This window comes from Streptomyces sp. NPDC051921 (genome assembly GCF_040680975.1).
In the GTDB taxonomy this organism is placed as follows: domain Bacteria; phylum Actinomycetota; class Actinomycetes; order Streptomycetales; family Streptomycetaceae; genus Streptomyces.
Map to the genome: position 1 here is coordinate 180,801 of NZ_JBFAXU010000011.1, position 48,272 is coordinate 229,072.

Consider the following 48,272-nt stretch of genomic DNA (forward strand, 5'->3'; position numbering starts at 1 on the left):
CGGAGGCCTTCGAGCTGTCGGGCGGCAACATCCGCTCGATCGCGGTGACGGCGGCATACCTGGCGGCGGAGGCGGGGGGGCCGTTGACGATGCGGATGCTCATTCATGCGGTGCAGCGGGAGTACCAGAAGCTGGGGCGGTTGACGCTGGCGTCGGAGTTCGGGCGGTACCTAGAGCTGCTGAGTTGAATCCCGCCCAACGCGTCGCCCCAGCCGATTACCGCAAGGGCCGACGCGGCAGGCGTCAGGGGTGACGTTCCAGAGCTTCCAGCATGAGGCGAGCATTTTCTCGCACGCGCGCCGAGGAATCCCCTGAAGCCGACTCTTGCAGCAACTCACGAGTTGCCGCCAATCCAACATATCCGGATGCGACTACGGCCGACTTCCTCACTTCTTCGGCCGGATCCCGAAAGACCAAGGAGAGCGCCTCCGTGACTTCTCCACCCTGCCCTTCGTGCGCAGCGAGAGCCATCAAGTAGACGTTCTTGATCTTTTCATCCACCGTGCGGGACAGCCGAAGCGCCTGCAGCACGTCCCGCAGGTCCCAGGAGGGAATTCCCTGCTTGATTGCAGCGGCAACGCGCTCTGAGTCCTCAGCGCGTACCACCATATACGACATCCGCACTACGGGGTCTTCCACATAGTGGACAGACCCAGCACTTCGAGGGAGTTCCCAAATATCTTCGAGCACTCCGACAGGCTGGCCGACCTCCGCCAAGAACCAATTGAGACGGTAAGCAAGCGACGTGAGAGTGTCTCTCACGTCGAACTGCTCCTTCGGAATCACCCTGACCATCTCACTCACGCAACATCCTCCTCTGTATAGAATGACCGCAGGAGCTCTCGAATTCGCTTCTCCACCGCCGCCTCATCAGCGCCCAGCAGGAGTTCCCCCGCCTCAATCTTAGCCCTAACCCAACGCTCAGCGAGAGCTATCTCGCGGTCCGCGAGCTCACGCTGGATCAGAATCGATTTGTATTGCTCCTTGGTATGCGTCATGGCCTTGCCCTTGTCCTGCCCCACAGTACTCGGGTGAGGGGCATCCGGTATCTCCAGGTTCGCCTCCTCCTGACTCGCCGCAGCAGCCTGAGCCCCTACCATCGACATCGGGAATTCCCCCCTCTCACCGAGTCGCTCCTCAGGGCCTTTCGCGCGGTAGCGATTGAGCGCCTCGCCCCAGCTCATCTCACCTGCAGCCACCAGATCGATCGTCATGGGGGCGAACGCAAGATTTCCCGTATTGCGGTGCGACTCTCGAACGGACATCAGCCAACTGAGCCGTCCGATGAGATGCCCATTATCTTTCGGCGCCCTCCCCTCCCTGATGAAGCTCCGCACAGCCGAAGCGATCTGACGATCGGTCATGTTGTTCTTGTTCAACTCCGCTATCGCTTCGGCGATCTTCGGATACGACTCCCCTCGCTCCCAGTCATTCCACTCAGGATGAGACGGCGGAGCACCTTCCTTCTCCTTCCTCGGACCATTGGTGATCCAATTTCGAGCCTGCGCCTCACTCACAGGACCAGACGCTCCGCTCGCCCTAAAATTCTTCACTCCGGCCATATTGCCTTCAGCGATCAGAACTCCCTCACGAGAATCCCCGAACTTATACTCCTGCCAGTAGTGGGGAATATCTCCACCCATGTCATGGAAGTACGCGACAGCGCCTGGAATCCCCTCCCTGGGGGGCACATGAAGCGTCCCCTTGGGATCCTCCCCCTTTCGCTCCGCCATGGCGTCTGCGATCGCTCGAACTTGCGGGTCGGAAAGCAGACTCTTGGCGACCCTGTGAATCAGCTTCCTCAGGTCATTCCCGGACGGGCTGAACCCACTGGCCGCCACACCCTGGGGGTTGATCTTGGCAATGACCGAGAAGGAATCTCCGGCCCGCTCGACCGACAACGAGGTAAGTCGGTGACGCACCCTCCAAGCGGCAAGCTTGGCGCGAAATGAAATCCCTGACGGTCCACTTTTGAGCGCGGATTCAATACGCGGCCTGAGCGCTGTGAGCGCCTTCTCAAGTCTGGCTTCCTTGGCCCTCCCTTCGCTCCCTCGCGAGGACGCCGGGGATCGATCCGACGCCTTGGGTCCGCTCCCCACAGTCGAGTTCTTTGCGGGGGCGTCACCCTTGGGGGTTTTGTCCCCCTTCAGCTTCTGCCAGAGCGCCTTGCCCTTCTTCGCGATGAAGTCGACGACCTTGTCGATCGCCCGGTTCACCGGCCGTGACACCGCCTGGAAGACCGACTTCACCTTGTTCGCCAGATTGCCGATGCCCAGCAGGGACGCCAGGAAGCCGATGAGGAGGGGGATGCTCGCGGCCAGGGCGCCCTCGACCATCTTCGGGACGCCGGCTGCGCCGCCGTTGGCGATTTCGATCACCGCGTCCAGGACCGCGTTCACGAAGTCCGCTATCTGCGCGCCCTGGTTCACCACGAAGGTGACGATGTCGATGATGCCCTTGACCGCGCGGACGAAGGCCGAGGCGGGGTTGAGGAGGGAGACGATCCAGGTGATGCCCGCGATGATGACCGTGGGGACCAGGTACTCCGTGAGTTTGGAGAGGATCGTCGACTTCAGGTCGCCCGCTTCTGCCTCGATCTCCTTCACCGCGCCCGCCGGCCCCTCGCGGGCGAGGGACTGGGCTACGGGGACGGAGGATTCGACCGCCGACATCGCCTCGTCGGGGACGCCCTTGCGCGTGATGCGGGCGCGGATGTTGTCCCAGGTCAGGCCCAGGAGGGAGGCGATCAGGGTGATGATGCCGCGCAGGTCGAAGCGTTGCGGGAGGTCCAGGCCCGCCTTGACCGCGGTGCCCAGGAGCCAGGAGACCAGGCCCTTCTTCAGGTGCTCGCCGATGTTCGACACGAAGAGGTTCAGGCCCGCGCCCACCGCCCGGACGAGGTTGCCCAGGAAGCCGATCGGGTCCTTGATGATCTTCATGACGGCCGACGCGGCCTTCGCCAGGATGCCCAGGAGGAGGTTCGTCAGCTCCTTGATCGTCTTGATCGCGCCGACGATCGCGTCCTTCGCCTTGTCGATCAGGCCCTTGTTGGCCTCCTGGAGCTTCTTGATCTCCTCGTCGACCGCGTTGAGCGCCGCCGTGTACTTGTTCGCCAGGTCCTGGACCAGCTGCTCCGACTTCTCGTTGACGCTCGCTTCCAGGTCCTCGAACTTGCCCGCGAAGTCCTTCGCGGCCTCCTCGCCGAACGCCTTCAGGTCGGCCGGGAGCCTGTCCACCTCCGCCTTCAGGTCCGCCCTGCCCTGGGCTATCCGGGACTTCGCCCGGCCCAACTCCACGCCGATCATGTCCGCCACGGAGGAGATCACCGTGCGCATCCGCGCCACGTACAGCTTCCGCGACTCCTGGTAGAGGTCGTTCGCCTCCTTCGGCATGCCGGCGAACTTGTCCTTCAGCCAACGGCCCTTGCCCAGGAAGCCGCCGTACCGCTTGTCCTTGTACTTCTTCATGCGGGCCTTGTGGTCCGCCGTGAAGGCGTCCCGCGCCTGCTTCTCGCCCGATGTGAAGGCGGTGTCGACCTTGGTGTCGAGGCCCGTCAGCGTCGCCTCGACGTCCTTCTTCGTCGCGTCGAAGACCTTCTGCAGCTTCGCCGTGACCTCGGCCCGCTTCGTCTCGTCCTTCGACTTCGTCTCGCCCTTGCCGCCGTCGACCGCCCTGCCCGCCGCCGCCCGCGTGGCGGTCAGCGCGTTCATCGCCTGCGCGCCCGCCGCCGCCGCGCCCGCCTTCGCCGTCGCCAGCTGCTGGTCCTCGGCCGCGTGCGCCTTGCCCGGGGCCTTCGCCGAGTCGGCCTCCGCCGACTTCTTCGCCTTCAGTGCGTCGTTGAACTCCGGCTCGTTGCCCTTGGCGAGCTGCTCCTCCGTCACCTCCGCGTCCGCCAGCGCCTTGTCGTTCTGCGCCGGACCCTCGGAGAAGTCCGTCACCGCCGCCGGCTGCTTCTCCGGGATCGCGTCGGCCGCGGAGGGAGCGCCGGGGTTGGCCGGCGGGCGGTCGGGGGTGAGAGGGGTGACCTGCTTGTCCTTGGCCGCCGACGTGTCCGGCGGCGCCTTCGTCGTCGTCTCGATGTCCTTGGCCGAGGTGTTCTTGCCGTCGGTGACCTTCCCGTCGACCTCGTCCTTGACCTTGTCGGCCTTGCCCGACTTCGAGAACTTGTCCGCCTCGTCGAGGTTCTTCGGCGCCTGCGCCTCGATCGCCTTGTCGACCGCCGCGATGAACGCCGCCTTGTCGAACTCCCCCGGCTTCGCCGCGTTCATCTTCTCCGCGTTCGCGGCCTTGCCCTGCGCCTCCTTGTCGTCAGGGGGAGCCACCGCCGCGTCCTGCGCCGACTTCGACTCCGTCGCGGCGGGGGCGTGCGCGGCCATCGTGCGCTTCTTGGCCGCCACGTCCGCGCCGACCCGGCGGAAGCCCGGGGCCGCGGACGCCGGCGTCTTCACCGGGGCCGTGTAGCGCTGGGCGACCAGGCGGGCCACGGCCGCGTTGCCGGCCGCGCCCTGCAGGCGCTGCACGCTGTGCGGGGACAGGCCGTCCGCGGGAGAGGGGGACGGCGCGGGAGTCGGGGCGGCTGCGGGCGTCCGCCCGGCGGGCTTCTTCTCCGGGACCTCCTTCATCCGTCCCCTCCCGGTCGCCGTGGCCGCGCGGCTGCTCCCGTCGCCGTGGCCACTCGGCTGCTCCCGTGGCCGCTCGGCTGCTCCCGTGGCCGCTCGGCCCCTCCCGGTGGCCGTGGCCGGCCGGCGCTTCTCCGTGGCCGTGGCCGTACGGCCAGGCTGCCCGCCGCCCCGGCCCCGCACGGAGGGCGGTGAGGGTCCCGTCCTGCCCCGACTCCGGTGCCCCATCGGGCAGTTCGGGGTGCCCAGGAGGGCGGCCGATCATCCGTTCCCGGTGGTCGGCGGCCTCGCGAGAATGGCCCGGTTCAAGGGGAGCGGTTCCCCGGTCGAGGAGTGACGTCGAGGAGAGAGAGCACCGAATGCCGTCGTATCTGTCCCCCGGCGTGTACGTCGAAGAGGTCGAGTCCGGCTCCCGGCCGATCGAAGGAGTGGGCACGTCGGTCGCCGCCTTCGTCGGCTTCGCCGAGAAGGGCCCCTTCGACGAGCCGACCCTGATCACGAACTGGAGCCAGTTCGTGAGCCGCTTCGGCGACTTCGTCGAGGGGACGTACCTCGCCGCCTCCGTCTACGGCTTCTTCGCCAACGGGGGCGGGGTCTGCTACGTCGTGCGGATCGACGACGGGGGCTCCCCCGCCTCCCCGGCGGCGGTGGGCGACGCCTCCACCGGGCCCACCGCCGTCGGCGCGTACTCCGTCGTCGCCCGCCCCGGTGTCACCGGCACGATCACCGTGGAGATCGCGGACGTCGAGGGCGACGACCCGCCCTCCGACGCCTTCCGGCTGATCGTCAAGCGGGACGGCAAGGTCGCCGAGGACTACCCCTCGGTCACCACCAAGCGCAGCAAGGAGAACGTCGCCACCCGCGTCAACACCGCCTCCGCGCTCATCGAGATCACCGAGACCGGAACGGGGGCGGCGCCTGCCCGCCCCGAGCCGCAGACCGCGACCCTCGCGCCCGCGGCGCCGGCCGCCGTGCCGGCCGGCGGGTCCGGGGCCGCCCTCACCCCCGAGGTGTACGTCGGCGACGCCGACCGCCGCTCGGGTCTCGGCGGCCTGGAGGCCGTCGAGGACATCACGACCGTGGCCGTGCCCGACCTGATGAGCGCGTACGAGCGGGGGCTCCTCGACCTCGACGGCGTGATCGCCGTCCAGCAGGCGGTCATCACCCACTGCGAGCTGATGGGCGACCGGGTCGCCGTGCTCGACCCGCCGCCCGGGCTCAGCCCGCAGGAGGTCCGCGACTGGCGCGCGGAGCGGGCGGGCTACGACTCGAAGTACGCGACGCTCTACTACCCCTGGATCGGTGTCGCCGACCCGTCCTCGGGCCGGATCTCGCTGGTCCCGCCGAGCGGCCACGTCGCCGGCATCTGGGCCCGCAACGACGACCAGCGCGGCGTGCACAAGGCCCCGGCCAACGAGGTCGTCCGCGGCGCCGTCGCGCTGCAGACCCAGCTGACCAAGGGCGAGCACGACCGGCTCAACCCGATCGGGGTCAACTGCATCCGCGCCTTCCCCGGCCGCGGCATCCGGGTGTGGGGTGCCCGCACCCTCGCCTCCGACCCGGCCTGGCGCTACCTCAACGTCCGGCGGCTCTTCAACTACCTGGAGGAGTCGATCCTCGCCGGCACCCAGTGGGTGGTCTTCGAGCCGAACGACGACGCGCTGTGGGCGCGGATCCGGCGTACGGTCGCCGCCTTCCTGGTCAACGAGTGGCGCCGGGGCGCCCTGTTCGGGCTCACCCCCGACGAGGCCTTCTACGTGAAGTGCGACCGCGAGACGAATCCTCCCGAGAGCGTCGACGCGGGCCACGTGGTCTGCGAGATCGGCGTCGCGCCGGTCCGCCCGGCCGAGTTCGTGGTCTTCCGTCTGTCCCAGCTGACCAGCGGCACCGGTGCCGTCGACGAGTGAGGAGTAGCTCGTGCCCCTGCCCGATCTCGACAGTTCCGTCGGACACTCCTTCGGCCTGGAGTTCGACAGCGTCATCATCAAGCAGATCACCGAGGTCAGTGGTCTGAAGATGGAACAGGACGTCATCGAGCTCAAGCAGAACACCGCGGACGGCAAGTACGCCATCAAGAAGCTGCCCGGCCGCCCGAAGGCCGGCGAGGTCACGGTCAGCCGCGGCCTCACCGAGGACAACAGCTTCGAGCGGTGGATCAAGGACTCGCGGTTCGGCCGGATGAGCAACGCCCGCCGCAACGGCGCCATCATCGTCTACGACTACGAGGGCCTCCCCATCAAGCGCTACACGCTGGTCAACGCCTGGCCCAAGTCCCTGGAGATCGGCACCCTCAAGGCCGGCGACACCTCCGTCCTCACGGAGAAGCTCGTCATCACCTACGAGAGCATGGAAGTCGGCTGATGCGGCGCACGGCGTCGGCCGCGCCGTCGCACTCCGACCACGCCGCCGAGGGGGCGGGGGGCGGTCTGCGGACCGAGTTCCCGTTCCGGCTGCCGCGCGGGTACGTCGACGAGCAGGGCACCGTCCACCGCGACGGGGTCATGCGTCTGGCGACCGCCCGCGACGAGCTGGTGCCGCTGCGGGACGACCGGGTCAGGGAGAACTCCGCCTACCTGTCGGTGGTCCTGATCGCCCGCGTCGTCACCCGCATCGGCACGGTGGAGGACGTCCACCCGGGGGTCGTCGAGGACCTGTTCGCCTCGGACCTCGCCTTCCTCCAGGACTTCTACCGGCGCATCAACGCCGAGGGCCACACGCGGGCCGCCGTCACCTGTCCGTCCTGCCAGGAGGAGTTCGCGGTGGACCTCGCCGGTGGCCGCCTGGGGGAATCGTGACGTACGCGGCCGACCAGCTCTACGAGGAGGTCGCGTACCTCGCCTACCACTTCCACTGGCCACTGGATCAGCTCCTCGACCTGGAGCACGCGGAACGTCAGAGGTTCGTCGCCCACGTGGCCCGCCTCGACGGAGGATGACGGGGAGGGACGGGAACGATGGGACTGCTGTCCTGGCTGCGCGGCGGACGGGGGAACGATGCCGCGGCGGAGGCCGCGAGGCCGGCGGGCCTCGGGGAGCGCGGCGGCCCGGACCGGGCCGACCGGGTCGATCTCGCCGAACTCCCGCCGATCCAACGGACCTTGGGCGCGCCGGCGCTCGTCACCGATCCGTCCGCCTTCGAGCGGGGGCTGCCCACCCGTCGTCCCACCGCCCTCACCTCGCCCCTGGGGCACCTGGTCAGCGCGGAGGCGCCGAGCGGGCTGGTCGAGGGGGTCGCCGCCCCGGTGTCGGCTCCGGTGCAGCGGTCGGTGACCGGTTTCCCGGCGCGGACGCCGGTCGCGCCCTCCCCGGCGACGCCCCCGTCGAGCGTGCCGTCGTCCCGGGACGCGCCCCCGGGCGCCGTGTCGGCGCCGCGCCCGGCGGAGCTGCCAGGCGCGGCGGTACCCGAGGCCGTCCCGGCCTCCGCCGCCTCGTCCGAGCGGAACGCCGTCGGGCTTCCCGTGGGCGAGCGTGCCGTGCAGCGGGCCGCCGGGCCCCCGTCCGTACGCGCCCAGGGGCCCGCGGCGCAGTCCGCCTCGGCACCCGGGGCCGCGCCGTACGACCCGGCCGCCCCCTCCGCTGCGAACGCCGAAGGACGCGACGCTCCGGTACGCCCGCTGGTCGGCGATCAGCCGCCCCTGCTCGACGCCCCGGAGCCGGCCGAGCCCACCGCCGCGCCTCAGAGCCCGCCGCCGGCCGTCCAGCGGGCCCTCCCGCCCACGCCGCCGCGCCGTCGGCCCGGCCTCGGCGCGCCGCTCCCGGGGCTCCCGCCGACGGCGCAGCGCGAGGCCGCGGGGGCCGTCACTCCTCCCGTACGTGAGGAGCGCGCGGCACCCCGCCACGACGAGGAGGTCCCGCCGGTCGCGCCGGCACCTCCCCCGGCGCCCGAGCCCGAGCCCGCGCCCGAGCCGGTCGTCCCGCTGATCGGCGACCGCCCGCTGGAACTGCGTACCGTGACGGCCGATGCCGCAACCGGGGCTGCGGGCGCGGCCGGGGACGGGGGCGGGACCGGCCCGTCCGCCGCGCCCGCGCCCGCCGCCGTTCAGCGCGGCCTGCCGGGGGCCGCGCCGGTGGGTCCGCCTGCCGCGCCCTCCGTGCCCACCGTTCCGGTCCGCTGGGAGACGCCCGTCGCGCAGCGCCGTGCGGAGGGCGTGCCCACCGTCCCTCTTCGGCGGACGCCCACGGGGACCGCCGTCGCACCTCCCGTCCAGCGCGCGGTCCGTCGCACGCCGCCCGCCTCCGCGGCACCGCGGCCCGCCGCTCCGCGCGACGCGGGCGACGTGGCCGTCGCCGCCGGGATCGCGCAGCGCATGGCCGACGGCAGCGTGGTGTTCGCGCCCCCGCCGGTCCAGCGCTCCGTGGCGGCGTCGGTCCCGTTCGTCCAGCGCGAGGTCGCCGACGAGGAGCCCCCACCGCCGGAGCCGGTGCCTTCGCCGGAGCCGGACGGCGGCAGCGGCGCGGACGGGCACGGCGGCGACGGCCACCCCGCCGGGGCGGACGTCGGGGGCCCGGCGGCCGTGGCCGCCTCCGGCTCCCCGCACCCCGCCGGGACTCCCGGCACCCCCGCGGTCACCGACGAGTTCGTCCGTGCGCTCTACCCGCCGCTCGCCCGGCTCCTCAAGGCCGATCTGCGGCTGGAGCGCGAGCGCGCCGGCCGGCTCATCAACACCAGGTTCTGAGGAGGGACCGCCATGTCCGACGCCGCCCAGAACGACGAGCCCGCCGTCAGCGTCTGCTTCGTCGTCACCATCGACGACATCGAGCTCGGGTCCTTCAACACCTGCGAGGGCCTGGGCTGCGAGGTCGTCCTGGAGACGCGCGAGGAGGGCGGCAACAACGGGCACGTCTGGCAGCTGCCGACCCGCCTCAAGTACTCGAACGTGAAGCTGTCGCGTCCGCTGACCCGGGAGACCGAGAAGGTGGCGCGCTGGTTCGCGAGCATGACGACCGGGTTCACGCGGAAGACGGCGCACATCGAGGCGCGTACCGGCGACGGGCGCAAGGTGGCCCAGTGGGGGCTGCTCGAGGTGGTGCCGGTGCGGTGGACCGGGCCGTCCTTCACGCCCGAGTCGCCGAAGGTCGCGGTCGAGACGATCGAGATCGCCCATCACGGCTATGTGATGGAGGGCTGAGCCGCATGAGCGCCCCCATCGCCTTCAGCGCGGCCGGCACCTCCGGTGTCGCGTCCGCCGGGAAGGGCCGGTCGGCCCGGCCGAAGCTGGAGCACGCCTATCTGGAGCTGCGGACGCCGCCCTCGGGCGGCGGGCTGACGCCCGGTGCGCCGTGCGGGCGGATCGACTTCCAGTTCAATCCCAAGGAGTTGAGCCTCACGAAGGCCGCGGCGTGGAAGCGCACGCCGGCCAAGGGGGCGAAGAGCGCGGGACCGCCGGAGTACCAGGGGCCGCAGCCCAGCAAGCTGACCGTGGAGATGTTCTTCGACGCGGGCGACACGCAGGACACCCGGGTGGTGACGTCGGTGGAGCAGCTGTTCGCGTGCTGCGTGCCGACGAACGAGACCCGGCAGCAGCAGCGGTCGTCGCCGCCGTGGGTGGTCTTCCACTGGGGCGGGCTGACCGGGTTCCCCGGTTACGTCAGTCAAGTGCAGGCGAAGTACACGCTGTTCACGACGTCCGGGGTGCCGATCCGGGCGGTCTGCCTCGTCACCATGGAGGAGATCAGCGGGGAGACGCCCGGGCAGAACCCGACGTCGGGTGCGCTGACCGCGCGCCGTACCCACCGGGTGGCGGCCGGGGACTCGCTGCCGTCGCTCGCGCAGCGCGAGTACGGCGATCCGGGGGCCTGGCGGGTGATCGCCGAGGCCAACGGCATCGACGACCCCCTGCGACTCGCGCCCGGCACGCAGCTGTTGCTGCCCGCTCCGGACGAACTGGGGCGGTTGCGCCAGGAGTCCGCCCCGGCACGACGGGGGCTGTGATGGCGCCGCCGGGAGTCGCGTCAGCGCTGGTCGTGGAGGTCGGGGGGAGTCCGCTGCCGGCCCGGCTGATGAACACCCTCGTGGAGGGGTTCGTCGACGACAGCCGTACGCTGCCCGATCTCTTCCTGCTGCGGTTCCGCGACGCGGACGCCACCCTGCTCGCGCAGGGCGGGATAGCGGTCGGCACGCGGATCCGGCTGCTCGCGCGGGGCGGTGGCGCCGCCGAGCCGCGGCCGCTGCTCGACGGGGTCGTGACGGCGCTGGAGCTGGAGCTGGACGAGTCCGGCACGTTCACGGTGGTGCGCGGGCTCGACGAGACGTACAAACTGCTGCGCGGGGCGCGCGTGGCCGCGTACCAGAACATGACGCTCGCGGACATCGTGGCCCAGGTCGCCCGGCGCGCCGGGCTGAAGCCGGGCGCGGTGGACGTGGCGGGGCCGGTGCTCGACCACGTGGCGCAGGCCAACGTCAGCGACTGGGACTTCGTGCGCGCGCTCGCGGAGGAGGCGGGCGCCCAGGCGTACGTACGGGACGGGCAGCTGCACGTGGTGAGGCCGGCCGGGGCGGGCGGGGCGCCGGACGCCTCGGCGCGCGCCGACCGGGATCCGCTGGTCCTGGAGCGGGGCGCGAACCTGCTGCGCTGCCGGGCTTCGGTGTCGGCCGCCGAACAGGTCTCGGAGGTGGAGGTGCGCGGCTGGGACGTGCGGGGCAAGCGGGCCCTGGTGGGCCGCGCTCCGGCGGGCACGTCGGCGACGCTGGCGCTCGGGGTGACCGCGGCGCAGGTGACGGCGCCGTTCGGGGAGGCCCGGCACGTGGTGACGGACGCCGGTTACGGCACGCAGGAGCGGGTGGACCGGGCGGCGAAGGCGCTGGCCGAGCGGATCGCGGGCTCGTTCGCGGAGCTGGAGGCGGTGATCCGGGGGAACCCGGAGGTGCGGGCCGGTGCGGCGGTGGCGCTGAACGCGGTCGGCGCGCCCTTCGAGGGCCGGTACACGGTGACGTCCTCGCGGCACGTCTTCGACGCCCTGCGCGGGTACGAGACCTGGCTCACGGTCTCCGGACAGCAGGAGCGCTCGCTGTTCGGCCTGACGGGGGGAGCCGGGGGCCCGTCGGCGCAGGGGAGCCGGACCGGCGGTCTGGTGAACGCGACGGTGACCGACACGCAGGACCCGGAGGGTTCGGGGCGGGTGAAGGTGACCTTCCCGTGGCTGTCGGACGAGTACGCGAGCGACTGGGCGCGGACCGCGCAGGCCTCCGGCACGGGGGGCGGCGAGCCGTACATCCCCGAGGTCGGGGACGAGGTGGTGGTCGGCTTCGAGCAGGGGCGCCTGGACCGGCCGTACGTCCTCGGCGGGCTCCACAACGGCCAGGACCGGCCGGCCCAGGGCAGCGCGGTGGACGCGACCTCCGGTTCGGTGGACCGGCGTGCCTTCGCTTCCAAGGGCGGGCACCGGCTCGAACTGCTCGATGCGGCGGGTGGGGCGCAGGGCGTGAAGCTGCGGACCGGTGACGGGAAGCTGACGGTCGACCTGGACCAGTCGGGGACGGTGGTGACCATCGGCAGCGACGGGGCGGTGAAGATCACCGCGAAGGAGAAGGTGTCGATCACGGCCTCGGGCGGGGTGAGCGTGGACGCGGAGCGCGGGGCCCTCGAACTGCGCGGCGACAGCGTTTCCGTGACGGCACGTCAGGGTCTGACGATGGACGGTGGTCAGGGCGCGGTGAAGCTCGCGTCGGGGGGTTCCGTCGACGTCAAGGGTGCCACGGTCACCGTGGACGGCACGCAGCGCACGGACCTGAAGGGCGGCACGACGCTGTCGGTCACCGCACCTCTCGTGAAGATCAACTGACTGGTACGGAGGGGGACATGGCACAGGCAGCGGCAGCCGCCCGGGTGGGCGACCCGACCGTGCACCCGGGGATGCTCGGTCCTCCGGGTGTGCCGTCCGTCCTCATCGGCGGGCAGCCGGCCGCCACCGTGGGGACCGCGCACGTGTGTTCGTCGCCCGCCGCCCACCCGCCGTCGGCACTCGCGCCGCCCGGCTCCACGACGGTCCTGATCGGGGGCCGGCCGGCGGCCCGGGTCGGGGACCTGTCCGGCTGCGGGTCGGCGGTCGTGTCGGGCTGCGCGTCGGTGCTGATCGGAGGCTGAGGGGAAGCATGGGACAGGAGTTCATCGGCGCGGGCTGGGCCTTCCCGCCGCGCACGGACGCGACCGGATCGATCGCCCTGGTCCGGGGCGAGCGCGAACTGGAGGAGTCGATCCGGCTGATCCTCGCGACCTCGCCCGGGGAGCGCCCGATGCGGCCCGAGTTCGGCTGCGGGATCAACGACTACGTGTTCGCGCCGGCCGACGCGGGCACGGCCGGGCAGCTCGCCTACGAGGTCCGGCTCGCCCTGGAGCGGTGGGAGCCGCGGATCGAGGTGACCGAGGTCGCGGTGCGTTTCGACGAGGCCGACAACGGGGTCCTGTACATCGACATCGGCTACACGGTGCGCGGCGCCAACGACCCCCGGAACCTGGTGTTCCCGTTCTATGTCATCCCGCGCCACGAGGCCGTCGGGCCCGGGGCCGGCGACCCCGCCGGGCCCGGCGGGGCGGAGGAGGACCGCACATGACCCTGCCCAGCCCGAATCTGGACGACCGGCGTTTCCAGGGCCTGGTGGACGAGGCGAAGCGGCTGGTGCAGCGGCGCTGTCCGGAGTGGACCGACCACAACGTCTCGGACCCCGGCGTCACGCTCATCGAGGCCTTCGCGACCATGGTGGACCAGCTCGTCTACCGGGTGAACCGGGTGCCGGAGAAGAGCTATCTGACCTTCCTCGACCTCATCGGCGTCCGGCTCCACCCGCCGACGGCCGCCGGCACGGACGTCACGTTCCGGCTGTCGGCGCCGCAGCCGGAGCCGGTGTTCGTCCGGGCCGGTACGGAGGTGGCGACGGTCCGCACCGAGACCGAGCCGGCCGTCGTCTTCGGCACCACCCGGGACCTGACGGTCGTGCCCTGCGCGTACGCGGCCCTCGCGACCTGGCCGGCGGCGCCGCCGGGTGACCGGAACGGGCCCGGCGAAGGGGTCGAGCGGATCGCCGTGGACCGCACCGAGGAGCTGGCGCTCGGCCGTGACGTGCCCTGCTTCTCCCCCGTGCCGACGCCGGGCGACGCCCTCTACGTCGGCCTGTCGGCGGCCGTGCCGGCCGGGGTCGTGGTGCTGCGGCTCGACTGCGACGTGCAGGGTGTGGGCGTCGACCCGCTCCGGCCGCCCCTGGTGTGGGAGGCCTGGGACGGGCGCCGCTGGTCGGCCTGCGAGGTGGAGAAGGACGACACGGGCGGCTTCAACCGGTCGGGCGAGCTCATCCTGCACCTGCCGGCGACGCACACCCCGCTGAGCATCGTCCGGCGGGCCGGCGGCTGGCTGCGCTGCCGGCTCCTGGCGGCCGAGCCGCGGCAGCCGACGTACGTGGCGCCGCCGGTGGTCCGGGGGATCACGGCGTTCACCATCGGGGCCACGGTGGGCGCGGAGCACGCGGAGCGGATCACGGACGAGGTCCTGGGGACGGCCGAGGGGGTGGCGGGGCAGGCGTTCACGGTCGCCCGGCCGCCGGTCGTGCCGGGCGACTTCGTCCTGGAGGTGACCGCGCCGGACGACGGCGTCGAGCCCTCCGCGCCCTGGAGCCGCGTCGACGACTTCGCCCACTCGGGCCCCGCCGACCGGCACTTCACGCTCGACGAGGGCACGGGCCGGATCGAGTTCGGCCCCGCGGTCAGGGAACGCGACGGGTCCGTGCGCCACTTCGGCTCCGTACCGCCCAAGGGCGCCACCGTCCGGGTGCGTGCGTACCGCACGGGCGGCGGGGCGCGCGGCAACGTGGCCCGCTCCACCCTGCGCGTGCTGCGCGGCACGGTGCCCTTCGTGGCGCGCGTGGAGAACCGCAGGCCGGCGGTCGGCGGCGTCGACGGCGAGACCGTCGACAGCGCCCGGGTGCGCGGCCCGCTCACCCTGCGGACGCTGCAACGGGCCGTCGTCCCGCGCGACTACGAGCTGCTCGCCCGCGAGGTGGCCCCCGACGCGGCCCGGGTGCACTGCGTCCCGGAGGACGGGGAGAGCGGGGTGCGGCTGCTCGTCGTACCGTCCGGGCGCGGCGACGCGCACGGGCGCATCGCCTTCGACGAGCTGGTCCCGCCGCCGCGGACCCTGGAGCGGATCGCGGAACACCTCGACGCGCGCCGCCCCATCGGTGCCCGGGTCGTCGTGGAGCCGCCGTTCTACCAGGGCGTCACCTTCGTCGCGACCGTCCAGACGGCCCGCGGGGCGGTGGCGGACCGGGTGCGCGAGGACGCCCTCGCCGCCCTGAACGCCTACTTCAACGCGCTCACCGGCGGACCGGCCGGCGGCGGCTGGCCGTTCGGGCGCCCGGTCCAGACGGGCGAGGCGTACGCGGTGCTGCAACGCGTGCAGGGCGTCGACCTGGTGGACGACGTGCGCCTCTTCCGGGCCGACCCCGTCACCGGTCAGCGCACCGAGGTGCCCGACGGGCGGATCCCGCTCGACCGGCACGCCCTCGTCTTCTCGTACGAGCACCAGCTGAGGGTCCGGGAGGTCTGACCGCCGTGCGCACCGCCGTCCCCGGGCTGCCGAGCCCGCATCCGCTGATCGACCTGCTGCCCGCGGTCTACCTGGAACACGACTTCCTGGCCCGGTTCCTGGCCGCCCTCGACGACGTCCTGGCCCCGCTGCTCCTGAGCGTCGACAACCTGCCCGCGCACCTCGACCCGCGGCTCGCCCCCGAGGACTTCCTGCACTGGCTGGCCGGCTGGGTGGCGGTGGACCTGCCCGACGCGTCCTCCGCGAACCCGCTCGACCAGCGTCGCGCCGCCGTGCTCGGCGCGGTGGCCGGACACCGCACGCGCGGCACGGTACGGGGCCTGTCGGAGGCGCTGCGCCTGGAGACGGACGGGGCACCGGCCGAGATCACCGAGAGCGGCGGCACCGTGTGGTCCACCACCCCCGGCACTCCGCTGCCCGGCACCCGCCGTCCGATGATCACGGTCCGGATCACCGTCGCGGACCCGGCGCGGGTCAACCGGGCACGCCTGGAGGAGCTGATCACCGCCGAGATCCCGGCGCACGCCGGCTTCACCCTCGAACTGCTGCCCGGAGGCGCGCGATGACCTGCCCGACGTGCGGCCGGCGGAACGAGCCCGGGACGGCGTTCTGCGCGTTCTGCGGGGCGTTCCTGAACTGGGACGGGGAGGAGCCGGGAGCGGCGGCCGGCCGGGAGGGGGCGGCGCCGGAAGCACCTCCGCAGGCGCCCGCCGCAGCGCCGGTGCCGCGGGCCGAGCCGGTGCCGACGGCTCCGCCCGCCCCCGCCCCGACGCCGCTGACGCATCCGCCGACGGCACAGCCGGCGCCACCGACGCCGCCGGTCGTGCGACAGGGGCCTCCGCCCGCCGCACCCGTGTCGCCGGTGGTACGGCAGGCCGCGCCGCCTTCCCCCGTGCCGGCCCCGGTACCGCCGGCTCCGCCCGCACCGCCGGTCGTACGGCACGTCCCACCCGCGCAGCCCGCACCGGCGGCACCGCCGTTCGCGGGGGCCGGGCCGCGGCGGCCCGGGGCGGAGACCGAGCCGCCGGTGCCGGGACCGCCGCCCGAGGCGCCACCGGTGCCGCCCACCGCCCCGTCGGCGCAGGTCCCGTCCGCGACCGTGCGCTGCCCGAACTGCGGCACCGAGAACGAGGCCGACCGCACGCTCTGCGTGCGCTGCGCGCTGCTGCTCGACCCGGGGCCGCCGCCCGAGGTGCCGCCGCCGTGGTGGCGCCGGCTGCTGCGCCGCCGGAAGCGGCAGGCCCCGGTGGCCGGGACGCGGCCGCGCCGGGCGTGGCGCAGGCCCCGGATCGCCCTGCCGCTGGTGCTGATCCTGCTCGGCGCCGGCGTCTGGTTCGGGTTGCCGCACGCCGGCCGGCTGCTCGGCCTGGCCCGCGAGACGACGGGCACCCCGGAGTCGTTGCCGCCGTCGGCGGTGCGGGCGTCCAGCGAGGTGAAGGGGCATCCGGCGGGCGCGGCCTTCGACGGCTTCACCAACCGGTACTGGGCGCCGTCGGCACTCGGCGGGGCGACGCTGGAGGCCGACTTCGAGAAGCCGGGGGTGCGGGTGACCAAGCTGGTGGTGTTCGCGGGCACGTCGGCGAAGAAGGACGAGTTCCTGACGCAGGCCCGCCCGGCGCGGATCCGGGTGGAGCTGATCTCGGCCGACGGGGACACGTCGTCCCGCCTGATCACCCTCAAGGACCAACCGGGCCAGCAGACCTTCGACCTCCGCGGCTCGCGGGTGACGCGGGTCCGGATCTCCCCGGAGACGGCGTACGGTACCGGGCGCGGCCGCCATGTGGCGGTGGCGGAGGTCGAGTTCTTCGGCCATCGCGGCTGACGGACGGGCCGGCCGGACCCGGTGGCACCCGGCCCGAACCGCGGGCCCAGGGGCACCCCGCCCAAGCCCCGGACCCGATGGCGCCCCCGCCCGAACCGCGGGCCCGGTGACACCCCGCCCAAGCCCCGGGCCCGGTGACACCCCTCCCGGGGCCCTACGCCCGGTCCTACGTCCTCCGGCCGTTCCGCCGGCGCCGTGTCGCGCCTAACGTCCCGGTCATGAGCATGCATACGACAGGAACGGACACCACGGGCGCGCTCGACGAGGCCCTTCAGCGGCTGCACGTCTCCGGGCCGGAGCGGCTCGGACGGCTGACCAACCACGCGCCGATGGCGGTGGAGGCGCTCGCCTCGCACGGGCAGGGGCGGGCGGTGCACCGGTGGCTCGACCTGTACGCGCCGAAGCTGGAGGAGTTCCCCGCCGGCGTCGCGCCCGTCACCGCGGCGAACTGGCGGGAGGCGCTCGGCGAGCCGCGGCGGGCCGCCGACTGGATCGGCCACTTCGGGCGCGAGATCCACGAGCGTCCCTGGCGCGACGTGCTCGCCGAGTGGTGGCCGCGGCTGCTGCCCGGCATGTACGGCGGGTCGACGCACCCCGTGATCCGCGTCGGGCACGCGGTGCGCACCCTGCTGGCAGGTGAGGTCACCGGGCCGCGGCTGACCGAGCTCGCGCACGGTCTCGGCTACTGGGCCGCCCGCCACCGCCCCGTCGCGGACCTCGTCCCGCTGCCCGGCGCGGACAACCCCGCCGCCGCCCTCGACGCGGTGCCGCCGATCGCCGGCCAGGACGGCGGCTTCCCCGACCGGCTCGCGCGGGTCACCCACCTGCCGGTCTGGGCGGCCTCGGTCACCGACCCCGACACGGCGTACGAGCGGCTCGCCGAGCTCGTCCGCGCCGCCACGCATCGCTACGCCACCCACGGCCACGGCGAGGAGACCATGCTCGTCCACGCCGCCACCGCCCCCAACGCGGTGCTGCGCACCCTCCCCGCTCTCCCCCGTGCCCTCTGGGTGCCCAGCCTGCGGGCCGCCTGGACGGCGTCCGCCGCCGTCACCGCCATGTACGCGCCCGCCGAGGCGGTCGTCCCGTCCTCTCCCGACGGCGTCACCCCCGAGGAGGTCTTCGAGCGCGCCCTCTCCCATGGCGACGAGCACGTCGTCAAGCTGGCCGACACCGCCCTCGACTTCCCCGACGACCGCTCCCTCGCCGCCGCTCTCCGCGCGATCGAGCTGAGCGAGCCGCTGCGATAGCCGGACCACCCCGTTCGGGCGCGCATACGGGACCCGGATCCGGGCATCCGCCCCACGGAGGTGCGGACATGGTGCCCGTGCAGTTCGTCGCCGCCCCGGCCGCGAGGCCCGGGCGGCGTGCGTACCGGGCGGTCGCGGCCGGGAGACGGGGCGCGCGAGAGCCGTCGCCCGTGGCCGGGACCGTGGCACGGTCGGCGGCCCACGGGTCCGATGGCGACACGGTCGGCCGCCGGCACCGGGCGCTCGCCGGGGCCGGGCGCCCGAGCGGGCCGTTCCCCGGCCGCTGCGCAGGCCGTGCGGCCTGTCGGGGACAGTGCACGCCGTCACGAATCCCGAGGATCGCGCGGTCCTGGGCTTCGCCTGATCATGGTGGTTGACGGAGCGGGGAACGGAAGGAGGGCGGCCCTCTTATGGGAGGCACGGAGACTGCTGAGGATTTCACCGGGCGGCTCGGCGTGCGCACGCTGCCCGGGCGGCGGCCGGGGACCGTGGTCCTGGCCGTGACGGGCGAGCTCGACCACGACACCGCGGCCCCGCTCAAAGAGGCCCTGGCGGAGCAGGACGACGCCGGCCGGGTCGTCGTCGACTGCTCGGGGCTGCGGTTCTGCGATTCGACCGGACTCAACGTGCTTCTCAGGGCCCGGCTGCGGATGCTCGACGGGGGCGGCCGGCTGGATCTGGCCGGCCTGCGGCCCCCGGTCGACAGGATGTTCGAGATCACCGGGGCGCGGACGGTGTTCCAGGTGTACGAGGACGCCGCCGCCGCGTTCGCGGACCCGGACACCCCGGCGGCGGAGGGACCATGACGCACGAGAACGCCGGGGCCGCCGGCGGCGCCGCGGAGCGCCTCACCGACCCCGAGTCCCCGACACCGACCCAGACCCAGGTCAGGCGTCTGGTGCTGCACCGTGCCGACGGGGCGGTGACCCGCTGCCGTGACTTCACGGCGGCGGCTCTCGCCGAGTGGGGCTGGATCCCGGCGGCGACGCCGGAGGACCGGGAGCGGGCGGAGGACGTGCTGCTGCTGGTCTCCGAGGTCGTCACGAACGCCTGTCTGCACGCCGGGGGGCCCGAGGAGCTGGTCCTGCGGCACTCGGACGGACGGCTCCGGGTGGAGGTGTACGACGCGGATCCGGCGCACCCGCGCGCCCACGTTCCGCGTTCCCCCGCCCTGCCCGGCGGTCACGGCCTGATGGTGCTCGACCGGCTCGCCGCGGCCTGGGGCTCGGCGGCGAAGGCCGGCGGCGCGCCGGGGAAGGTGGTGTGGCTGGAGGTCGGCCGGGCCTCGCGCCCGCCGTGGGTGCGCCCGCCCCATCACGACGCGGAGTGAACCGTCTCCCGGAGGCTGTCCGCGCCCGCCGGACCTAGAGTGGATGGCGGGGCGCCCGTCCCCGCCCGCGAGGTCCTCCATGGCACACCGCAGACCAGCACTCCGAGACGGTCCGGGTACGGGCGGCAACGGCACCGCGGGCCCCGGTGGTTCCTCCGGAGGTGTCGGAGGCCCCCGCGACGACGCGCTGCGGCGGCTGCACGCCGGCCTCACCGCCGTACGGGACGGGGACCTGTCCGTACGCCTCTCCGAGGGGTCCGACGGCGTCCTGGGCGAGATCGCGACCGTCTACAACGACATGGTCGACCGCCTGTCCCTGCTCACCTCCGAGGTCACGCGCGTCGCCGGCGAGGTCGGCGGGCAGGGGCTGCTCGGCGGCCGGGTGCGCGAGCCGCGGGCGCGCGGGGCGTGGCGGGAGCTCACCACCGGCGTGAACGCGATGGCCGACAACCTCACCTCGCAGGTGCGGTCGATCGCCAAGGTCGCGACCGCCGTGGCCCGCGGCGACCTCACGCAGAAGATCCGGGTGGACGCGCGCGGGGAGATCCTGGAGCTGAAGGAGACCATCAACACGATGGTCGACCGGCTCTCCTCCTTCGCCGAGGAGGTCACCCGGGTGGCCCGCGAGGTCGGCACCGAGGGCAAGCTCGGCGGCCAGGCCACGGTGGGCGGCGTGTCCGGGACGTGGAAGGACCTCACCGACAACGTCAACTCGATGGCGGACAACCTGACCAACCAGGTCCGCAACATCGCTCAGGTCACCACCTCCGTCGCACAGGGCGACCTGACCAGCCGGATCGACGTGGCGGCCCGTGGCGAGATCCTGGAGCTCAAGACCACCATCAACACGATGGTCGACCAGCTGTCGTCGTTCGCGGCCGAGGTGACCCGGGTGGCCCGCGAGGTCGGCACCGAGGGCAAGCTCGGCGGCCAGGCGGAGGTCGAGGGTGTCTCGGGCACCTGGATGCGCCTGACCGAGAACGTCAACGAGCTGGCCGGCAACCTGACCCGCCAGGTGCGGGCGATCGCCGAGGTGACGAGCGCGGTCGCGGAGGGCGATCTCACCCGCTCCATCACCGCCGACGCCCCGGGCGAGGTCGGCGACCTGCGCGACAACATCAACGCGATGGTCGAGTCGCTGCGCGCCACCACCCGGGCCAACGAGGAGCAGGACTGGCTGCAGACGAACCTGGCCCGCACCACCGCGCTGCTCCAGGGCACCCGCGGACTGCCGGAGATCGCCGAGCTGATCATGGCGGAGGTGCCGCCGCTGGTCTCCGCCCAGTACGGGGCCTTCTTCCTCGTCGAGGAGGACGAGAGCGGACCCGTCCTGGCCCTGGCCGCAGGGTACGGGCTGCCCGACGTCGCCGACCGGCCGCGCCGGTTCCGGCTGGGCGAGGGCCTCGTGGGGCAGGCGGCGCTGGGCCGGCGCACGCTGCTCGTCGATCCGGTGCCCGAGGGCTACGCGACCGTCTCCTCGGGAGTCGGGACGGGCGAGCCCGCCGCGCTGGTCGTGCTGCCGATCGTCGTCGAGGACCAGGTGCTCGGTGCCGTCGAACTCGCCTCCCTTCAGCCGTTCGGCGCGCTGCAGCGCGACTTCCTCGACCGCTTCGTCACCAGCGCCGGCGCCGTGCTCAGCTCGCTCGTGGCCAATCTGCGCACCGACGAGCTGCTGGCCCAGTCCCGCAACCTCGCTGACGAACTGCGCTCCCGCACGCTGGAGTTGCAGGCACGACAGCGTGAACTCCAGCTCTCCAACGCCGAACTGCAGGAGCAGGCGGCACTGCTCGCCGAGCGCAACAAGGACATCGAGTCGAAGAACCGGGTCATCGAGCAGGCCCGGCAGGAGCTGGAGGCCCGGGCCCAGCAGCTGTCGCGCACGTCGATGTACAAGTCCGAGTTCCTCGCCAACATGAGCCACGAGCTGCGCACCCCGCTGAACAGCCTGCTCATCCTGGCCCGGCTGCTCGCCCAGAACGCCGAGGGCAATCTGACGGAGAAGCAGGTCGACTACGCGGAGGTCATCCACTCGGCGGGATCCGACCTGCTCCAGCTGATCAACGACATCCTCGACCTGTCCAAGGTGGAGGCGGGCAAGATGGAGGTGCGGCGCGAGCCGTTCGCCCTCGCCCAGCTCCTGGACTACCTGGAGGCGACCTTCGGTCCGGTCGCCGACGAGCAGGGGCTCGAATTCACCGTGACGATCGCCCCGGACGTACCCGCCCGTCTGACCACCGACGAGGGGAGGTTGCGGCAGGTGCTGCGCAACCTCCTGTCCAACGCGCTGAAGTTCACCGACGAGGGAGGCGTCTCGCTCACCATCGCGCAGACGCCGCCCGACGAGGTCCCCGCCGCCCTGCGCGACCGGCGTCCGGTGCTGGCCTTCCGGGTCGCCGACACCGGGATCGGCATCGCCCCGGACCGGCTCCGGTACATCTTCGACGCCTTCCAGCAGGGCGACGGCACGACGGCGCGCGAGTACGCCGGGACCGGCCTCGGCCTGTCCATCAGCCGGGAGGTGGCCGCGTTGCTCGGCGGCTCGATCGAGGTCGAGAGCACACCGGGGAAGGGCAGCAGCTTCACGTTCTACCTGCCCGAGCAGTCGGCGGGCCCCTCCGAGCCGGGCGCCCGCACCCCGCCCGCCGTCGACGCCCGCCGCACCCGGCCGTCGGACGCCGGCGCCGACCCGGCCCGCGAGAAGACCGGGACCACCGTCCTCGTCGTCGACGACGACACCCGGAACGTCTTCGCCCTCACCCAGGTCCTGGAGGCGAACGGACTGCGCGTGCTGGCGGCAGACGGCGGCCGACGGGCCATCGAGCTGCTCTCCGGGCACGAGGAGGTCAAGCTGGTCCTGATGGACGTGATGATGGCCGGCATGGACGGCTACCGGACGATCGAGGAGATCCGGCGTCTGCCCGACCGGAGCGGACTGCCCATCATCGTCGTCACCGCGAAGGCGATGCCGGGCGACCGCGCGCACGCCCTGGAGGCGGGCGCGGACGACTACCTCGCGAAACCGGTCGACGAGAGGGAGCTGATGGTCAAGATCAGGCGTCGCCTGGCGGGTTGACCTCCCGTTCCGCTTCGCCGGGCCGCCTGACCCGCACGGCGACGACGCTCGTGTCGTCGTCGGTGTCGCCGAGCACGGTGCCGAGCAGTCCGTCGACGAGCAGCTCGGGGGACTCCTGTCCGGCGATCCGCTCGGCCGCCGTGACCAGCCGGGCGAGACCGGGCCCGAGGCCTTCGTGGCGCCGTTCCACCAGGCCGTCGGTGTAGAGCAACAGGGTGTCCCCGGGGCGCAGTTCGGTGCGCCGTTCCGCGTACGCGTAGGAGGGCACCGCCCCGAGCAGGACGTCCTGCGGCGGTTCGAGCAGCCGCGCGCGCCCGTCCCGCAGGAGCAGCAGCGGCAGATGGCCGGCGCTCGACCAGACGAGCGTGTGGTCCCCGGGGTCGTACAGCGCGCACACGGCGGTGGCGGTGGACCCGCCGCCGGTGCGCAGGGTGACGTCGTTGAGCCAGCCCATCAGCTGCCGGGGCGGGCGGCCGGTGAAGGCGAGGGCGCGCTGGGCGTTGCGGAGGGCGACCATGCCGGTGACGGTGTCGATGCCGTGCCCGGCGATGTCGCCGACCGTCACGAGGACCTTGCCGCCGGGCAGCGGGAGCACGTCGTACCAGTCGCCGCCGACCTGGTACTCCTCGGCGGCCGGCCGGTAGCGGGCCGCGACGGTGAGACCGCCCGGCAGCTCGCGCAGGGCCGTCACCTCGGGCACGATCGCGCGCTGGAGCTGGAGGGCGAGCTGGTGGCGCATCTCCGACTGGCTGCGGACGGCGTTGAGGTGGTCGAAGGTCGCGGTGAGCGCGACCTCGGTACGTCGGGTCGCCGAGACGTCCTGGTAGACGCCGACGAGGCCGGTCACCGTGTCCCCTTCGAGCAGCGGCTCGGCGGCGACCCGCACATGGCGCACGGAGCCGTCGGGCAGCACGGTGCGCAGCACGGCCTGCGCGCCCGAGCGGCGCTCCAGGAGCGTCCTGAGCAGCTCGCTCAGGGCCTCGCCGTCCTCGGGGTGGATCCGGCCGCGGAGGGCGAGCAGCGGCTGAGGCGCCGCGTCCCGGGGCATCCCGAAGATCCCGTACGCCTGTTCCGACCAGACCGTGTCGCCGCCGGTGAGGCTGTCCTGGAAGGTGGCGACGCTCTGGAGCCGCGCGACGGCCCGGCCGGCCGCGATGCCGGGGTCGCCGACGGTGTGCCACAGGATCAGGGTCCGGTCGGCGCCGGCGGGCAGGACGCGCACGTCGAGCAGCGGACCGAACGGTGCCCCCGGCGCCCGGCCGGCCGTGGGGAGCCGTGCGGCGTGCTGCGGGCGTCGGCTGAGGCGGACCCGCCTCACCAGGCGTGCGAGCTCGTCGTGGACGTGCGGGAAGGCGCGCGGCAGGGAGCGGTCGTCGGCCGGGAGGCCGCCGCCGAGGGCCGTGGCGGCGGCCTCGTTGGCGTGCTCCAGTACCGGCGCGCCGGTGTGGGCGCCGGTCCGCAGGAGGACCGCCGGGGTCGCCAGCGCGTCGAGGACGTCCACGAGGACGGGCGCGCCGGGCGCGTCGGCGTCGGGCCGGTCGAGGATCGCGACCGCCACGTCCATGAGCCCGGCGACGGCCCGCCGCACGGGCGGCTCGAAGTCCAGGGGACCGGGCCAGCCGACGAGCGCCACGCCGACCGTCGTCCCGCGCCGCCGCAACGGCAGGACGGCCCGCGCCGCTCCCGGCACGCCGCCCGGCAGGTCCGGGTCGTCGTCCAGCCACACGGGGGCGTTGCCGTCGAGGGCTGCGCGGATGGCCCGGGGCGCCGCGGGCGGGATCGACCGCCAGGCCTCGGCCTCCACGGCGCCCACCCCGGCGTGTCCGGCGAGCCGCAGGCCCCCCGCGTCGGCGCACCGCCACAGCCACAGGCTGTCCGCGCCGAGCGGCGCCAGTCCGCCCTCCAGCAGGGTGCGGGCCGCCTCGCCGACCCCGGGGGCGACCTCGGCGGCCGCGGCCGTACGACGCAGGCGGCGGGCCGGCAGCGGCGAGAGTTCGTCCGGTGCGGGGAAGAGGTCGTGGGGCCCGGCGACCGCGTTCACGACGTCCGCCGCGAGGTCCTCGGGGGCCAGGCCGGTGGCGGCGGCGAGCGCCGTCAGGTGCTCGCCCGCGTCGGCGGTGGACACGCCCAGCTGGGCCGCGAGCGCGCCGGTCGCGAGATCCAGCAGATGCCGCCGGGCGAGCTCTCCCCGCAACCGCCGGTTCTCGGCCACGAGCCCCGCGAAGCTGGTCTCCGACGCGTCGTCGGACACCCCCGACGGCCTGTCGTCGAACCCTGCGGAACCGGCCAAAACGACCTCCCGAGCGGGCGCTCGCACCCCTTCGGAGTCTACGCGGCCGACGACGGCGGGGAGCGGTCCGGCGCCGCCGCCCCGGGCCCCCGGCCCCGCCGCCCCGGCCCCCGGCGGCCCCACGGGTTCGCGGTGCGGCGCCCGTGATGGCGGGCGTCAGGGCAGGGTGCCCGGGCCGGCCCCGGCAAGGAGCGACGTCCCTTGTGCCACCCGTCCCGCCTGGGGGTCCGCCCGGGGGTCCGGACGAAGTCCGGGGGACGACTTCCCGTACGGAGGGGCGCGAGCGCCCACGGCAAGGCGACGGCCGCCGGCAGCGGGCGTGGCGGAGGATCGCGGCGGGGGCGGAGGCTCGCGGCGGACGGGCCGGAGGCTCGCGGCGGGGGCGGAGACCAGCGGCGGGCGGGGCGGAGACCAGCGGAGCGGAAGCCTCGGCAGGTGGAGCGGAAGCCCGCGGCGGACGGGCCGAGGCACGCGGCAAGCGGAGCGGGACGCACGGCGGGCGGAGCGGCAGCCCGGGCCGAGCCGCACGGCAAGCGGCGCGGGGACGCGCGGCAAGCGGAGCCGCAGCGCGCGGCAGGCGGGACACGACGCCGGGCGGGTCCGGGGACGCGCCTCGCGGCGCGCGACCACGAGTTGGCCGAAACACGCCTTCCCTGTCGGGAACCCGCTCCGCTCTGCGGCACTCATGATCGGTGAACGATCCGTCGAGGAAGAAGTCGAGGAACCCTGTGCTCCGTTCGCCGCACCGACGCCGCCGCCTGGCCGTGGGCGCCACCCTGATCGCCGCGCTCGCCGGCGCGCTCGTCCCGGCAGCCGGCGCGTCCGCCGCACCCGTCCCCGTCACGCCCGCCGCCACCCCGGCCGCCCCCGTCGCGCCCGACATGGACGGCGTCGCCGCCGCGCTCGACGCCGCCATGGCGAACGGCGCCCCGGGCGCCATGGCCCGGTACGCCGGTCCCTCGGGGGTCCAGTACCGGACCGCCGGGGTCCGGGACCGCGCGACCGGCGCGCCGATGGACATCCACGCGCGCTTCCGGATCGGCAGCGTCAGCAAGACGTTCTCCACGGTCGTGCTGCTGCAGCTCGTGCAGGAGGGCCGGATCGAGCTCGACGCGCCGGTGAACCGCTACCTCCCCGGGCTGCTGCCCGACGACCGCATCACGGTCCGTCACCTCCTCACCCACCGCAGCGGGCTGGCCGACTACACGAACGCCATGTTCGAGAAGACCGTGCCGGGCTTCGAGGCCGTACGTAACCGGGTCTTCTCCTACCAGGAGCTGGTCGACCTCTCCCTGGCGGAGCCGCGCACGACCGAGCCCGGCGTCTCGTACAAGTACTCCAACGCCAACTTCGTCGTGGTCGGCATGCTGATCGAGAAGCTGACGGGCCGGCCGGTGGCGGACGCGTACAAGCACCGCATCTTCAAGCCCCTGAAGCTGAGCGGCACGACGTACGTGCACCCCGACACGCGCATCAAGGGCCTGCACGTCCGCGGCTACCTGCACCCCGACGAGGCGGGCGCGCCGCTCGTGGACTCGACCGAGCAGACGGTGTCGTGGGCGCAGTCGGCGGGCGCGGTCATCTCCACCCCGGCGGACCTGAACACCTTCATGAGCGCGCTGCTGCGCGGCCGGCTGCTCTCGCCCGCGATGCTCGACGCGATGACGACGGTGACGCCGACCGACACCACGAACACCCGTTTCTACGGGCTCGGGCTGCGCCGCTACGACCTGTCGTGCGGGACGCAGGTGTTCGGCCACACCGGGACCGTGCAGGGCTTCTACACGTACGCCTTCACCACCCGGGACGGCAGGCGCAGCCTGTCGGCCGTCGCGAACACCTCGAACCACGGAGCGGCCAACACGGCGCTCGGCGGGACGCTGGAGGCCGCGTTCTGCGGCAAGAAGCCGGCCCCGGCCGCGACGGCCCCGACGGCCCGCTCCTTCGCGACGCCGGGCACGACCGACCGCCCGGCCGAGCAGGACCTGCCCGAGCGGCACTGACGCGCCGGGCCGCCCGGCCCGCGGTGCGCAGCCCCCACGGGAGCACCGGCAGCCCCACGCGGACACCGCGCGGGGCTGCCGGTTGGTGCGCACCGTCAGGCCACCGACCCCACGCGGCGACCACTCCGTGCGCACCGAGGCCGCCCGCCTCAGGCGGCGTTCGGGCCCACGTCCGCCGTCGTGAGCGGGCGGCGGACCGGGGCGGCGGTGGAGTACTCGTCGGCGCCGACGTCACGGGCGCCCGCGCGGGCGTGCCCGTCGAGGTCCTCGGTGACGGCCGGCGAGGTCAGCGTCGCCGTGTCGATCGCGGGGCTGTCCGCGGACAGCCGGTGCACCCCGTCGGTGTCCAGGCGCAGCTTCGGGTCGACCCTGCGGTAGCCGGCGTTCGGGAGGGTGCCGTCGGCGGCGGCGCCCCACAGGATGTTGCCCTGCCAGAGGAAGCCGCTGCCCTGCGGGAGGTCGACCAGGGTGCCGCTGCCGGACACCAGGATGTTGTCCGCGACGACGACGTCGCTCGGCTCGTACGTCCGGCTCTCGCCGGACAGCGTCCGGGTGTTGCCGACGAAGGTGTTGTGGGCGATGACCGCGCGGTCGCAGGCGTCGTTGCCGCGCCGCTCGTCGGTCGTCTCGCCGGCGTGGTGGTCGCGGGTGGTGCCGCTGCCGACGACGAGGGCGCGGCCGGTGAGGGCGCCGAAGTAGTTGTTCACGACGAGGTGGTCGTTGCCGTAGAGGCGGACGCCCTCGCCGCCGCCGAGCAGGTGGTTGCCCGCGACGGTGGTCCGGTTGCCGTGGCGCAGCACGATGCCGCCGCGGCTGTCGCGGACCGTGTTGTAGCGGACGGTGTTGTCGGACGACTTCACGGAGACCGTCTCGGGGTCGCCGTCGCACCGCTCGAAGAGGTTGTACTCGACCACGGCGTTCGCGCTGGAGAGGGCGCGGGCGCTGACGCCGAGGCGGATCGGTTCGCCGCCGTTCTCGCCGCCGTAGCTGTGGTCGGAGAAGTGGTTGCGCAGGACCGTGAGGCGCTGGGCCATCGCCGTCGAGCCGGGGCCGTCGACGACGAGGAAGATGCCCTGGGTGGTCTTGTCGTGGAAGTGGTTCCGGTCGATCTTGGCGTCGTCGCCGCGTACGACCACCCAGTCGAGTCCGGTGACGTCGGCGAAGTTGAGGTCGTTGCGGGTGAGCCGGATGCGCGGGCAGCTCGCCGGGATCTCCAGTGTGGTGCGCTGCCGCAGCGCGAAGCCGCTGATGACGATGTTGCTGGAGTTCGCGAGCACGAAGCTGCGCTCGCCCTGGAGCACCGCCCCGCCGCGCGACTGGGCGACGATGGTGATGGGCGCGCTGGTGGTGCCGTTGCGGCCGGAGACGCTGATGCCGGCCGAGGGCACGGTGTAGGTGCCGTCGGCGAGGACGATCCGGTCGCCGGGCACGGCGCGGTCGATCGCCTTCTGGAGCTCGGCCAGGGAGCCGACCGTCACGGTGCCCGCCTCGGCGGCGCCGATCCGCGCGGAGTTCGCCGCGTTCGCCGTGGCGAGGGAGGGCACGGCGGTGATGGCCGTGCCGAGAAGGGTGCCGGTGAGGAAGGTACGTCGTCGCATGGTGCCCCCGAGGAGTGTGACGGATGTGGTCGGCGCCCAGCCTGCGGCAGCGCCTTGTCGTTCCGCTGCCGTCCCGCTAACGCCCCCCACCGCCGGACGCGTTGCCCCCGCGCCTGCTCGAACCCGCGCCGCCCCCTCCGAACCCTCCGGTGCGCTGACCCGGCGACGGACCGGTCCCGGGCCGCGGGCCGACGGTGGCGTGTCGACGCCACCGTCGGCCCGCACGGGGGCGTGCGCGGCGATCCCCTGCTAGCTTCCGAACAGGCGTCATGCGCAAGGCCCAGGCGACGTGGTCGGTCCGTGCTGCTTAAGGGGGAGCAACCGGATGGCGTCCGTTCTCACCTTCATCGCCGGAGCGGCACTGTTGATCTACAGTGCCGAGAAGTTGATCACCTACCTGGTCGGCATGGCGCGCGGCCTGGTGGTCTCGCTCTTCCTGCTGGCCGTTCTGTTCACCGGAATCGAGATGGACGACCTCTCCTTCAGTGCGGTGCTCAACGCGGAGGGCCTCGAGGACGTCGCACTCGGCGTGACCTTCGGAACCGTCATCTCGATGACGGGCCTGGTGCTGGGGATCGCCGCCGTCGTCGCGCCCTGCCGGGTGGAGATCCCGAAGGACTACATCGCGGTGTTCGCGGTCGCCCCTCTGGTCCTGATCGTGCCCGCCCTGCTCCGTGAGCTGGGAACCTCCTTCGGGGTCCTTCAGATCCTGCTGTTCGCGCTGTTCGTCGTCTACGTCGGCCTCCGTGAGTCCCGGCGGGCGTCACCGCGGTTGCGGTACCCGGAACGGCCCCACGGCGTGCACATCCCCGACCTCGTCGTCCTCGCTGCCGGGAAGGACGAGGCGGGAGGCCGTACCCAGGACGATGACGCCGGCGGCGCCGGCGACAGCGGCGACGACGACGCCACCGCCGGCGAACTCCACGGAACCGGCCGGATCGCCGCGACGGACCGGGACGAGCAGCGCGCGTGGGCGCTGCTCCTACCGGCGGTCCTGGCACTGACCGGTCTCGTCGCCGGCGCCTGGGCCATGTCCGAGGGGACCGAGGGCATCCAGGAGCGGTTCGCCATCAGTGGCACGGTCTTCGGGGCGACGATCGCGACGCTGGTGCTCTCCCTGGAGGACGTTCTCCTGACCGCGGAGCCCGCCCGGCGGGGCGCGCCCGCCATCGGCATCGGGAATGTCATCGGTAGCGTGGTGTTCTCGGTGACCGCGAAGCTGGGTGTCGTCGCCCTGGCGGGCGGGGCGCTCGTGATCACCCCGGAGATCTTCACCTGGCACCTGCCGTCCCTCGTGGTGATCAACGGGTTCGCCGCCTACGCGCTCCTCACCGGGCACCTGAGGCGCCGGCACGGCGTGGTGCTGCTGGTGGGCTACCTCGTCTACTGGATCGTCAGCTTCTCGGTGTTCGGAGTGGTTCCCGTCGACGACGCCCCCGGCTCGGACACGTGAGCCCGGGCCGTCGACGACGCCCCCGGCTCGGACACGTGAGCCCGGGGCACCGCCTTCGTCCGGTTCGGCTCCCAGTGCTCGAACGGGCGCCGCCCGCGGCCCGTTCACGGTTCGACGAGCTCAGCAGACCGGCGAATATTCCGTTGCCCGTCGGCGAGGGTGGTGTGTGCAATGTCCGGCACCGTCACACGGGAGACGCCCACTCATGCATACGCCCCCCTCGCGCGCCGCAGCCGCACCGACCGACGGTTCGCCCGTCCGGATCGGCGCCCTCGTTCCGCTGACCCCGCCCGGCTGGGTCGAGGCGGGACGACACCTGCTCGCCGGGCTCGAACTGGCCGTCCGCGAGGTCAACGAGACCGGCGGGATCGGCGGAAGGCCGCTGGAACTGGTGGTCCGGGACACCGCGGCAGATCCGCAGCGGGCCGCGGCGGCCGTGGACGAGCTGGCCGGTCTTGGCGTGGCCGCCATGGTGGGCGAGTACCACAGCGTCGTCGCTCGCGCCGCCGCCACCCGGGCCGACGCCCTCGGCCTTCCGTTCCTGTGCTCGTCGGCGGTTCTCGACGCGCTGACCGAAGAGCCCACGGAACAGGTGGCGCGCCTCGCTCCGCCGCAGTCGCGCGGTTGGCGGACCTACGCGGACTTCCTCCTCGGCTCCGGCCACCGCCGCATCGCGGTGGCCACGCAGCCGAGTGTCTACTGGGCGTCCGGGGTCCGCATCCTGCGGGACCACCTCGCAGCACGCGGCGGCGCAGTCGTCGAGCTCGACGTGCGCGAGCTCTCCCCCGCCGCCCTGTGCGACGCCGTCGTCGCCGAGGGGGCGACGGCGCTCCTGCTGCTGGTCGGCCAGCCTGATCCCGCCGCGCCGATCGTCCGGGCCGTCCGGCGCGACCGGCGCCTCTCCGAGCTCCTGGTCGGCGCTCCTGCCGGGCAGCCGGAGTTCCCCGGATGGACGGCGCTGCTCGGTGACGACGGCGCCGGGATCCCCTTCCTGCGCTACCTGCCCCAGCACCTCGGCCCGCTCGGCTCCCGAGTCGACGAGGCCCTGCGCGAGCAGCTGGCCGGCCCGCCCTCCTTCGTCGCCTTCGAGGGCTACGACACCGTCGCCGTCCTCGCCGAAGCGCTGCGCTCCCACGGCACGGACCGGCCGCGCGTCGCCGGAGCCTGGCCGGACGTCGCGGTCGACGGCACGCGCGGGCGGATCCGGTTCTCCCGTACGCCCGGCATCAGCGTGTGGCAGTGGGCCTGGGCGCCCGTCCAGGTCGTCGACCGCGACCCGGCCGCACCCGATCACTTCCGGATCCTCCACACGGCCTGAGCCGGATCCTCCACACGGCCGAAACGGTCGTCGTGACCCGCGGCCGACCCCAGCTGCGCGCGAAGGCCATTGACCGGGGCGGGGGTTGGCCCTACCTTCCTCGATAGTCCAGAAGGGACTATCGAGGAACGGGGGCACCTCCATGGCACAGGGGAGAGGGGTGCGTGGGGGCCGGGTCGCCGCCGTCGCCGTGACGGTGACCTGTCTCGTCTACGCGCCGATCGCGATGACCGAGCTGTGGCCGTACGCGCGGCCCGGCGCCCCGGCGTTCGGGGAGTGGCTGCTCGGCCGGTCGGTGTCGCCGGAGTACGTCGCCGAAGCGGTCCGCGACCGGATGGGCCCGTACACGCGCAGCCTGGTGCCGCTGATCGTGCACTCGGTGCTCGGCGGGCTGCTCATGCTGCTCGGCCCGGTGCAGCTGCTCTCGGCGGTGCGGCGGCGGATCCGGCTGCACCGCGCCACCGGCATCGCGTACGCCGCCGTCGTCTACGTGTCGATGGGCGGCGCCGCGGTGTACCTGGCCCGCACCCCGCCCGAACAGGCCTTCAGCGGCGCCGCGTTCTGGATCGTCCTCGCGACCATCCTGGTCGGGACCGTCTTCGCCGTGACCTTCGGCGTCCTCACCGCCGTCACCGGGCTGCCCGACCTGCACCAGCGGTGGATGCTGCTCTCGTACGGCTACCTCATGACCGCCCCGCTGCTGCGCGTCGAGTGGGGCGTCCTGCCCGCGCTCTACCCAGGGCTGTCCCTGCAGGACGTCAACCGGGTCGCGATCATGCACCTCGGCGCCCTCGTCGTCCTCGGCGCGCTGCTCGCCTCCCGCGCCCTCGACCGGCGCGACGCACACCCCTTCGTGACCGGCGGCCGGACACCGGTGCCGGTGCTCGCCGGCGCTCATCTCATAGGGGCGGCGGGCCTGGTGTGGCTGGGCCGCGGCTTCCTCGAGCACGGCTCGGAGGGGCGTCGACTGCTGCTCGCGTACCTCGTCCCGTACGGCGTGATCATGGTGTTGCTGCACCTGCGCGCGCTGCGGGCCGCGCGCCGGGGCGCGGTCTGGCCGCGCGAGGAGTGGCGCACGCATCTGGTCGCCCTGTGCCTGGCGCCCGCGCTGTCGGCCGGCACGACGGTGGTGTGCGAGCGCGCGATGCACCTCGATCCGCTGACGGCGCTCGTCGCGGGGGCGGGCATCGGGGCCGGCTTCCTGGCCTTCGCCGCCCATGTCGCGCTCAGCCTGCGCGTGTTGTACGGCCGCGAGGCCGCCCGCCGCCGGTCCGCGGCGCCCGCGCTCGCGGCCGCCGCCCCCTCCCCCGCACCCCACACCCCCTTGAGGGAGCTCTCATGAGCAGCGTCCCGGACACGGCGGGCGGGCGCGAACTCGCGCCCGGCGTGGTCGTGCTGAGTACGGCCGTGGCCCTCATCGGCATCGGCGTCGGTGCCCTCCTCGTGATCGCGAGCGTCCTCGGAAAGGCGGCCGGTCCCTGGTCCTCGCCGGAGGCGCTGAGCCCGGGGCTGCTCGGGGCGGCGATGGCCGGCACGGCGCCGGCGCTGCTCACCGTCGGGCGGGCCCGCACCTGGGAGGAGGCGCGCACCCTGGTGTGGCCGCTCGTCGTCGTGCTCGTCGGCCTGTGCACGGTGTCGCTGGTCAACGGCGGGGAACTGCGGATCGCGACCGGCGGGCCGCTCTTCCTCGTGCTGTTCAGCCTGGGCTGGGTGGCGACCCTGGCACTGCTCGCCGTCGGCGCGGTGGCGTGTCTGGCGCTCCAGTACCGCAGGCCGGCCGCTCCGCCCGCGGAGCGGACCGCGCCCCTGCCCGGCTGGTCGAAGCCACTGCTGGCGCTGCTGGGTGCGGGCTGGTTCGGCCTGGGCGCGGGGCTGCTCGTGGCACCCGGCTTCTGGGGCGCGCTGGTGCCGTGGGAGGTGAGCCGGGCGGACGCGCAGGGCCTCGGGGTGTGGGCGCTCGCCCTCGGCGTGGGGGTGCTCGGCGCGCTGGCCGAGGACGACCTGGCGCGGATCCGGCCGGCGCTGCTCGCCGTCCCGGTGGTGTCGTCGGCCGCCGGGGTCCTGCTCGCCGTGCACGCCCGCGACGTCGACTGGACGTCCGGGCCGGCGGCCTGCCTGGTCGGTCTGGTCGTCGGCCTGCTGGTGACCGGGGTCTCGGGCCGGCTGCTGTGGGCCCGGCATCCGGCGTCGGTCGCCGGCTGATCCCGGGGCCGGACGGCCGCGACCGGCTGCGTGTACGGTCGCGGCATGTCTGAAGTCCGGTTGACCACGCCCTCCTTCCTGGTGCTCGGCATCATCGACAAGCTGGGCGAGGCCAGTCCGTACGACGTGAAGGTGGAGGCGGCCCGTACGGTGGCGCCGTTCTGGTCGGTGCCGCACGCGCAGGTGTACGCGCAGTGCGACCGGCTCCTGGACGCCGGTCTGCTGGCCGAGGTGCGGCGCGAGGGCGGCCGGGGCAGGCGCCTGCTGCGGGTCACGGAGTCGGGCGCGCGGGCCCTGCGGGGGTGGCTGGAGGATCCCGCGTTCGTCCCGGTCGAGGCCCGCGAACGCAGCATCCTCAAGCTCTGGTTCGGCGCGAGTCCGCGGGTCCACGCCCCCGTCCAGGTCACCGAGCACGCCCGCACCCTGGAGGAGTACGAGGGGCTGGCGGACTCGGTGGGCGCGCTGCTCACCCGGGGCCAGCGCGAGGCGCTGGAGTTCGGCATCCGCTACGAGCGGATGATGGTCGACTTCTGGCGCTGGGTGGCGGACCGGGAGCCGAGCGTCGGGCCGGACGGCGGTCTTGAGGCCGGGCCGGAAGCCGGGGTGGAGGCGGAACCGGGGCCGAGAACCGGGGCGGAGCAGTTCTAGGTCGTGCCTGTGAAGTCCCGCGGCTCGCGACGCCTGGCACGCACGCTCGCCGCGTCGTCGGGACCACCCGGGCACGCCCGGTACGAGGGCGGCCCTCCCGCCTGGCGCTCGCACCGGACGCCGCGAGCCCCGCCCCGCGGGCGGACGGCGCTCCTTCCCGGACACGACCTCAGGCGCGGCTCGCCGCTCGTGCCGGACACCCGCCGGCTCCGAAGGACGGGGCCTCAGTCGCAGCTCTCCGCGGCCTCGGCCAGGAGACGGGCGAGAGCGCCGGGCCGCGTGGTCATCGGCCAGTGGCCCGAGTCGAGGTCGACGTAGTCGAGGCGCGCGGCCCGGGCGAGCTCCGGGCTCTCGCCGCCGGCGATCCACTCCTTCGCCTGGGCGGGGGTGAACTCGGGGCACACGAGCAGCACCGGGACGTCGAACCGGCGCTCGTCGGTGAGCCGGACGACCCCCTTGGCCACGGCCTCCGGGACGGGGACGGCGGCGGAGGCGAAGCGCTCGCGGGCGGCCTCGTCCAGGTCCGCGGCGTCCGGTCCCTCGAAGGGGCCCCAGCCGGGGAAGGGCATGAGGCCGTCCTCGATCGCGAAGAAGTCGGCGTAGGCGCTCCCGTCAGGAGCGGGGAAGCCGCCGACGAGGGCGACCTTGGCCACCTTGTCCGGCCGGGCGTCGGCGGCCAGCCAGGCCAGGCTGCTCGCGGCGGAATGCCCCACCACGAGCGGCTTGCCGGGTGCCGCGTCGACGGCGTCGAGCACCGCCGCCAGCTGGTCGTCGAGGGTGGCGGAGCCGTTCCCGTCGCCCTGGCCGGGGAGGCCGACCGGCACGGGACGGTGGCCGAGCGCGGTGAGCTCGGGCACGACGTCGTCCCAGGCGGATCCGTCGAGCCACAGGCCGGCGATGAGCAGGATGTCCACGGGCGTTCCTCCGAACGGTGTGCGGTCGGGCGACCGTCGGAACGCTAGCGGGAGGGTCTGACAACGCCTCGGGCGTCGGCGTCGGCGGCCCTGGCCGCGGCGACGAAGTCCCGGATCAGGGCGTGGTCCTTGACGCCGGGGGCGGACTCGACGCCGCTGGAGACGTCGACGCCCCAGGGACGCGCCCGGTCGATCGCCTCGGCGACGTTGCCGGGGGCGAGGCCGCCGGCGAGGAGCCACGTCCCTTCGGGGCGGGCCGTGTCGAGGAGCGAGAGGTCCCAGCGGGCCCCCGAGCCGGCGCGCGGCGAGTCGAGCAGCAGGACCTCCTCCCCGTAGGCGCCGACGCGGGTGTCGGGGCGCTCCTTGAGGGAGGTGGCCCGCCACAGCCGGGGGAAGACGCGGGCGGCGGCCGTGAAGTCGTCCCGGTCGTAGCGGCCGTGCAGCTGGAGGGCGTCGACGTCCAGCGCGCGGGCGAGCGCGGCGGCGTCCGCCGCGGGCGTGTCGTTGACGACGAGGACGGACAGGACGTGCGCGGGCGTGTGGGCGCGCGCGTGTGCCGCGAGGCGGACGGCGGTGTCCCGGTCGAGGCCGCGGACGCTGGTCCCGCTGATGACGAGCCCGACCGCGTCGGCGCCCGCCTCGGCGGCCACGTCGATGTCGGCGGGCGTGGCGAGCCCGCACACCTTGACGAACACAGTCCCTCCTCCGCTGGTCCCGCCCGATCCTATGCCGCGGCCGCGCCCCGGTCGGCCGCCCGGGGCGCCGCGGGGGCCGCGGCGGGGGCCGCGGCGGCCGGGGAGCGTGGCGGGCCGCCCGGTCCGGGGGCGGGCTCGCGCCCTGGCGTCACGCGCCCTCCGACTCCCCCCGGTACTCCTCCGCGGGCTCGTCCGCGAAGAGGTCGGCGGCGTACGGATGGACGTACCGGTCCGCGCCGAACGGGGTGAACCAGGTGCCGAAGCCGAGCAGCGCGGCGTCGTCGTCGGGGCCCGGGTGCGGCCGGTCGTGGACGTGGACGCGGAAGCGCTCCAGGGCCGCGGCGACGTCCTCGTCCAGCAGGCCGTACAGGTCGAGGGCCACGTGCGCCTGCTCCACCAGGAAGCGCAGGACGAGTTCGTCGGCGAGGCAGCCGAGCCGCCGGAAGCCGCCGTCGGTGAACCGGGTCGTGAGGGCGACGGCGGTCACGAGGAAGCGGCGTGCGAAGCGCTCGTCGTAGTGGTCGGCGTGCCGGGCCGGCAGCCGGTCGAGGTGCCAGAGGTGCCCGTCGCAGGAGGCGACGTCGGTGTCCTCCTCGGCGAGGGCCTGCACGTCGTCGCAGAGTTCGTCGATGAGGACCTCGGCGGCGTGGACGAGGGCGCCGGCCGCGAGTTGGGCGGTGTCGGCGCCCGCGCCGAACACGGCCGGGTCGAAGGACCGCAGGGCCGTGGCCAGGGCCCGGATCTCGGCCTCGGGGTCGGAGGTCTCCTCGACGACGTCGGACAGGGGCTCGTCGCCGTCCGGGCCGTCGGCGCCGGCCGCTCCCCCCGGGCGGGCGGTGTGGCGGGCCCGGCGGGCGGCCGGGTCGCTGGGCGGGGCGTCGGGTCCGTCGGCGGCCTCCAGGCTCTCGCGGGCCCGGTCGGGGTGGAGTCTGACCTCGCTGCTCATCACCACCCACGCGGCCAGTTGGTCCGTCCGGTCGAGGACTTCCTGGGTCACGGCCCCCACCGCGTCCTCGGCGACCTCCAGGGAGGGGGCGGCCACGCTCACGGTGAGCAGGACGCCCCGCGGGTGGTCGGAGACGTCCACGTCGAAGACGTCCACCTCCACCCCGTCGGGCCCTTCGACGCCGGCCACGGAGCCGAAGCCCCGTTCCAGCAGGACGACGGCCCCGACCCGGCCCAGTGCGTCGAGGTCGGGGGCGTCGTCCGGTATGCACGTTTCCACGGTCACGACGTAGGTCACGACGGAAAGCGTGCCAGGAGCGCCGGGGCGGTTCGAGTCGATCGGCGAATCCGGGATGGTGGGACGGCCCACGCGGGGCAGGGGTGGCGGGAACACGCGCTGCCCGGGACTCCCCTCGTCCGCCCGCGGGATCCCGTGCGTCACCAGGGGGTTCGCCGACCGGTGGCCGGCCACGGCGGTCCTCGGCCCGGACGTCTGATCCACGGAGCGATCGGATCGCGTCAAGTCGCCGTCAGGGGTGCGTCACGGCAGTCCCGGGCGGGCCGGAACCGGGCATAGCTTCGGAGACGGCCCCGGTGCGTACGGCCCGGGGCGCCCGTTCCCGGGGAGGAACCACCATGACGCGCACCACCTTGTACGGAGACGATCCCGAGCCTTCTGAACAGGGGCCGGCCGGACGGCTCTGCGTCCCCGTCCGGCCGGTCGCCCACGGCTGCGCCGTCCGCCTCTTCCGTACCCCGGTCGGGGGGCGTACGGCGGTCGCGTTCACCACGCCCGGGCGGCTGCGGGCCGTCCTCGGCGCCGACCAGGCCTGGACGGCGCTCGCCGAACCGGCGCTGCGGGCCCTGGTCGCGCCGCTGGGCGTCGGCCTGCTGACCGTCGACCCCGCGCCGACCGCCGCGCCACCGCGCCCCGCGCGCCCGCGGCCCCTGCTGCTCGCGCCGGCCCGGTGAGGGGGGCCGCCGGAATGACGATCGCACCGCTTCCCCCGGTCTCCGCCGCCGACGACCTGTCCGTCTGGCCCGCCTCGACCGTCGAGGAGCCGCACGGGCGGCTCCTGGTCGGCGGGGTCGCCCTCGACGAGATCGCCCGGAGCCACGGCACCCCCGTCTACGTCCTCGACGAGGACGAGGTCCGCAACCGCTGCCGCACCTACCGCGACGCGTTCCCCGAGGCGGAGGTCCACTACGCCGCCAAGGCCTTCCTGTGCCGCGCCCTCGTCCGCTGGGTCGAGGAGGAGGGGCTCGGCCTGGACGTGTGCTCCGCCGGTGAACTGGAGCTCGCCGTCACCACCGGTTTCCCGCCCGAGCGGATCCTGCTGCACGGCAACGCCAAGTCCCCCGAGGACCTGCGGACCGCGCTGCGTCTGGGCGTGGGCCGGATCGTCATCGACAGTCCCGCGGAGATCGCCCGGACAGCGGCCGCCGTAGGCCCGCACGGGCGGCAGAAGGTGATGCTGCGGGTCACCCCGGGCATCGGCGCGGGCGGTCACGCGAAGATCCGTACGGGCTCCGACAACCAGAAGTTCGGGGTGTCGCTGCGCGACGGACACGCCCAGCACGCGATCGCCCGCATCCTGGGCCAGCCCCGCCTCGAGCTCACCGGGCTGCACTGCCACCTGGGCTCGCAGATCACCGACGTCAAGCCGTACCTGGTCGCGGTGCGCCGGCTCGTCGGTCTGATGGCCCGCACCCGCGACGCGCACGGCGTGACGCTGCCGGAGCTCGACCTCGGCGGCGGCCACGGCATCGCCTACCGGCCCGGCGACCCGGCCCTGGACCTGCCCGCGCTCGCCCGGCGGGTGCGCGCCGAATTGGTCGAGAGCTGCGCGGGAGCGGGACTGCCCGTGCCGCGGCTGCTCATCGAGCCGGGGCGGGCGGTCACGGGTCCGGCCGGCGTCGCGGTCTACCGGGTCCTCGCGGTCAAGGCCGGCCCGGAGCGGGTCTTCGTCGCCGTGGACGGCGGCATGAGCGACAATCCGCGCCCCGCGCTGTACGGGGTGCGGTACGCGCCCCGGCTGGTCGGCCGCCGGTCCGCGGCGGGCCCGGTGCGGGCGACGGTGGTGGGCCGGCACTGCGAGGCGGGCGACCTCCTCGCCGAGGACGTGCCGCTGCCCGGCGACGTGCGCCCGGGCGACCTGCTCGCGCTGCCGGTGGCCGGCGCCTACCACCTGTCGATGGCGTCCTCGTACAACCTGGTGGGCCGGCCTCCGCTGGTCGCCGTCGCGTCGGGTGCGAGCCGGCTGCTGGTGCGCCGGGAGACCCTCGCCGACCTGCGGGTCCGGGACGTCGGGATCTGAGGTCAGGCCGTCAGGACCTCGGCCGTGCCGCCCAGTTCGACGGTGCGGCCGGGGCCCGTGGTGGCCGTGATGGTGGCGGGGCTGCCGAGGGAGTCGCCCATGTCGACGGCGATCCCCGTGATGCCGCGGCCGGCCAGGTGGGCGGCGAGGCAGGCGGTGCTGTTGGCGTTGGCGATGTCCTCGGGGACGCCGATGGACGGGGCGAACATCCGGGCCGCGAGGACACCGTCGGGCGTGGGCGTGGAGTGCACGTACGCGCCGAGCAGTCCGAACCGGTCGCAGGCCGTGCGCAGTTCGTCGAGGTGCGGGGTCAGGGCGGCGAGCGCGGCGCGGTCGGCGACGGGCACGAGGACGCGTTCCCGTCCGACCCCGGCGATCCGCACGTCGGGGCCGGCCTCGACCGGGTCGAGGCCGAGCGCGGTCAGGACGATGACGCGTTCCTCGGCGGTGGGCTCGCGCAGGTCCACCCGGCCCGCGTCGAAGGCCGCGGCGAACCGGTCCCCGGCGCGCCCGGCCCGGCCGGCGAACACCCGCCGCCCGGTGCGCAGCGTGGCCCGGTGGGGCCGGTCGCCGCCCGCGCGGGCCGCGAGCAGGGCGAGGGCGGCGACGGTGCCGTGCCCGCAGGCGGGCAGTTCGCCCGCGGAGGTGAAGAAGCGCAGGGCGGTCAGGTCGCCTTCGCGGCGTACGTACACGGCGTGCGAGGTGCCCCACGCGGCCGGGACCCGACGGCGCCACGCGTCGTCGAGCCGCGCGTCGGGCGTGTCGTCCTCGACCACCACCGCCGTGGGGCTGCCGCCCGCGCCGCCGCGCAGGCAGGCACGGACGACGGTCACGTGCGGGGTGGCTGCGCTCACTTCGCGTCCTCCGGCGTGGCGTACCCGGTGCTCGCGGCCTGTCGGTGGTGCGGGCACCTCCCTGGAGCCGGAAGAGGGGCCGACGGGGCGCTCCGCGAGCAGGAGGGCCATGCGTCGGGCTCCACGCGTGCCGTGCCGGACACGCTACCGCGCGGCCGTCAGCCGGCCAGGGCGGCCAGCACCCCCCTGCCCACGCCCTCGTCGCCGAGGAGGGCGTTGTGGTCGAGGCAGCCGGCGGGCTCGTTGGCGGCGCCGCTCAGCGGGACGCTGTCGTCGGGGTTGATCACCTCGTCGCAGCTGGACCAGAAGGTCGTGTACGCGACCTCGCCCGGGGTCTCGTCCCCCTCGGCGAGCCGCTTCTGGACCCAGCTGCCGGGCGTCATGTCCCGGCAGGCCTGGTCCCACAGGGCGCAGGCCCAGGCGACGCCCGTGCCGTGGTTGGGTCCGCCGAGCGAGATCCAGTGGGCGACGGTGGCGGTGCCGCCGCCGTACTTCACGTACCAGCGGGTGGGCAGGCTGCCGTAGGAGTGGGCCACGATGTCGACCCGGTCGGCCCCGGTGCGCCGCCGGACGTCGTCGACGTAGGCGGCGAAGCGGTCGGCGAGCACCTCGTTGACGGACTGGTGGGTGTCGTAGCCCCAGCGGTGGATCTCGCCGTCGGTGTAGCCGGCGGCCCGGAGGCGGGCGTCGAGGCCGCCCCACACGCCGGGGTCGGCGTTGTAGCCGTGGACGAGGATCACCGGTCGGCGGGGGGCGGCGTTGTCGGCCCGGGCCGGGGCGGCGGGGCCCGCGAGAACGGCGGCGAGGACGGCGAGCAGGGCGAGCAGCGGAGCGGCAGGGCGGCGCATCGGCGGGCCTCCTGGGCTGACGGCGCGACAGTTGACGGAGCGTCAGGTGCATGCGGGCCGTGATGTTACCCGTCGGAAACCCGCCACGACACCCCCGTGGCCAGAACCACACAGGGGGCCCCTGCCGCACATCAGATCGGGCGGGTTAGCATATGAGCACTGTCTAGCTCGAAAGATGCACTGTGACTGTCAACGAGGACTCGTTCACAAACTGGAAGCACCGCGAGGAAATCGCGGAGTCCATGATTCCGATCATCGGGAAGCTGCACCGAGAGCAGGACGTCACCGTCCTCGTTCACAGCCGCTCCCTGGTGAACAAGTCGGTGGTCAGCATTCTCAAGACCCACCGATTCGCCCGCCAGATCGTCGGCGAGGAGCTCTCGGTCACCGAGACCCTGCCGTTCCTGCAGGCGCTGACCACGCTCGACCTGGGTCCGTCCCAGATCGACATCGGCCTCCTGGCCGAGTCGTACCGGACCGACGAGCGCGGCCTGTCGGTGGCGGAGTTCACCGCCGAGGCCGTCGCGGGCGCCACCGGCGCCCACAAGATCGAGCGCCGCGACGGCCGTGACGTCGTCCTCTACGGTTTCGGCCGCATCGGCCGCCTGGTCGCCCGCCTGCTCATCGAGAAGGCCGGCTCCGGCAACGGTCTGCGCCTGCGTGCCATCGTCGTCCGCGGTGGCGGCGACCAGGACCTGGTGAAGCGCGCCTCCCTGCTGCGCCGTGACTCCATCCACGGCCAGTTCCAGGGCACGATCACCGTCGACGAGGCGAACAGCACGATCATCGCCAACGGCAACGCGATCCGCGTGATCTACGCCAACGACCCCTCCGAGGTCGACTACACGGCGTACGGCATCGACAACGCCATCCTCATCGACAACACCGGCAAGTGGCGCGACCGCGAGGGCCTGTCGAAGCACCTGCGTCCGGGCATCGACAAGGTCGTCCTGACCGCCCCGGGCAAGGGCGACGTCCCGAACATCGTGCACGGTGTCAACCACGACACGATCAAGCCGGACGAGCAGATCCTGTCCTGCGCCTCCTGCACCACCAACGCGATCGTCCCGCCGCTCAAGGCCATGGACGACGAGTACGGTGTGCTGCGCGGTCACGTGGAGACCGTCCACTCGTTCACGAACGACCAGAACCTGCTGGACAACTACCACAAGGCCGACCGCCGCGGGCGTTCCGCGCCGCTCAACATGGTCATCACGGAGACGGGTGCCGCCTCCGCCGTGGCCAAGGCGCTGCCCGACCTGAAGGCGCCGATCACCGGCAGCTCGATCCGCGTCCCCGTCCCGGACGTCTCGATCGCGATCCTGAGCCTGCGCCTGGGCCGCGAGACCACGCGCGAGGAGGTCCTCGAGTACCTCCGCGACGTCTCGCTGCACTCGCCGCTGAAGCGCCAGATCGACTTCACCACGGCCCCCGACGCCGTCTCGATGGACTTCGTCGGCTCGCGCCACGCGTCCATCGTCGACGCCGGCGCGACCAAGGTCGACGGCGACAACGCGATCCTGTACCTCTGGTACGACAACGAGTTCGGCTACTCCTGCCAGGTCATCCGGGTCGTCCAGCACGTCTCGGGCGTCGAGTACCCGACCTTCCCGGCCCCCGCGGTCTGATCCGCCGGAGCACGGACGCACACGCCGAACGGCGGTGGGGCACTGCCCCACCGCCGTTCGGCGTTCCGTCCACCGGGACGCTCCGGGAATCGCCGCGCCTCAGGAGGTCGCCGCGGGCCACCGGTGGTGCAGGGCGTCGATGTGGAAGACGTGCGCGTGGGGCCCCACGGCCCCGGCCAGGTGGGGGTGGTCGGCAGGCAGCTCGGGATGGGTGTGGGGCAGCGCCGCCGGGTCCGTACGCGGCCACAGCCGGGCCGCGGCCAGGGCGGCGAGCAGCGCGAGCGCGCCCAGGAGCAGCGCCGGCGGCACCGGCCCCGTACGGGCGACGAGCCATCCGGCCAGCGGGTAGGTGAACAGCCAGCAGGCGTGCGAGAGGGAGAAGCGGGCGGCGAAGGCGGCCGGCAGGTCGGCCGGGTCGGCGGAGCGGCGCAGCACCCGACCGCCGGGGGTGAGCACCGCCGAGGTCGCCGCGCCGGCGAGCAGCCAGGCGCCGAGCAGCCCGGCCCAGGCCGCGGCGCCCTCGCCCACGCCGACCGTGAGCGCGAGCGCGCCGAGGACGCCGGGCAGGGCGAAGGCTCCGGCGAGCATGACGCGCCGCTCGTCCCGCCGGTCGAGGAGCCGCGGCAGCAGCAGCGCGACGCCCATGGAGCCCGCCCCGTACGCGCCGAGGGCGAGCGCGACGTCGCCCGCCGGGCGCTCCAGGGCGGTGCGGACCAGGGTGACGGTGCCGGTCAGGACCAGTGCGCCCGCGGCGGCCACCGCGAGGTCGAGGGCGAGCAGGGCGCGCAGTCGCGGAGTGGCGAGCAGCAGCCGGGCCCCGGTCACCACACGGGAGGCCGGCCGCCCCCCGGGCCCGGCGGCGGGCTCCGGCTCCGGGTGCTTCGGCAGGGCGGTGGAGAGGACGAGCAGGGCCGAGGCGAGGAATCCGGCGCCCGTGCCGGCGAACAGCCACGAGTACGGGACGAGGGCGAGCAGCGCGGCCGCCATGACGGGCGAGACGAGGCTCTCCAGGTCGTAGGCGAGCCGGGAGAGGGACAGCGCCTCGGTGTACGCGCGTTCGCCGGGCAGCACCTCGGGGACGGTGGCCTGGAAGGCGGGGGTGAAGGTGGCGGAGGCGGCCTGGAGCAGCAGGACCAGGGCGTAGACGTGCCACGCCTCGCTGACCACCGGCAGGGCGAGGGCGGCGGCCGCGCGGATCAGGTCGGCTCCGACGAGCAGGGTGCGCCGGGGCAGCCGGGCGGCGAGCGCTCCGGCGAGCGGCGCGACGGCGACGTAGGCGCCCATCTTGAGGGCGAGCGCGGTGCCCAGGACGGCGGAGGCGTCGGCGCCCGCGAGGTCGTGGGCGAGCAGCGCGAGGGCGACGGTCGCGAGGCCCGTGCCGAGGAGGGCGACCACCTGGGCGGTGAACAGGCGGCGGAAGGTGCGGTTGCGCAGCACGGACAGCACGCGTCCACGGTAGCCCCGGAAGGATCTCCGCCGCCCCGGGAACTCGGCCGCGGGCCGCCACGTTCTACAGAGACGTAGAAGCAACCGACCTCTGGAGTGCCGGCACATGGCCCTGTGGGACCGCATCAGGGAGTCCGCATCGACGATGCAGACCCAGCTGACCGCGAAGAAGAACGACCTCAAGAGCGGCGCCTTCCGCGACGCGAGCATGGCGATGTGCGCGCTCGTCGCCGCGGCCGACGGCACCGTCGATCCGTCCGAGCGGCGCCGGGTGGCCCAGCTCATCGCCGGCAACGAGGTGCTGCAGAACTTCGAGGCGACGGACCTGCAGCGCCGCTTCGACGCCAACCTCGACAAGCTGGCCGCCGACTTCGACTTCGGCAGGGTGAGCGTGCTGCAGGAGATCGCCAAGGCGAGGAAGAAGCCGGCGGAGGCCCGCGCGGTCGTCCAGATAGGCATCGTCATCGGCGGCGCCGACGGCGACTTCGACAAGACCGAGCAGGCCGTGGTGCGGGAGGCGTGCTTCGCGCTCGACCTGCCGCCGCACGAGTTCGACCTGTAGCCGGCCCTTACGCCAGTGGTGTGGCCGCGCGCAGGACCTGGTAGAGCGTGACGGCCGAGTTGGCCGAGGAGAGCGCCGACACGGTCGCACCGGCGGCGGCTCCCCACACGGCCATGCCCACGGCGGTGAACACCGGCGGCCAGGCCCGGGCCACGGGTGCCCCGGCGAGCAGCGCGGCGACCCTGCGCGGCACGGGGCCCACCTGGGCGAAGCCGGCGAGCGCGCTCGCCGGGCGGGCGGGGGCGAGCAGGGCCGCCCGGCCGATCGCGCGGGCGACGCTGCGGCGGCTGCCGACGGCGGCGGCCGCCTCCTCGTCGGCCCAGCGTTCGGCGGTGTAGACGACGGCCGTGCGCAGGGGGCGCAGGAAGGGATTGGCCCGTGCGGCGAGCCGCACCGCGAGCAGATGGCGGTGGTGGCGCGCGTGCAGATGCGCCCGCTCGTGGGCGAACAGCGCCCGGCGCTCGGCGGGGCCGAGCGCCGCGAGCATGCCGGTGCTGACCACCACCCGGTCGCGCCGTCGGCGCCGCCCCGGCAGGGCGTAGGCGTACGGGACGGGGTCGGGCAGCACCGCCACCGGCCGGCCCGGCAGCCCGGCGAGCGCCCGCTCGGCCCGGCGCCGCACCCGCCGGTGCCGGCCGAGGGCGTGCAGGCAGGCGCCGGCCACGGCGACGAGCGCCGGGATCGCGACGCGCCCGGCGATCTCGTCGTACGGCAGGGCTGCCCGGACCTCGGGGTCGGACCAGCCGTCGGGCAGCGGGTTCCCCGGGAGCTGGGCGGTGCCGACGACCATGAGCAGCGCGAGGCAGAGGGTGCTGCAGACCGCGAGGACCACGGCGAAGCCGGTGAGCAGCCGGGTCGCGGTGCGCGGGTGCAGCCGGTGCTCGGCGAGCCGCGCGACCGGCCAGGCGCTGAGCGGGAGCAGCAGCGGAAGGAAGACGAAGACCCCCATGGACGCTAGTGCCCGCCCTCCGCGGCCCCGTTCCCTCCGTCTTCGCGCTCCTCCGCGAGGAGTTCACGCAGCAGGCGTTCCTCGGTCGGCGAGAGGGCGGTGACGAAGCTGGCGAGGACCGCCTCGCGGTCGCTCTCGGCGTCGAGGACCCTGCGCATCCGCAGGGCGGCGAGCCCGGCCTCGTCCGCGACCCCCGTCCACACGAAGGAACGGCCGGCGCGCTCGCGGGCGACGGCACCCTTGCCGTGCAGGCGGGTGAGGATGGTGATCACGGTGGTGTAGGCGAGATCGCCGCCGAGACGTTCCTGCACCCAGGCGACGGGGACCGGGCCCGGGGCGTCCTTGAGCACGGCGAGCACCTGGGCCTCCAGCTCTCCCTGGCCGCGCCTGCGCCCCGCCCTGCCGCTGTCCGTCACGCCTCTTCGCCCTTCCCGCCCGCCGGTTCGCCGGTCCGTCTTTCCGCCGGTCCGCGGCCCCCCATCGTACTGAGCCGGGGGCGGGGACCGCCGTGCGCCGCGGTCGTCCGGCGCGCGTCGCCGACCGTGCTCCGCCGCCACCCGGACGCCGAGGAACCGGCGCGCTCGGCGCCGGTGGTCCGCTCCTGCTGCCGGGAGGGGCGGTGACGGCGTCCGGTGCCGACCTGACATAAAGCGGGAAACGTTCGGTGAGGTGTCGGCGGACGGCCACGGACTCGGCGAGGGACGACGTCTTCGGTGGCGAGCGAGATGTCGCGACAGCGCCGCAGCCGTTCGGTGAAGGCGAGTCGCCCCGCGGCCCTCCCCCACGAACGCGCCGACGCGGTGGTGCGGTCCGCCGCGGAAGGCCGGCGGCTCGGGCCGGGCCGGACGGCCCGGCGTTCCGCCCGCTTCTCGTCCCGGTGGAATGCACCGGGGAGCCGCGTATCGCGCAGGAGCTGACCGGCTCCAGGGGGCGTCCGGCCCCCTCAGCAGGACCAAGGTCCCCCGCTCGTCCCGCTGTTGCCGGTCGGGGACTGCGATGTAATGCGGTGACGGCGGGACGGTGATGTCCGGCCCGCCGTCCGCGACGGTACGGACGACGGCGGCACCAGCGGCAAGGAGCCCAGCGGATGCTCAGCGTGAAACCCCTCGACGGATCCTTCGGCGTCGAGGTCTTCGACTCCGGACTCGGCACCCCGGAGGCGGAGGAACGGGCGACGGAACTCGTCGAGGCCCTGCACAGACACCAGTTACTGGTCTTCTCCGGCGTGGACCTGTCGCCGGCGGCGCAGGTGCGGGTCACCGGGCTGTTCGGCACGCCGACGCCGCCCTGGGACCCGACCGGTGCCCACCCCGACAGCCCGTACGTCGAGGAGATGCGCGAGGCACCGCAGGGGGCGCCCCGGCGGCCGGCCGAGCACTGGCACAGCGACGCCTCCTTCCGGGCCGAGCCCACCGACGCCACCCTGCTGTACGGCGTGACGGTGCCGCCCGAGGGCGGCCGCACCCACTTCAACGACCTGCGGGTGCCGCTGACCACGCTGTCGCCCCGGCTGCGGGAACGGATCGCCCCGCTGCGCGCGGTCCACGACTTCGGGCGGAACCACGACACCCTGCGGCGGGCCGCCAGGCGGGTCAGCGACGAGGAGGCCCTGGCCGAGCTGGCGGCCTTCCCCCCGGCCTCGCATCCGCTGGTGCGCCCGCACCCGGTCACCGGCGAGGAGGCCCTGTACCTCAACGAGATGTGCCTGGACCGGATCGAGGGCCTCGCCGCGGACGAGAGCCGCGCCCTCCTCGACGAGCTGTACGCCCACACCCTGCGCGCCGAGTGGCAGTACGCGCACGTGTGGCGACCGGGCGACCTGCTCGTCTGGGACAACCCGTCACTGATGCACCGTGCCGAGCCCGTGCCGGCGGGCCGTCGCCGCCTGGTCCGCCGGACCACCGTGCGCTACTCCGGACGGACGGACCGAGCCGACCCCGGGACCCCGGCCCGGGATCGCTCCGAGCGGCCGGGCCGGGGCACCGGGTTCCACTCCTCCGGCAGCTCCGCCCCGCACACCGCGCACCCGTAGTGCTCGTCCCGCACGAGGTTGAGCTCCGCGCACGCGGGGGCCGGGCAGCGCCGGAAGACCGCCGCGTAGGTGAAGGCCCCGGGGTGGCCCAGCCCGAGCGCGTCCAGGGCGGCGGCGACCGAGGGCCAGCACTCCGGGTCGGGGGCGTAGCCGGTGGAGAGGTTGCTCACCTCCACCGCCGCCCAGGCGCCGTCCGGGCCGACCGCCCAGGTGATCTCCCCGGCGGCCCGGACGCTCCCGCCGCCGGCGGCGGCGCAGTGCTCGCTGCGCCGGGGCGCGAGCCGCAGCAGGCCCTCGGCGTCGACGACGTACGTGAAGGGCTCGGTGAGGTCCGCCGGTGACTGCGCGGCGGCCCAGGCGGTGAAGTCCGGGGCGGTGCGGACGACCGGGGCGCCCGGGTGGTCCCGGCCGACGGCCCGCCGGATCTCCGGCGGGCCGACGTAGCCGTAGCGACGGGGTCCGGCCGTGGCGACGCACAGGTTCGGGCGGAGGCCGGTCACACCGGGGCCCTGGAGCCAGACCCGTACCGCGTGCGGCGGGTCGATGAAGTCCAGGTGGCTCCTCAGTGGCCGGTCGAGGCGCACGACGGTCAGGCGTCCGTCGTCGAGGGAGTCCCCGGGGCGCACCACTCCGCCCGTGCAGCGCGCGACCCAGCGTGTCCAGCCCGGCGCGTTCTCCTCCACCTCGTGGAGCTGGAGCAGGCCGGGCTCGTCCGCGTTCCCCCTGTGGTCCATGTCGGCACCCTAGCTACTGGCGTCATGGCACTGAGTGTGTTTTGCTGAGGGTACTCAGTGCCAAAAGTGCCACAAGCATTGCTAGGGGAGCCCCAGACCATGGCCAAGGACTTCGACCTGTATCGCCCGTCGGAGGAGCACGAGATGCTCCGCGAGACGGTCCGTGCGCTGGCGGAGGCGAAGATCACGCCGTTCGCCGCGGCGGT

At 74.1% G+C, this 48,272-nt stretch carries 41 protein-coding genes (1 of these 41 only partly in view); 29 read left to right on the top strand and 12 right to left on the bottom strand.

What is annotated here, in order from left to right:
* A protein-coding gene (locus AB0M16_RS17145; RefSeq protein ID WP_365343539.1) for an AAA family ATPase crosses the window boundary here: on the top strand, positions 1-188 show its 3' end. Its footprint begins 1,822 nt before the window's first position; 188 of the gene's 2,010 nt are visible here — the last part of the coding sequence; its start codon lies beyond the left edge, outside the window; it ends in the stop codon at positions 186-188.
* A gap of 55 nt (positions 189-243) precedes the next feature.
* On the opposite strand, the gene AB0M16_RS17150 is transcribed toward AB0M16_RS17145, so the two are convergent.
* Together AB0M16_RS17150 and AB0M16_RS17155 are read right to left on the bottom strand one after the other, a co-directional pair.
* Positions 244-804, bottom strand: a complete 561-nt coding sequence (locus AB0M16_RS17150) for a hypothetical protein (protein WP_365343541.1) — start codon at positions 802-804, stop codon at positions 244-246.
* Positions 801-4,622, bottom strand: a complete 3,822-nt coding sequence (locus AB0M16_RS17155) for a hypothetical protein (RefSeq protein WP_365343543.1) — start codon at positions 4,620-4,622, stop codon at positions 801-803. The genes AB0M16_RS17150 and AB0M16_RS17155 overlap by 4 nt, the downstream gene beginning before the upstream one ends.
* A 356-nt stretch (positions 4,623-4,978) precedes the next feature.
* On the opposite strand from AB0M16_RS17155, the gene AB0M16_RS17160 reads away from it, so the two are divergent.
* The 17 genes from AB0M16_RS17160 (at position 4,979) to AB0M16_RS17240 (ending at position 22,629) form a co-directional block, all read left to right on the top strand.
* A complete protein-coding gene (locus AB0M16_RS17160; protein WP_365343545.1) occupies positions 4,979-6,526 on the top strand; it encodes a phage tail sheath subtilisin-like domain-containing protein in 1,548 nt (515 codons plus the stop codon).
* A 10-nt stretch (positions 6,527-6,536) separates the two neighbouring features.
* On the top strand, positions 6,537-6,980 hold the full coding sequence (locus AB0M16_RS17165; protein WP_365343547.1) for a phage tail protein: 444 nt from the start codon (positions 6,537-6,539) through the stop codon (positions 6,978-6,980).
* Positions 6,980-7,414: a hypothetical protein gene (locus AB0M16_RS17170; protein WP_365343549.1), complete on the top strand. Its 435-nt coding sequence runs from the start codon at positions 6,980-6,982 to the stop codon at positions 7,412-7,414. Before AB0M16_RS17165 ends, AB0M16_RS17170 begins: the two co-directional genes overlap by 1 nt.
* A complete protein-coding gene (locus tag AB0M16_RS17175; RefSeq protein WP_365343551.1) occupies positions 7,411-7,554 on the top strand; it encodes a DUF6760 family protein in 144 nt (47 codons plus the stop codon). The genes AB0M16_RS17170 and AB0M16_RS17175 overlap by 4 nt, the downstream gene beginning before the upstream one ends.
* Positions 7,555-7,572: 18 nt before the next feature.
* Positions 7,573-9,294, top strand: coding sequence for a hypothetical protein (locus tag AB0M16_RS17180; RefSeq protein WP_365343553.1), 1,722 nt, complete (start codon positions 7,573-7,575; stop codon positions 9,292-9,294).
* Positions 9,295-9,306: 12 nt separating this feature from the next.
* The gene (locus AB0M16_RS17185; protein ID WP_365343555.1) at positions 9,307-9,747 is read left to right on the top strand and encodes a phage tail protein; all 441 of its coding nucleotides are present in this window, start codon (positions 9,307-9,309) and stop codon (positions 9,745-9,747) included.
* 5 nt (positions 9,748-9,752) lie between these two features.
* Positions 9,753-10,550, top strand: a complete 798-nt coding sequence (locus tag AB0M16_RS17190; protein ID WP_365343558.1) for a LysM peptidoglycan-binding domain-containing protein — start codon at positions 9,753-9,755, stop codon at positions 10,548-10,550.
* Positions 10,550-12,400 (top strand): VgrG-related protein, encoded by a 1,851-nt coding sequence (locus AB0M16_RS17195; RefSeq protein ID WP_365343560.1) that lies wholly within the window; start codon positions 10,550-10,552, stop codon positions 12,398-12,400. Before AB0M16_RS17190 ends, AB0M16_RS17195 begins: the two co-directional genes overlap by 1 nt.
* A gap of 17 nt (positions 12,401-12,417) precedes the next feature.
* Positions 12,418-12,702, top strand: coding sequence for a PAAR domain-containing protein (locus AB0M16_RS17200; RefSeq protein WP_365343562.1), 285 nt, complete (start codon positions 12,418-12,420; stop codon positions 12,700-12,702).
* 8 nt (positions 12,703-12,710) lie between these two features.
* Positions 12,711-13,169, top strand: coding sequence for a GPW/gp25 family protein (locus tag AB0M16_RS17205; RefSeq protein ID WP_365343564.1), 459 nt, complete (start codon positions 12,711-12,713; stop codon positions 13,167-13,169).
* On the top strand, positions 13,166-15,154 hold the full coding sequence (locus tag AB0M16_RS17210) for a putative baseplate assembly protein (protein ID WP_365343566.1): 1,989 nt from the start codon (positions 13,166-13,168) through the stop codon (positions 15,152-15,154). Before AB0M16_RS17205 ends, AB0M16_RS17210 begins: the two co-directional genes overlap by 4 nt.
* A gap of 5 nt (positions 15,155-15,159) precedes the next feature.
* Complete coding sequence (locus tag AB0M16_RS17215; RefSeq protein WP_365343568.1) at positions 15,160-15,720, top strand: phage tail protein; 561 nt, start codon at positions 15,160-15,162, stop codon at positions 15,718-15,720.
* Between the two features lie 491 nt (positions 15,721-16,211).
* A complete protein-coding gene (locus AB0M16_RS17220) occupies positions 16,212-16,976 on the top strand; it encodes a hypothetical protein (protein ID WP_365343570.1) in 765 nt (254 codons plus the stop codon).
* A 224-nt stretch (positions 16,977-17,200) separates the two neighbouring features.
* A complete protein-coding gene (locus tag AB0M16_RS17225; RefSeq protein ID WP_365343640.1) occupies positions 17,201-18,226 on the top strand; it encodes a questin oxidase family protein in 1,026 nt (341 codons plus the stop codon).
* A gap of 410 nt (positions 18,227-18,636) precedes the next feature.
* Positions 18,637-19,032 (top strand): STAS domain-containing protein, encoded by a 396-nt coding sequence (locus AB0M16_RS17230; RefSeq protein WP_365343572.1) that lies wholly within the window; start codon positions 18,637-18,639, stop codon positions 19,030-19,032.
* On the top strand, positions 19,029-19,556 hold the full coding sequence (locus tag AB0M16_RS17235; protein WP_365343574.1) for an ATP-binding protein: 528 nt from the start codon (positions 19,029-19,031) through the stop codon (positions 19,554-19,556). The genes AB0M16_RS17230 and AB0M16_RS17235 overlap by 4 nt, the downstream gene beginning before the upstream one ends.
* A gap of 79 nt (positions 19,557-19,635) precedes the next feature.
* Positions 19,636-22,629 carry a HAMP domain-containing protein gene (locus AB0M16_RS17240; protein WP_365343576.1) on the top strand — a complete coding sequence of 998 codons (2,994 nt, stop codon included), beginning with the start codon at positions 19,636-19,638 and terminating at the stop codon, positions 22,627-22,629.
* Here AB0M16_RS17240 and AB0M16_RS17245 read toward each other — a convergent pair.
* Positions 22,607-24,880, bottom strand: a complete 2,274-nt coding sequence (locus AB0M16_RS17245; RefSeq protein WP_365343578.1) for a SpoIIE family protein phosphatase — start codon at positions 24,878-24,880, stop codon at positions 22,607-22,609. The genes AB0M16_RS17240 and AB0M16_RS17245 overlap by 23 nt on opposite strands.
* A 767-nt stretch (positions 24,881-25,647) precedes the next feature.
* Between AB0M16_RS17245 and AB0M16_RS17250 the strand changes: the two genes are divergently transcribed.
* Complete coding sequence (locus tag AB0M16_RS17250) at positions 25,648-26,922, top strand: serine hydrolase domain-containing protein (protein ID WP_365343580.1); 1,275 nt, start codon at positions 25,648-25,650, stop codon at positions 26,920-26,922.
* 149 nt (positions 26,923-27,071) lie between these two features.
* On the opposite strand, the gene AB0M16_RS17255 is transcribed toward AB0M16_RS17250, so the two are convergent.
* Positions 27,072-28,520 (bottom strand): polysaccharide lyase 6 family protein, encoded by a 1,449-nt coding sequence (locus tag AB0M16_RS17255; protein ID WP_365343582.1) that lies wholly within the window; start codon positions 28,518-28,520, stop codon positions 27,072-27,074.
* Positions 28,521-28,845: 325 nt separating this feature from the next.
* Between AB0M16_RS17255 and AB0M16_RS17260 the strand changes: the two genes are divergently transcribed.
* The 5 genes from AB0M16_RS17260 to AB0M16_RS17280 all read left to right on the top strand — a co-directional run bounded on the left by AB0M16_RS17260 (position 28,846) and on the right by AB0M16_RS17280 (position 34,141).
* On the top strand, positions 28,846-29,973 hold the full coding sequence (locus tag AB0M16_RS17260; protein ID WP_365343584.1) for a hypothetical protein: 1,128 nt from the start codon (positions 28,846-28,848) through the stop codon (positions 29,971-29,973).
* Between the two features lie 205 nt (positions 29,974-30,178).
* The gene (locus AB0M16_RS17265) at positions 30,179-31,291 is read left to right on the top strand and encodes an ABC transporter substrate-binding protein (protein ID WP_365343586.1); all 1,113 of its coding nucleotides are present in this window, start codon (positions 30,179-30,181) and stop codon (positions 31,289-31,291) included.
* 142 nt (positions 31,292-31,433) lie between these two features.
* Positions 31,434-32,633, top strand: a complete 1,200-nt coding sequence (locus AB0M16_RS17270) for a DUF2306 domain-containing protein (protein ID WP_365343588.1) — start codon at positions 31,434-31,436, stop codon at positions 32,631-32,633.
* Positions 32,630-33,493 carry a hypothetical protein gene (locus AB0M16_RS17275; protein WP_365343590.1) on the top strand — a complete coding sequence of 288 codons (864 nt, stop codon included), beginning with the start codon at positions 32,630-32,632 and terminating at the stop codon, positions 33,491-33,493. Before AB0M16_RS17270 ends, AB0M16_RS17275 begins: the two co-directional genes overlap by 4 nt.
* 45 nt (positions 33,494-33,538) lie before the next feature.
* The gene (locus tag AB0M16_RS17280) at positions 33,539-34,141 is read left to right on the top strand and encodes a PadR family transcriptional regulator (RefSeq protein ID WP_365343592.1); all 603 of its coding nucleotides are present in this window, start codon (positions 33,539-33,541) and stop codon (positions 34,139-34,141) included.
* A 224-nt stretch (positions 34,142-34,365) separates the two neighbouring features.
* Here the strand turns inward: AB0M16_RS17280 and AB0M16_RS17285 are convergent, their stop codons facing one another.
* From AB0M16_RS17285 to AB0M16_RS17295, 3 genes are all read right to left on the bottom strand, one after another.
* Entirely contained in the window at positions 34,366-35,055 is a 690-nt protein-coding gene (locus tag AB0M16_RS17285; RefSeq protein ID WP_365343594.1) for an alpha/beta hydrolase, read from the bottom strand.
* A gap of 44 nt (positions 35,056-35,099) precedes the next feature.
* Positions 35,100-35,750 (bottom strand): phosphoribosylanthranilate isomerase, encoded by a 651-nt coding sequence (locus AB0M16_RS17290; protein WP_365343596.1) that lies wholly within the window; start codon positions 35,748-35,750, stop codon positions 35,100-35,102.
* 148 nt (positions 35,751-35,898) lie between these two features.
* Positions 35,899-36,993, bottom strand: a complete 1,095-nt coding sequence (locus tag AB0M16_RS17295; protein WP_365343598.1) for a hypothetical protein — start codon at positions 36,991-36,993, stop codon at positions 35,899-35,901.
* A 338-nt stretch (positions 36,994-37,331) separates the two neighbouring features.
* Between AB0M16_RS17295 and AB0M16_RS17300 the strand changes: the two genes are divergently transcribed.
* Together AB0M16_RS17300 and lysA are read left to right on the top strand one after the other, a co-directional pair.
* Complete coding sequence (locus AB0M16_RS17300; protein ID WP_365343600.1) at positions 37,332-37,667, top strand: SAV_915 family protein; 336 nt, start codon at positions 37,332-37,334, stop codon at positions 37,665-37,667.
* 14 nt (positions 37,668-37,681) lie between these two features.
* Entirely contained in the window at positions 37,682-39,013 is a 1,332-nt protein-coding gene (gene lysA, locus AB0M16_RS17305) for a diaminopimelate decarboxylase (RefSeq protein WP_365343602.1), read from the top strand.
* A 2-nt stretch (positions 39,014-39,015) separates the two neighbouring features.
* On the opposite strand, the gene AB0M16_RS17310 is transcribed toward lysA, so the two are convergent.
* Positions 39,016-39,867 carry a PhzF family phenazine biosynthesis protein gene (locus tag AB0M16_RS17310; protein ID WP_365343604.1) on the bottom strand — a complete coding sequence of 284 codons (852 nt, stop codon included), beginning with the start codon at positions 39,865-39,867 and terminating at the stop codon, positions 39,016-39,018.
* Between the two features lie 158 nt (positions 39,868-40,025).
* The gene (locus AB0M16_RS17315) at positions 40,026-40,715 is read right to left on the bottom strand and encodes a triacylglycerol lipase (protein ID WP_365343606.1); all 690 of its coding nucleotides are present in this window, start codon (positions 40,713-40,715) and stop codon (positions 40,026-40,028) included.
* 182 nt (positions 40,716-40,897) lie between these two features.
* On the opposite strand from AB0M16_RS17315, the gene AB0M16_RS17320 reads away from it, so the two are divergent.
* Positions 40,898-42,343 carry a glyceraldehyde-3-phosphate dehydrogenase gene (locus AB0M16_RS17320; RefSeq protein ID WP_365343608.1) on the top strand — a complete coding sequence of 482 codons (1,446 nt, stop codon included), beginning with the start codon at positions 40,898-40,900 and terminating at the stop codon, positions 42,341-42,343.
* Positions 42,344-42,442: 99 nt separating this feature from the next.
* Here AB0M16_RS17320 and AB0M16_RS17325 read toward each other — a convergent pair whose 3' ends face one another.
* Positions 42,443-43,789 (bottom strand): MFS transporter, encoded by a 1,347-nt coding sequence (locus tag AB0M16_RS17325; RefSeq protein WP_365343610.1) that lies wholly within the window; start codon positions 43,787-43,789, stop codon positions 42,443-42,445.
* 106 nt (positions 43,790-43,895) lie between these two features.
* Here AB0M16_RS17325 and AB0M16_RS17330 point away from each other — a divergent pair, with 106 nt between their 5' ends.
* Positions 43,896-44,351: a TerB family tellurite resistance protein gene (locus AB0M16_RS17330; RefSeq protein ID WP_365343612.1), complete on the top strand. Its 456-nt coding sequence runs from the start codon at positions 43,896-43,898 to the stop codon at positions 44,349-44,351.
* A gap of 7 nt (positions 44,352-44,358) precedes the next feature.
* Here AB0M16_RS17330 and AB0M16_RS17335 read toward each other — a convergent pair whose 3' ends face one another.
* Positions 44,359-45,300: a M48 family metalloprotease gene (locus tag AB0M16_RS17335; RefSeq protein ID WP_365343614.1), complete on the bottom strand. Its 942-nt coding sequence runs from the start codon at positions 45,298-45,300 to the stop codon at positions 44,359-44,361.
* 5 nt (positions 45,301-45,305) lie between these two features.
* Positions 45,306-45,716, bottom strand: coding sequence for a BlaI/MecI/CopY family transcriptional regulator (locus AB0M16_RS17340; protein WP_365343616.1), 411 nt, complete (start codon positions 45,714-45,716; stop codon positions 45,306-45,308).
* A gap of 671 nt (positions 45,717-46,387) precedes the next feature.
* Here AB0M16_RS17340 and AB0M16_RS17345 point away from each other — a divergent pair.
* A complete protein-coding gene (locus AB0M16_RS17345) occupies positions 46,388-47,332 on the top strand; it encodes a TauD/TfdA family dioxygenase (RefSeq protein ID WP_365343618.1) in 945 nt (314 codons plus the stop codon).
* Positions 47,333-48,272 lie beyond the last annotated feature (940 nt).

Bases quoted from the DNA above. Each gene is read 5' to 3' on its own strand.
- AB0M16_RS17255 (WP_365343582.1), bottom strand. From the start codon at position 28,520: ATGCGACGACGTACCTTCCTCACCGGCACCCTTCTCGGCACGGCCATC.
- lysA (WP_365343602.1), top strand. From the start codon at position 37,682: ATGACGATCGCACCGCTTCCCCCGGTCTCCGCCGCCGACGACCTGTCC.
- AB0M16_RS17170 (WP_365343549.1), top strand. From the start codon at position 6,980: ATGCGGCGCACGGCGTCGGCCGCGCCGTCGCACTCCGACCACGCCGCC.
- AB0M16_RS17200 (WP_365343562.1), top strand. From the start codon at position 12,418: ATGGCACAGGCAGCGGCAGCCGCCCGGGTGGGCGACCCGACCGTGCAC.
- AB0M16_RS17300 (WP_365343600.1), top strand. From the start codon at position 37,332: ATGACGCGCACCACCTTGTACGGAGACGATCCCGAGCCTTCTGAACAG.
- AB0M16_RS17185 (WP_365343555.1), top strand. From the start codon at position 9,307: ATGTCCGACGCCGCCCAGAACGACGAGCCCGCCGTCAGCGTCTGCTTC.
- AB0M16_RS17280 (WP_365343592.1), top strand. From the start codon at position 33,539: ATGTCTGAAGTCCGGTTGACCACGCCCTCCTTCCTGGTGCTCGGCATC.
- AB0M16_RS17235 (WP_365343574.1), top strand. From the start codon at position 19,029: ATGACGCACGAGAACGCCGGGGCCGCCGGCGGCGCCGCGGAGCGCCTC.
- AB0M16_RS17205 (WP_365343564.1), top strand. From the start codon at position 12,711: ATGGGACAGGAGTTCATCGGCGCGGGCTGGGCCTTCCCGCCGCGCACG.
- AB0M16_RS17275 (WP_365343590.1), top strand. From the start codon at position 32,630: ATGAGCAGCGTCCCGGACACGGCGGGCGGGCGCGAACTCGCGCCCGGC.
- AB0M16_RS17230 (WP_365343572.1), top strand. From the start codon at position 18,637: ATGGGAGGCACGGAGACTGCTGAGGATTTCACCGGGCGGCTCGGCGTG.
- AB0M16_RS17210 (WP_365343566.1), top strand. From the start codon at position 13,166: ATGACCCTGCCCAGCCCGAATCTGGACGACCGGCGTTTCCAGGGCCTG.
- AB0M16_RS17155 (WP_365343543.1), bottom strand. From the start codon at position 4,622: ATGAAGGAGGTCCCGGAGAAGAAGCCCGCCGGGCGGACGCCCGCAGCC.
- AB0M16_RS17260 (WP_365343584.1), top strand. From the start codon at position 28,846: ATGGCGTCCGTTCTCACCTTCATCGCCGGAGCGGCACTGTTGATCTAC.
- AB0M16_RS17335 (WP_365343614.1), bottom strand. From the start codon at position 45,300: ATGGGGGTCTTCGTCTTCCTTCCGCTGCTGCTCCCGCTCAGCGCCTGG.
- AB0M16_RS17345 (WP_365343618.1), top strand. From the start codon at position 46,388: ATGCTCAGCGTGAAACCCCTCGACGGATCCTTCGGCGTCGAGGTCTTC.
- AB0M16_RS17225 (WP_365343640.1), top strand. From the start codon at position 17,201: ATGCATACGACAGGAACGGACACCACGGGCGCGCTCGACGAGGCCCTT.
- AB0M16_RS17160 (WP_365343545.1), top strand. From the start codon at position 4,979: ATGCCGTCGTATCTGTCCCCCGGCGTGTACGTCGAAGAGGTCGAGTCC.
- AB0M16_RS17315 (WP_365343606.1), bottom strand. From the start codon at position 40,715: ATGCGCCGCCCTGCCGCTCCGCTGCTCGCCCTGCTCGCCGTCCTCGCC.
- AB0M16_RS17330 (WP_365343612.1), top strand. From the start codon at position 43,896: ATGGCCCTGTGGGACCGCATCAGGGAGTCCGCATCGACGATGCAGACC.
- AB0M16_RS17180 (WP_365343553.1), top strand. From the start codon at position 7,573: ATGGGACTGCTGTCCTGGCTGCGCGGCGGACGGGGGAACGATGCCGCG.
- AB0M16_RS17190 (WP_365343558.1), top strand. From the start codon at position 9,753: ATGAGCGCCCCCATCGCCTTCAGCGCGGCCGGCACCTCCGGTGTCGCG.
- AB0M16_RS17270 (WP_365343588.1), top strand. From the start codon at position 31,434: ATGGCACAGGGGAGAGGGGTGCGTGGGGGCCGGGTCGCCGCCGTCGCC.
- AB0M16_RS17240 (WP_365343576.1), top strand. From the start codon at position 19,636: ATGGCACACCGCAGACCAGCACTCCGAGACGGTCCGGGTACGGGCGGC.
- AB0M16_RS17265 (WP_365343586.1), top strand. From the start codon at position 30,179: ATGCATACGCCCCCCTCGCGCGCCGCAGCCGCACCGACCGACGGTTCG.
- AB0M16_RS17195 (WP_365343560.1), top strand. From the start codon at position 10,550: ATGGCGCCGCCGGGAGTCGCGTCAGCGCTGGTCGTGGAGGTCGGGGGG.